The organism is Silicimonas lutimaris, from assembly GCF_047314965.1.
GTDB lineage: Bacteria > Pseudomonadota > Alphaproteobacteria > Rhodobacterales > Rhodobacteraceae > JAVJUV01.
Window position 1 is genome coordinate 1 of the sequence record NZ_JBLBVK010000052.1, and the last position, 55,093, is coordinate 55,093.

Annotated in this window: 56 protein-coding genes and 6 tRNA genes (1 of these 62 cut by a window edge); 27 read left to right on the forward strand and 35 right to left on the reverse strand. The window is 61.7% G+C overall.

Annotated elements, in window-relative coordinates:
- The first annotated feature begins 261 nt into the window (after window positions 1-261).
- The 4 genes from ACKLNI_RS13240 (at window position 262) to ACKLNI_RS13255 (ending at window position 4,236) form a co-directional block, all read left to right on the forward strand.
- A complete protein-coding gene (locus tag ACKLNI_RS13240; protein WP_413719553.1) occupies window positions 262-693 on the forward strand; it encodes a transferrin-binding protein-like solute binding protein in 432 nt (143 codons plus the stop codon).
- Window positions 694-725: 32 nt separating this feature from the next.
- Window positions 726-2,915 (forward strand): hypothetical protein, encoded by a 2,190-nt coding sequence (locus tag ACKLNI_RS13245; RefSeq protein WP_413719554.1) that lies wholly within the window; start codon window positions 726-728, stop codon window positions 2,913-2,915.
- A gap of 183 nt (window positions 2,916-3,098) precedes the next feature.
- A complete protein-coding gene (locus tag ACKLNI_RS13250) occupies window positions 3,099-3,584 on the forward strand; it encodes a transferrin-binding protein-like solute binding protein (RefSeq protein ID WP_413719555.1) in 486 nt (161 codons plus the stop codon).
- 91 nt (window positions 3,585-3,675) lie between these two features.
- Window positions 3,676-4,236, forward strand: a complete 561-nt coding sequence (locus ACKLNI_RS13255) for a hypothetical protein (RefSeq protein WP_413719556.1) — start codon at window positions 3,676-3,678, stop codon at window positions 4,234-4,236.
- A gap of 102 nt (window positions 4,237-4,338) precedes the next feature.
- Here the strand turns inward: ACKLNI_RS13255 and ACKLNI_RS13260 are convergent, their stop codons facing one another.
- From ACKLNI_RS13260 to ACKLNI_RS13305, 10 genes are all read right to left on the reverse strand, one after another.
- Window positions 4,339-4,692, reverse strand: a complete 354-nt coding sequence (locus tag ACKLNI_RS13260; protein ID WP_413719557.1) for a hypothetical protein — start codon at window positions 4,690-4,692, stop codon at window positions 4,339-4,341.
- A 242-nt stretch (window positions 4,693-4,934) separates the two neighbouring features.
- Window positions 4,935-5,008, reverse strand: a tRNA-Gly gene (locus ACKLNI_RS13265).
- A gap of 125 nt (window positions 5,009-5,133) precedes the next feature.
- Entirely contained in the window at window positions 5,134-6,567 is a 1,434-nt protein-coding gene (locus ACKLNI_RS13270; RefSeq protein WP_413719558.1) for an FAD-binding oxidoreductase, read from the reverse strand.
- 25 nt (window positions 6,568-6,592) lie between these two features.
- Window positions 6,593-8,044 carry an NAD-dependent succinate-semialdehyde dehydrogenase gene (locus ACKLNI_RS13275; RefSeq protein WP_413719559.1) on the reverse strand — a complete coding sequence of 484 codons (1,452 nt, stop codon included), beginning with the start codon at window positions 8,042-8,044 and terminating at the stop codon, window positions 6,593-6,595.
- Entirely contained in the window at window positions 8,041-9,033 is a 993-nt protein-coding gene (locus ACKLNI_RS13280) for an aldose epimerase family protein (protein ID WP_413719560.1), read from the reverse strand. The genes ACKLNI_RS13275 and ACKLNI_RS13280 overlap by 4 nt, the downstream gene beginning before the upstream one ends.
- A 38-nt stretch (window positions 9,034-9,071) precedes the next feature.
- Entirely contained in the window at window positions 9,072-10,454 is a 1,383-nt protein-coding gene (locus tag ACKLNI_RS13285) for an L-fucose/L-arabinose isomerase family protein (RefSeq protein WP_413719561.1), read from the reverse strand.
- A 1-nt stretch (window position 10,455) separates the two neighbouring features.
- Window positions 10,456-11,487, reverse strand: a complete 1,032-nt coding sequence (locus ACKLNI_RS13290) for a tagatose 1,6-diphosphate aldolase (protein ID WP_413719562.1) — start codon at window positions 11,485-11,487, stop codon at window positions 10,456-10,458.
- The gene (locus ACKLNI_RS13295) at window positions 11,478-12,368 is read right to left on the reverse strand and encodes a PfkB family carbohydrate kinase (RefSeq protein WP_413719563.1); all 891 of its coding nucleotides are present in this window, start codon (window positions 12,366-12,368) and stop codon (window positions 11,478-11,480) included. Before ACKLNI_RS13295 ends, ACKLNI_RS13290 begins: the two co-directional genes overlap by 10 nt.
- Before the next feature lie 172 nt (window positions 12,369-12,540).
- Window positions 12,541-13,299 (reverse strand): DeoR/GlpR family DNA-binding transcription regulator, encoded by a 759-nt coding sequence (locus ACKLNI_RS13300; RefSeq protein ID WP_413719564.1) that lies wholly within the window; start codon window positions 13,297-13,299, stop codon window positions 12,541-12,543.
- 87 nt (window positions 13,300-13,386) lie between these two features.
- Entirely contained in the window at window positions 13,387-14,703 is a 1,317-nt protein-coding gene (locus ACKLNI_RS13305) for a cytochrome-c peroxidase (protein WP_413719565.1), read from the reverse strand.
- Between ACKLNI_RS13305 and ACKLNI_RS13310 the strand changes: the two genes are divergently transcribed.
- Complete coding sequence (locus tag ACKLNI_RS13310; protein ID WP_413719566.1) at window positions 14,686-15,171, forward strand: tetratricopeptide repeat protein; 486 nt, start codon at window positions 14,686-14,688, stop codon at window positions 15,169-15,171. The two genes, ACKLNI_RS13305 and ACKLNI_RS13310, sit on opposite strands and share 18 nt — an antisense overlap.
- An 80-nt stretch (window positions 15,172-15,251) precedes the next feature.
- Here the strand turns inward: ACKLNI_RS13310 and ACKLNI_RS13315 are convergent, their stop codons facing one another.
- The 3 genes from ACKLNI_RS13315 to ACKLNI_RS13325 are packed head-to-tail and all read right to left on the reverse strand — an operon-like array spanning window position 15,252 to window position 18,489.
- Window positions 15,252-16,316: a TRAP transporter substrate-binding protein gene (locus tag ACKLNI_RS13315; RefSeq protein WP_413719567.1), complete on the reverse strand. Its 1,065-nt coding sequence runs from the start codon at window positions 16,314-16,316 to the stop codon at window positions 15,252-15,254.
- Between the two features lie 28 nt (window positions 16,317-16,344).
- Window positions 16,345-17,859 (reverse strand): TRAP transporter large permease, encoded by a 1,515-nt coding sequence (locus ACKLNI_RS13320; protein ID WP_413719568.1) that lies wholly within the window; start codon window positions 17,857-17,859, stop codon window positions 16,345-16,347.
- Between the two features lie 6 nt (window positions 17,860-17,865).
- Window positions 17,866-18,489, reverse strand: coding sequence for a TRAP transporter small permease (locus ACKLNI_RS13325; RefSeq protein WP_413719569.1), 624 nt, complete (start codon window positions 18,487-18,489; stop codon window positions 17,866-17,868).
- Window positions 18,490-18,816: 327 nt separating this feature from the next.
- On the opposite strand from ACKLNI_RS13325, the gene ACKLNI_RS13330 reads away from it, so the two are divergent.
- Window positions 18,817-19,521 (forward strand): GntR family transcriptional regulator, encoded by a 705-nt coding sequence (locus ACKLNI_RS13330; protein WP_413719570.1) that lies wholly within the window; start codon window positions 18,817-18,819, stop codon window positions 19,519-19,521.
- Window positions 19,522-19,529: 8 nt separating this feature from the next.
- Window positions 19,530-20,624: a Gfo/Idh/MocA family protein gene (locus ACKLNI_RS13335; protein WP_413719571.1), complete on the forward strand. Its 1,095-nt coding sequence runs from the start codon at window positions 19,530-19,532 to the stop codon at window positions 20,622-20,624.
- Window positions 20,625-20,648: 24 nt separating this feature from the next.
- On the opposite strand, the gene ACKLNI_RS13340 is transcribed toward ACKLNI_RS13335, so the two are convergent.
- From ACKLNI_RS13340 to ACKLNI_RS13360, 5 genes are all read right to left on the reverse strand, one after another.
- On the reverse strand, window positions 20,649-20,876 hold the full coding sequence (locus ACKLNI_RS13340) for an RND transporter (RefSeq protein WP_413719572.1): 228 nt from the start codon (window positions 20,874-20,876) through the stop codon (window positions 20,649-20,651).
- Window positions 20,877-20,885: 9 nt separating this feature from the next.
- On the reverse strand, window positions 20,886-21,740 hold the full coding sequence (locus tag ACKLNI_RS13345; RefSeq protein WP_413719573.1) for an alpha/beta fold hydrolase: 855 nt from the start codon (window positions 21,738-21,740) through the stop codon (window positions 20,886-20,888).
- A gap of 57 nt (window positions 21,741-21,797) precedes the next feature.
- A tRNA-Asp gene (locus ACKLNI_RS13350) sits at window positions 21,798-21,874 on the reverse strand.
- Between the two features lie 160 nt (window positions 21,875-22,034).
- Window positions 22,035-22,111, reverse strand: a tRNA-Asp gene (locus ACKLNI_RS13355).
- Between the two features lie 44 nt (window positions 22,112-22,155).
- On the reverse strand, window positions 22,156-23,076 hold the full coding sequence (locus tag ACKLNI_RS13360) for a LysR family transcriptional regulator (protein WP_413719574.1): 921 nt from the start codon (window positions 23,074-23,076) through the stop codon (window positions 22,156-22,158).
- Window positions 23,077-23,164: 88 nt separating this feature from the next.
- Here ACKLNI_RS13360 and ACKLNI_RS13365 point away from each other — a divergent pair, with 88 nt between their 5' ends.
- Window positions 23,165-23,782, forward strand: coding sequence for a class I SAM-dependent methyltransferase (locus ACKLNI_RS13365; protein WP_413719575.1), 618 nt, complete (start codon window positions 23,165-23,167; stop codon window positions 23,780-23,782).
- Window positions 23,783-23,785: 3 nt separating this feature from the next.
- Here the strand turns inward: ACKLNI_RS13365 and ACKLNI_RS13370 are convergent, their stop codons facing one another.
- The 5 genes from ACKLNI_RS13370 to soxR form a co-directional block, all read right to left on the reverse strand.
- The gene (locus tag ACKLNI_RS13370) at window positions 23,786-24,697 is read right to left on the reverse strand and encodes a pirin family protein (protein WP_413719576.1); all 912 of its coding nucleotides are present in this window, start codon (window positions 24,695-24,697) and stop codon (window positions 23,786-23,788) included.
- Between the two features lie 48 nt (window positions 24,698-24,745).
- Window positions 24,746-25,261, reverse strand: a complete 516-nt coding sequence (locus ACKLNI_RS13375) for a GNAT family N-acetyltransferase (protein WP_413719577.1) — start codon at window positions 25,259-25,261, stop codon at window positions 24,746-24,748.
- Between the two features lie 3 nt (window positions 25,262-25,264).
- The gene (locus ACKLNI_RS13380) at window positions 25,265-26,206 is read right to left on the reverse strand and encodes a pirin family protein (protein WP_413719578.1); all 942 of its coding nucleotides are present in this window, start codon (window positions 26,204-26,206) and stop codon (window positions 25,265-25,267) included.
- 111 nt (window positions 26,207-26,317) lie between these two features.
- Window positions 26,318-26,393: transfer RNA gene (locus ACKLNI_RS13385), tRNA-Val, on the reverse strand.
- 43 nt (window positions 26,394-26,436) lie between these two features.
- On the reverse strand, window positions 26,437-26,907 hold the full coding sequence (soxR, locus tag ACKLNI_RS13390; protein WP_413719579.1) for a redox-sensitive transcriptional activator SoxR: 471 nt from the start codon (window positions 26,905-26,907) through the stop codon (window positions 26,437-26,439).
- A gap of 89 nt (window positions 26,908-26,996) precedes the next feature.
- Between soxR and ACKLNI_RS13395 the strand changes: the two genes are divergently transcribed.
- On the forward strand, window positions 26,997-27,191 hold the full coding sequence (locus tag ACKLNI_RS13395) for a hypothetical protein (RefSeq protein WP_413719580.1): 195 nt from the start codon (window positions 26,997-26,999) through the stop codon (window positions 27,189-27,191).
- Window positions 27,192-27,385: 194 nt separating this feature from the next.
- Here the strand turns inward: ACKLNI_RS13395 and ACKLNI_RS13400 are convergent.
- Window positions 27,386-27,460, reverse strand: a tRNA-Val gene (locus tag ACKLNI_RS13400).
- A 222-nt stretch (window positions 27,461-27,682) separates the two neighbouring features.
- Here ACKLNI_RS13400 and ACKLNI_RS13405 point away from each other — a divergent pair.
- Window positions 27,683-27,871 carry a hypothetical protein gene (locus ACKLNI_RS13405; RefSeq protein ID WP_413719581.1) on the forward strand — a complete coding sequence of 63 codons (189 nt, stop codon included), beginning with the start codon at window positions 27,683-27,685 and terminating at the stop codon, window positions 27,869-27,871.
- Between the two features lie 140 nt (window positions 27,872-28,011).
- On the opposite strand, the gene lon is transcribed toward ACKLNI_RS13405, so the two are convergent.
- Window positions 28,012-30,423 (reverse strand): endopeptidase La, encoded by a 2,412-nt coding sequence (gene lon, locus ACKLNI_RS13410; RefSeq protein ID WP_413719582.1) that lies wholly within the window; start codon window positions 30,421-30,423, stop codon window positions 28,012-28,014.
- Between the two features lie 346 nt (window positions 30,424-30,769).
- On the opposite strand from lon, the gene ACKLNI_RS13415 reads away from it, so the two are divergent.
- From ACKLNI_RS13415 to ACKLNI_RS13425, 3 genes are read left to right on the forward strand one after another with little or no spacing between them, the layout of a single operon-like run.
- On the forward strand, window positions 30,770-31,279 hold the full coding sequence (locus tag ACKLNI_RS13415; RefSeq protein WP_413719583.1) for a hypothetical protein: 510 nt from the start codon (window positions 30,770-30,772) through the stop codon (window positions 31,277-31,279).
- 5 nt (window positions 31,280-31,284) lie between these two features.
- Window positions 31,285-31,755 carry a hypothetical protein gene (locus ACKLNI_RS13420; protein WP_413719584.1) on the forward strand — a complete coding sequence of 157 codons (471 nt, stop codon included), beginning with the start codon at window positions 31,285-31,287 and terminating at the stop codon, window positions 31,753-31,755.
- Window position 31,756: 1 nt separating this feature from the next.
- Window positions 31,757-32,647, forward strand: coding sequence for a hypothetical protein (locus ACKLNI_RS13425; protein ID WP_413719585.1), 891 nt, complete (start codon window positions 31,757-31,759; stop codon window positions 32,645-32,647).
- Here ACKLNI_RS13425 and tgt read toward each other — a convergent pair.
- A complete protein-coding gene (gene tgt / locus ACKLNI_RS13430) occupies window positions 32,644-33,774 on the reverse strand; it encodes a tRNA guanosine(34) transglycosylase Tgt (protein ID WP_413719586.1) in 1,131 nt (376 codons plus the stop codon). The two genes, ACKLNI_RS13425 and tgt, sit on opposite strands and share 4 nt — an antisense overlap.
- Before the next feature lie 183 nt (window positions 33,775-33,957).
- Between tgt and ACKLNI_RS13435 the strand changes: the two genes are divergently transcribed.
- On the forward strand, window positions 33,958-34,323 hold the full coding sequence (locus ACKLNI_RS13435) for an SUF system Fe-S cluster assembly protein (RefSeq protein ID WP_413719587.1): 366 nt from the start codon (window positions 33,958-33,960) through the stop codon (window positions 34,321-34,323).
- A gap of 15 nt (window positions 34,324-34,338) precedes the next feature.
- Here ACKLNI_RS13435 and ACKLNI_RS13440 read toward each other — a convergent pair whose 3' ends face one another.
- Entirely contained in the window at window positions 34,339-36,030 is a 1,692-nt protein-coding gene (locus tag ACKLNI_RS13440; protein WP_413719588.1) for a pilus assembly protein TadG-related protein, read from the reverse strand.
- A 282-nt stretch (window positions 36,031-36,312) separates the two neighbouring features.
- On the opposite strand from ACKLNI_RS13440, the gene ACKLNI_RS13445 reads away from it, so the two are divergent.
- From ACKLNI_RS13445 to tpiA, 3 genes are all read left to right on the forward strand, one after another.
- A complete protein-coding gene (locus ACKLNI_RS13445) occupies window positions 36,313-36,699 on the forward strand; it encodes a HesB/IscA family protein (protein ID WP_413719589.1) in 387 nt (128 codons plus the stop codon).
- A gap of 1 nt (window position 36,700) precedes the next feature.
- Window positions 36,701-36,997, forward strand: coding sequence for a hypothetical protein (locus ACKLNI_RS13450; protein WP_413719590.1), 297 nt, complete (start codon window positions 36,701-36,703; stop codon window positions 36,995-36,997).
- Between the two features lie 96 nt (window positions 36,998-37,093).
- Window positions 37,094-37,837 carry a triose-phosphate isomerase gene (gene tpiA / locus ACKLNI_RS13455; RefSeq protein ID WP_413719591.1) on the forward strand — a complete coding sequence of 248 codons (744 nt, stop codon included), beginning with the start codon at window positions 37,094-37,096 and terminating at the stop codon, window positions 37,835-37,837.
- Here tpiA and ACKLNI_RS13460 read toward each other — a convergent pair.
- Together ACKLNI_RS13460 and ACKLNI_RS13465 are read right to left on the reverse strand one after the other, a co-directional pair.
- The gene (locus ACKLNI_RS13460) at window positions 37,834-38,601 is read right to left on the reverse strand and encodes an alpha/beta fold hydrolase (protein WP_413719592.1); all 768 of its coding nucleotides are present in this window, start codon (window positions 38,599-38,601) and stop codon (window positions 37,834-37,836) included. The two genes, tpiA and ACKLNI_RS13460, sit on opposite strands and share 4 nt — an antisense overlap.
- A gap of 3 nt (window positions 38,602-38,604) precedes the next feature.
- Window positions 38,605-39,204 (reverse strand): 2-hydroxychromene-2-carboxylate isomerase, encoded by a 600-nt coding sequence (locus ACKLNI_RS13465; RefSeq protein WP_413719593.1) that lies wholly within the window; start codon window positions 39,202-39,204, stop codon window positions 38,605-38,607.
- A gap of 111 nt (window positions 39,205-39,315) precedes the next feature.
- Between ACKLNI_RS13465 and ACKLNI_RS13470 the strand changes: the two genes are divergently transcribed.
- The 7 genes from ACKLNI_RS13470 to ACKLNI_RS13500 all read left to right on the forward strand — a co-directional run bounded on the left by ACKLNI_RS13470 (window position 39,316) and on the right by ACKLNI_RS13500 (window position 45,127).
- On the forward strand, window positions 39,316-40,338 hold the full coding sequence (locus tag ACKLNI_RS13470; protein WP_413719594.1) for a ribose-phosphate pyrophosphokinase: 1,023 nt from the start codon (window positions 39,316-39,318) through the stop codon (window positions 40,336-40,338).
- Between the two features lie 539 nt (window positions 40,339-40,877).
- Window positions 40,878-41,321: a MaoC family dehydratase gene (locus tag ACKLNI_RS13475; RefSeq protein ID WP_413719595.1), complete on the forward strand. Its 444-nt coding sequence runs from the start codon at window positions 40,878-40,880 to the stop codon at window positions 41,319-41,321.
- A 38-nt stretch (window positions 41,322-41,359) separates the two neighbouring features.
- Window positions 41,360-42,286 (forward strand): bifunctional riboflavin kinase/FAD synthetase, encoded by a 927-nt coding sequence (locus ACKLNI_RS13480; protein ID WP_413719596.1) that lies wholly within the window; start codon window positions 41,360-41,362, stop codon window positions 42,284-42,286.
- Window positions 42,287-42,351: 65 nt separating this feature from the next.
- Window positions 42,352-43,017, forward strand: coding sequence for an NYN domain-containing protein (locus ACKLNI_RS13485; protein ID WP_413719597.1), 666 nt, complete (start codon window positions 42,352-42,354; stop codon window positions 43,015-43,017).
- A 42-nt stretch (window positions 43,018-43,059) separates the two neighbouring features.
- Window positions 43,060-43,527 carry a YcgN family cysteine cluster protein gene (locus ACKLNI_RS13490; protein ID WP_413719598.1) on the forward strand — a complete coding sequence of 156 codons (468 nt, stop codon included), beginning with the start codon at window positions 43,060-43,062 and terminating at the stop codon, window positions 43,525-43,527.
- A complete protein-coding gene (locus ACKLNI_RS13495) occupies window positions 43,527-44,576 on the forward strand; it encodes a threonine aldolase family protein (protein ID WP_413719599.1) in 1,050 nt (349 codons plus the stop codon). Before ACKLNI_RS13490 ends, ACKLNI_RS13495 begins: the two co-directional genes overlap by 1 nt.
- Before the next feature lie 38 nt (window positions 44,577-44,614).
- Entirely contained in the window at window positions 44,615-45,127 is a 513-nt protein-coding gene (locus ACKLNI_RS13500) for a DUF2799 domain-containing protein (RefSeq protein ID WP_413719600.1), read from the forward strand.
- A 4-nt stretch (window positions 45,128-45,131) separates the two neighbouring features.
- Here the strand turns inward: ACKLNI_RS13500 and ACKLNI_RS13505 are convergent.
- The 3 genes from ACKLNI_RS13505 to ACKLNI_RS13515 all read right to left on the reverse strand — a co-directional run bounded on the left by ACKLNI_RS13505 (window position 45,132) and on the right by ACKLNI_RS13515 (window position 46,316).
- Window positions 45,132-45,217: transfer RNA gene (locus tag ACKLNI_RS13505), tRNA-Leu, on the reverse strand.
- Window positions 45,218-45,270: 53 nt separating this feature from the next.
- On the reverse strand, window positions 45,271-45,813 hold the full coding sequence (locus ACKLNI_RS13510; protein ID WP_413719601.1) for a tetratricopeptide repeat protein: 543 nt from the start codon (window positions 45,811-45,813) through the stop codon (window positions 45,271-45,273).
- A gap of 32 nt (window positions 45,814-45,845) precedes the next feature.
- Window positions 45,846-46,316: an Lrp/AsnC family transcriptional regulator gene (locus ACKLNI_RS13515; protein ID WP_413719602.1), complete on the reverse strand. Its 471-nt coding sequence runs from the start codon at window positions 46,314-46,316 to the stop codon at window positions 45,846-45,848.
- Between the two features lie 108 nt (window positions 46,317-46,424).
- Between ACKLNI_RS13515 and putA the strand changes: the two genes are divergently transcribed.
- On the forward strand, window positions 46,425-49,736 hold the full coding sequence (putA, locus tag ACKLNI_RS13520) for a bifunctional proline dehydrogenase/L-glutamate gamma-semialdehyde dehydrogenase PutA (protein WP_413719603.1): 3,312 nt from the start codon (window positions 46,425-46,427) through the stop codon (window positions 49,734-49,736).
- 31 nt (window positions 49,737-49,767) lie between these two features.
- Window positions 49,768-50,502: a rhomboid family intramembrane serine protease gene (locus tag ACKLNI_RS13525; RefSeq protein WP_413719604.1), complete on the forward strand. Its 735-nt coding sequence runs from the start codon at window positions 49,768-49,770 to the stop codon at window positions 50,500-50,502.
- Here ACKLNI_RS13525 and ACKLNI_RS13530 read toward each other — a convergent pair whose 3' ends face one another.
- From ACKLNI_RS13530 to cysS, 3 genes are read right to left on the reverse strand one after another with little or no spacing between them, the layout of a single operon-like run.
- Window positions 50,503-51,258 (reverse strand): squalene/phytoene synthase family protein, encoded by a 756-nt coding sequence (locus ACKLNI_RS13530; protein WP_413719605.1) that lies wholly within the window; start codon window positions 51,256-51,258, stop codon window positions 50,503-50,505.
- Complete coding sequence (gene cimA / locus ACKLNI_RS13535; RefSeq protein WP_413719606.1) at window positions 51,255-52,892, reverse strand: citramalate synthase; 1,638 nt, start codon at window positions 52,890-52,892, stop codon at window positions 51,255-51,257. Before cimA ends, ACKLNI_RS13530 begins: the two co-directional genes overlap by 4 nt.
- A complete protein-coding gene (cysS, locus tag ACKLNI_RS13540) occupies window positions 52,889-54,316 on the reverse strand; it encodes a cysteine--tRNA ligase (protein WP_413719607.1) in 1,428 nt (475 codons plus the stop codon). Before cysS ends, cimA begins: the two co-directional genes overlap by 4 nt.
- Window positions 54,317-54,647: 331 nt before the next feature.
- Here cysS and ACKLNI_RS13545 point away from each other — a divergent pair, with 331 nt between their 5' ends.
- Window positions 54,648-55,093, forward strand: the 5' end (the start) of a protein-coding gene (locus ACKLNI_RS13545; RefSeq protein ID WP_413719608.1) for a pyridoxal phosphate-dependent aminotransferase. 733 nt of this gene lie beyond the right edge of the window; the window shows 446 of its 1,179 coding nt (coding positions 1-446); the start codon lies at window positions 54,648-54,650; the stop codon falls past the right edge of the window.

The following is a 55,093-nucleotide window of genomic DNA, read 5'->3' on the forward strand; positions in this document are numbered from 1 at the left end:
CACATCACCACCAGCCGTCAGCTTCAGCTCAATCTCACGCAGCAGCTTCAAGATGTCTTCGTCTGAATGTCGCTTCCTCGCCATGCCCAATCCCCCTCTCGCGGCCAAAGTAATGGCCCAGTTCTAGGGGGGAAGGACAAAGCCACTGTTCCCACCCTTGGGGCGGCATGCCTCCTCCTGTCGGCATGCGGCGGCGGTGGTGGCGGAACAACCGGTGCGCCGCTGGCTAGCGCTGATCGAGCTTTTCTGGAGTCCTTGGATTTGGCCACGCCAACTGACGCCGGTGCCATGCCCAATAGCGGCACGGCAAGCTATAGCGGCGTCGCGGCTTTCGGCTCTGCCAACGAGATCGATGCCCTTCTCAACTCGCCTGCGATGGTATCCGAAGTCAGTTTCGAGGCAAATTTCGGGACAGGCGAAATCGATGGCACGTTCGACGCCTTCCAAGGCGCTTCCGGTGAATCCATATCCGGCAGCCTGACCCTCTCTCAGGGAACGATCGCAAACGCAGCCATGTCGGCACAAATCGACGGGACCCTGAGCATTCAGGGATCGAGCAACGCAATCTCGGGCATCGCGGTCGGACAATTCACTGGCGCAACCGCAGACGGGATCGGCGGGGCACTGGCAGGCACCCAGACTTCGGCGTCCAACACATCGGACCTGTTCGGGATCTTCGGCGCCACCCGATAGGTGGCCGCTCAAAAAGACAGTGGGGTTATGAAATGACAATTCAACGTGGTGACGACAGGATCTTCCTGTCCAATCTGAGCGGCGAGATCTTCGCCTGGGACCTGCAGGCCAACACGTTCAGCCTGATTGCCGACACCGGTGTAGGACTGACGGACATCGCAGTAGCGCCCGACGGGAGGCTCTACGGAATCAGCTTTACCGGTCTCTATGAAATCCTCCTCGATAGCGGCACAGCGCACTATATCGGGGCGCTTCGCAGCGATACCGATCTCTACTTCGCCGTGAACACACTGACCGGCGCAAACGGGTTCGACATCTCTCCCGACGGCGTGGGGCGCATCTCCAGCTACAACAATAGCATCGTCGTCACGGTTGATCTCGACACGGGCGAAGTTGCGAACACTTCGGGCCCGGTGTTGGGCCAGGTTGCCACGTCATCGGGCGATATCTGGTACACATCCGACAACGAATATGCAGTCACAACAACAAATTACACTATGGTCTTCGCGCAGCCTTCCTTGTCGGGTCAGCGTGATATTCAGGTCTCCAGCCAGTTCATCTCCGGCAACAATGTCTATGGTCTTGTCGGTGCGCCTGTCAGCGCTGGTGGAATTGTCGAGGGAACTCTTCTCGGGTTTGTCGGCAACACGGTCTATGACCTGAGCCCCGGGAATTTCACGCTTGGTCCCGGATTGGCCAGCCTGCCTGAGATCGGCACCGTTTCCGGTGCCACCGCCCTGCGGGACGGACAGGGAAGTACGCCCCCGCCGCCCCCGCCGCCGGAACCGGAATCGAACGAAATCGCATTCACGCCGGCCGTCGCCGCGCGTCTGGCAAAGGCCGCCTATCTCCTCGACGACGAAGGCAATGGCCAATCGATGGAAAGCTCGCGTGACAACCTGATCAGCCCAGGCTCGGCCGAAGCACTTCAGGAACTCTTGGACATGGGTCTCGAACTGGTCGGCTCCGACCTGCTGCCAGTAAACGATTCCGGCGGGGACGACGGACTCTATCTGAATGAAAATGCAGCCGCCCTTCTGATGAAGGACGACAGTTCGCTGTTCATCGCGTTTCGCGGGACGAACTCGCCGTTCTCCGTTGAAGACGGCGCTCCGAACCTGCTCGAAGTTGGAGCCGGCGTTCTTGCCGACAGCCTTCAATTGGCATCGTCGGCGTACCGTTTCGATCTCCCCAAGGCTCAGATTCTGACGTTGCTCGGAAATGGCCTCGACTTTCTGTCCGACAACGACCTCGGACCAGATCAGCAGCACTGGATTCCACGCGAACTGCATTGGAACCTGTTTCAGGAGCTGACAGAAGGCATTCGGACAGCGCTCCAGGAACAGCCCTGGATCGACAAGGTCTATGTCACCGGCCACAGCCTTGGCGGCGCGATGGTCAATTACTTCATGAAAGAGTTCCAGGACGGCAGCTTCGACGGCAATCAGGTGTCGTTCCAGGCAATCTCTTTCGCGTCTCCCGGCACGAACCTCGATCTTTTCGATGGCGACGACCCTCGAACGGTCAATTTCATGACCGATGGAGATGCACTCTCCTATCCGGAGGCCTTCCTCGACGCACCCGGGCAGGAAAAGCGGATCTTCTTCGATGTCGACAACGGTATCGGTCAGTTCCTGGAACTCACAAGCGCCACCAAGGCGCACGACATGGGTGTTTATCTTGGGGCCCTTAAGCTCGCGGAAGAGATGGGACTGAGTTCGGTCATCGAGAACTCTCCCTTCTTCGAAGCGAACAGCCTTTACGTCGAACTCGCCGAGTATGGTGGTGCCTACTCGGCCGTTAACGAGCCGCTTCAGATCGGGAACCTGCTCGGCACAGATACCATTGGACGGTTTCCCTTTGCCGTTCTCGGCGGGAGCGCACCGGATCTGATCGATCTTTCCGACATGGGAGGTTCGATCATAGCCGGGCTCGCCGGGAACGATATCTTGACCGGCTCCTTGGTTGGCAGCGACATATTCGTCTTTGGTCCGAGCAGCGGCACAGACAGCGTCACAAACTTCGATCCGGGGCTGGATTGGATCGATCTGTCACCGTTCCTGCAGGAAGGCACCGACGCCGTCGTTCAGACCCGTGCGCTTACCTCCGGCATCCAGCTTCTGGTCAACGACGAACCGGTCGCGGTGTTCAGCGCGAACCTGACTGACGAGGACATCATCTCTCGCATTGTGACGGACGCGGATTTCTTCGCCCTCGTCTGAACCGACATACGGTGCCGTCCCGGCATCCGTTGCGAAAAGAGGCACAGTTTTCAATTCAACCTGAAAGGAAAGAAAGGTTTAAAGATGAGATACTTGGGTGGAATATCACTTCTTGCGATACTACTGTCTGGCTGCGGCGGAGGTTCCGGAGGAGGAACCGTCCCGATCGCGAATGCGCCAATCTTGTCCGAACAGCAAATCATCGACACGGGATACGCGCTTATCGATCAATTCGCCTCCGAGGCTCCGACAGCCACGATGCCAGCAAGCGGCATTGTAACCTACCAGGGAGTCGGGGCCGCGAGCCCAAGCGGAAGCACGCCGTCCGAAATCATCGCCACCGCCACTTCCGTTTATCAGGTCACGGCACAGGTGGATTTCGCAAACTCCACGATGACCGGCCAAGCGTACAACTTCCAGTCGACAACGCCTGGGTACGACATATCCGGATCGCTTGGCGCAACCGGCACCGTCTCGGGCTCTTCCTTCAGCGGGACGTACTCGGGAAGCATGACCGAACAAGGCATTCCGGTCACGTACAGCGGAACAATTGCCGGTGACTTCGTTGGCGGGGACGCTGCTGCCATGATCGGAACCGGTAGCGGAACGGCCACGGCTCAAGGGATCGGGACGATCGGTTTCAACAGCTACTGGGGCGCGGCCAGATAAATGACTTTCCCCGCAAAATCGTGACAGAGAACGGCCGGAGGACCCGGCCGTTCATTTCGCATCAATACGCACAAAAACAAGGAAAGCAGAAATGAAACGCGCATTTCCAACCACAGTCATCGCGCTGACGGTGTTGTCCGCCTGCGGCGGAGGCGGCAGTGGCTTGCCGGTCTCAGGAGGCCCGGGCGGAACCGGTAAGTTCCAGGAATACAGCCAACTCCTCACCGACTTCTATCTTGCGTCCTCGGGCGGCTACACATCGCCGTCCAGCCTGCCGAGCTCAGCCAGCTATTCGGGCGTCGCCGCCATTGGCCAGGGAACACTTAACCCTGATGCCTATTTCGGCGACATCTCCATGCAGGTCGCATTCTCCGGAGGATCAGTCAGCGGTACCATCGACAATTTCACAAAGATTCCGTTCGGCCAGGTCACGGAAACGCCCGTCGCTGGCAGTTTCTCGATGTCGGGCTCATCGACAGGGAACAACAGCCTGCTCTCGCCGGCCATTACTGGGTTCGCCTCAGGCAGTCTGGAGGGTGTCTCCGATCTCATGTCGTTCGAAGGATCTTTTGCAGGGCCAAACGGCCGGAACGGTCAATTGCAATTTATTGGCAGCTCCTGGATCGGCTTCGGATATGTCGAGGCGAACTAAACATTCGCATTCTCGTACAAAGCGGAATGTCGCATGAGACGAGAAGGCGCCGGGCCAAACAGCCCGACAGGCGGGCTTGATCCGGCGCATCTCGAAGAGCGACTACGAAGGCCTTTTCGCAGGGCCGGAAAAGGCCACTTTTATATTGGCCGCGCGCTTCCGCGGACGCGCATAGTGCTCCGACCAGACGATGTGAAAGGCTCTCCGCCAGTCCGCAACAAACTCCGGTTCAACCAGGTCATCGATCAGGCGAAGAAGTGCGGCGCGATAGGGTTTCGGCAGGACATCGTGGTTTGCCCAACCGACCACGGTATCGGTGTTCATAACCTTGGTCATGTGGCGCACCGACACCTCATCAGCAAAAGCTTCATAGCTCCATCCACCAGCGGTGATGAAGTAGCGCATCAGGGCGGACGGTCCGTAGGCGTCCAACCGCTCCGGCGGCGGTATCGGCACAGAGCCTGCCTCCGACCGAACTTGTCTGCTTACTCCACCCATCATTCATACCTGCAAAGATGTTCCTTGGAGCAAAGCTACCACCCAGAGCACCTCCACTGGTCTCATATTTTCTGTGATCCGGCCCCTTCAAACCCGGACGCGTTGAAAACCGAAGAGCACGGTTGCCACGCAGCCACCGATGCAACCCGCCAAGCAGGGAACGACAGTTCCGGCTGTCTTTTTTTTAGGAGTGGTTCTTTTGGAGCGGGCGACGGGAATCGAACCCGTATCTCTTGCTTGGAAGGCAAGGGTCTTACCATTACACAACGCCCGCTCGACAGCAGGTGGGATATTTCAAGGGGTTCTGGACGTCAAGCTTGAACCTCGGTTTCTAGATGGAACGTAAGCGCAGTTCGATCTGACATTGGCCCCGGAAAACTCATTCGCGCGTTGGCGGTCTCATTCCGCGACGATTGCGCCTGGATTCATGATGTTGTGAGGGTCCAGCGCCGCCTTGATCTGCCGGATGGCCTGCAACTTCGCCTTGCTGGCATAAAAAGCGAGGTCGCCCGTTTTCAGACGTCCGATCCCGTGCTCGGCGCTGATCGAGCCGTTGCACTGAACGGTGACGTCATCGATCGCGTGGCGCACGGCATCGATGATCCCCGGGTTCGCCGCGATAAAGTCGGGCTTCGCCACCCCTTCGGGCGGAAAGACATTATGGTGAATGTTCCCGTCGCCGATATGCCCGTAGCTGTTCGTTCGAAGACCCGGATGAACGGTCTTCACCGCCGCATGTGTTGCGGCCACGAAATCGCCGATCCGGCTGATTGGCACCGCCGTATCGCTGTTGCAGATCGCACCGGACAGCCGGTTGGCCTCTGGCGTGTTCTCGCGCAGGTCCCAAAGTTTCGCCCGCTGCGCCTCCGACGCCGCGACGACCGCATCGCCGATCAGCCCGGCTTCCATGCAATCCGCCAAGGCAGTCTCGACACGCTCCCGCATCCCCTCCAGGCCAGAGGCTTCCGCAAGCAGGTACCAGTCGTCCGGCTCAGCCAGGGGGTTCTTCAAGTCCGGAAAATGTGCGTTCACCAGCCCAAGCCCGAAATCCGACATAAGCTCAAGGCCGGAGAGGCTTTCGCCAAGGCTCTTTCGCAGGGCCTCGAACACGCGCAGGGCCTGCGCCGGCGATGACAGCGCGCAAAAAGCGGTCACCGTTTCGGGGTCCATCGGCTTCAGAACGATCGTCGCGGCGGTGATGATCCCCAGCGTGCCTTCGCTTCCGATCAGAAGATGGCGCAGGTCGTATCCGGTGTTGTTCTTTCGAAGCGGGTTCAGCTCACTCAGCACATCGCCTGAAGGCAGGACGGCTTCTATTCCCAGGCACAAATCCCTGGCATTCCCGTAGCGTACGACCTGAATGCCGCCGGCATTCGTGGCAAGGTTGCCCCCAATCGTGCAACTGCCCTTGGAGGCCATGCTCAGCGGAAACATCAGCCCATGCTCGGACGCCGCCGCATGTATGTTCTCAAGGATGCAGCCGGCCTCCACGACCATCGCGAAGTCCTGGGCATTCACCTCGCGGATCCTGTTCAGCCGTTCGACTGAAAGAATGATCGCGTTCCCGTCCTCCGGTGACAGCTGCCCGGCGACCACGCCGGTGCCTCCACCATAGGGGATGAGACCGGTGCGGCTTTCGTAGCAAAGCCTCACGATCCGGGACACCTCCTCGGTCGATCCGGGCAGCAGGACAAGGCGCGCCTGCCCCTTGAAGCGGCCGCGAGGATCCTCGAAGTAGCGCTCCGCATCGCCTGCTTCGCGCCAGCCACCGTCTCCCACGATAGCCTTCAGCCGGTCCAGAACCGCTGCCTCAGGTGGAGAAAAATCCGCCATACCCCTGCCCGCCCCCAACGGCCGATCAGCCAAGACCAGCGACGGCCATGTACTTGGTCTCAAGATAGTCATCGAGCCCCTGGCTGCCGCCTTCCTTCCCGATCCCGCTTTCCTTCACACCTCCGAACGGCGCCTCGACCGTGGTGATCAGACCCGCGTTGATCCCGATCATGCCGTAGTGCAGCCCTTCGTTCAGACGGAAGACCCGCGCTAGATCATTGGTATAGGCATAGGAGGCAAGCCCGTACTCCGTGGCGTTTGCCGCCGCGATCGCCTCCTCTTCGGTCTCGAACTTGAAGACTGCGGACAGCGGCCCGAAAATCTCGTCCGTCGCGAAACTCATCTCCGACGTCGCACCGGTCAGCACCGTCGGCTGGAAGTAGGTCCCGCCGTTGCCGTGCCGCTGCCCCCCGGTGACCACGCTGGCCCCTTTCCCGATCGCATCCGCGATCATCGCCTCCACCTTCTCGACGGCGTTCATGTCGATCATCGGCCCCTGCTGAACGCCATCCTGCGCGCCGTTGCCGACGACCAGTGCCTCGGTCGCTTCCGCCAATCGCTTCACGAAGGCGTCGTGAATACCCGACTGGACATAGAAACGGTTGGTACAGACACAGGTCTGGCCCATGTTGCGATACTTGGCGACCATCGCCCCCGCGACGGCCGCGTCGAGATCGGCATCATCGAAGACGATGAAGGGAGCGTTGCCCCCTAGTTCCATCGAGACCTTTTTGACGGTATCGGCGGACTGCCGGATCAGCGCCTTGCCGACCTCAGTGGAGCCGGTGAAGGTCACCTTGCGCACATCCGGGCTGGCCATGATGGCCCCGCCTATGGCGCGCGCAGAACCGGTCAGGATGTTCACCACTCCATCGGGGAACCCGACATCCTGGCACAGCTTGCCCCAGACCAGTCCCGAATAGGGCGTGGCGGTCGCGGGTTTGGCCACCACGGTGCAACCCGCGGCCAGGGCCGGGGCCAGTTTCCGCGCCAGCATCGACGAGGGGAAGTTCCAAGGCGTGATCGCTCCGACGACTCCGACCGGATGGCGCGTCACCAACAGGCGGCGGTCCGCTGTCGGCGACGGAACGATCTCGCCTTTGGCACGGCGGATTTCTTCGGCGAACCATCGCACATAGGCCGCGCCGATGGCGATCTCGCCACGTGCTTCGAACAGGGGCTTCCCCTGCTCGGCGGTCAGAAGCTGGGCCAGCGCCTCTTGGTTCTGGAGAAGCGCGTCATGCAGCTTGTGCAACAACCCGACCCTGTAGTTCAGATCGGTCCGCGACCAGTTCTTGAACGCCGCGGACGCCGCGGCGATCGCCCGGTCCGTTTCGGCCGCACCACAGTCCGGCACATGCCCGATGATCTCACCCGTCGCCGGATTGTTGACAGGGATGGCCTTGCCACTGTCAGCGCCGACCCAGTCGCCGCCGATCAGGTTCGTCTCAAGCATCAAGCCGCCAAAGTCGCTCATTTGGTTTCCTTCGAGAAGATGTACTGGGTGTGTTGTTGATAGACCTCTCCAGGTCGCAGGACAGCCTGGGGGAAGTCGTCATGGTGGTTGGCGTCGGGCCACACCTGAGGTTCCAGGGCAATGCCCGCATGCGCCCTCAAGGTCTGACCGGAAAGCCCCGGAAGGTCGACGTTGATCTTGGCCCCGTCATAGACCTGAAGCCCCGGTTCGGTCGTACGCAACTCCATCGCGACCCCACTCGCCGGGCTTGCCAGCCGGGCAACCGGGCGCAACGGCCCGCGCTCGCGGGACAGGCAGAAATTGTGATCCACCGGATGCGCCCGTCTGACGGGAGCTGGGTTTCGGAAGTCGAACCCCGTGCCGGCCACGGAGCGGACCTCACCGGTCGGGATAAGCTCTGCATTAACCGGCAAATAGCTCTCTGCATCGACAGTCAGGAGATGGTCCGAAACCGTATCTCCGCCGAGATTGAAATAGCTGTGATGCGCGATATTGCAGAGGGTAGGAGCATCGGTTTCGGCTTCGATCCGAATGTCCAGTATCCCGTCCGGCAACAGCGAGAACGTGACACACGTGGTCAGTTCACCGGGAAAACCCATATCGCCGGCAGCCTGCGTGATCGTCAGCGTCACGCAATCGTCACCGACCTTGTCGAACCGCCAAATCCGCTTGCCCATCCCGGCCGCTCCACCATGAAGCAAGTGTTTGCCCAGGAAATTGCGGTCAAGCTGATAGCTCCGCCCGTCCAACTCCAGGTGACCATCACGAATGCGGTTGGCACAGCGTCCTGCGGTCGCCCCGAAATAGGGCGAGTGCGTGAGATACGGCGCAAATGTATCGAACCCCAGAACCAACGGCGCGTCATGGCCGTCGATGCGCAGATCCTGAATGACGGCCCCATAACTCAGGACGTTGGCCGTCAGCCCGCCGCCACGAAGGATCACACGCTCTACGGTGGTGCCATCCGGCATTTGCCCAAACTGGCTCATTCACCCCCCGGCATGCGACTGGTCGTTTTCCGCATTGTTCACAACTCCAAAAGAGGCAGGCCCATGGCACCGGCCACGCCGCGAAGGGCGTCCCGGTGATCGCCGTACGCCAACGCCATATGATGCTCCAGCCCGCTGGCGATGATGTCATTCAGCACTGCACCGGCATCCCGGTCAAAACGTACGACGCCCGACGTACCCGTAAAGGCCATGGAGCGGCGCAGCATCTCGCCGAAGCCCAGAACCATGTGCGGCCGGCCATGGGCCTGGCTGATCCGCAGGAAGGTGACCGGCCCGGGTTTCAGCGTGAACTGGTACAAGAGAGGCTGCTTGCGATTTGTGTGGATTGTCGCCTCAGCCGGCCCCTCCGGATCGCGCATCGACAGCGGCGCCTGCCCGCAGTGCCAGACCACGCCGGTATTGTCTTCCGCATCCATATCCACAAGGTCGGTCAGAAACACCGGCGCCTGCGCCGCCTGCATCAGGATAAGCTGCGTCAGCGCGCCATAGACATCCGCCTCGCAGGCACAGGGCACCCGCCCCTCGCCCATCATCGCGGCCGGGCCGCACACCGCGCCACCGTATTCGGTGAATGTCTCGGGCCAGCATCGAATGGCAAAGGCATCATAGCCCCGCGATGCCCGGAGATCGTCCAGCCCCGCCTTGAGACGCAGGGAGCGGTCCAATTCGTCCTGGTCGACGTCATCCAGCGCGGTGATCTGCTGGGCAACCTCGGCCCGCAGGGCGCGCGCAGTTTCCGCGGGAGCGGCGCGTGCGGCGGAAAAAAGGCCCTCAAGTTCAAGTTCGTCGACCTCGACACCCGACAGCGCCTTCAATGCCCCGGCGTCATACGCGCAGGTATCGAACCCGGCCGGATGTTCGCCGATACGGGCGATACGCTTGCCGCGCAGGCTCTCGGCAATGGCCAATCCCTCTGGCGTAGGCCCAGGCACGGCTTGCGGCTCCAGGCGCCCCGCCGGACGCTTTCCCGCAAGAAGATCGGCAAGATCGCCCGCAACACCTGTCGACGGGGCGGCATAGAGCCAACCAAAATCCCGTCCGTTCAATCCCAGCGCATGGGAGGCAAGGTTGAGTCCACAGAACGAATTCAGCCGCAACCGCCCGCCAATCCGCGGTTCGGGGATCGCCCAGATCGATAGTGGCTGCGAGAATTCCTTCCCGATCGCCACGGCCATCGAGGCATCGGTGAAAGTCACCTGGAGGATCAGGACATGTTCGGCTCCCGCCGCCTTGACGGCCTCAACACCCTCGCGCGTCGCCGTCTCGTCGAAAAGCAGGGACCGCGACCCAACGATGTCGTGGCCCGTGGCGTCCAGCGCCGCCAGCATGGCGGCGAGGTTCTCCTCGGCAAAGGCAACATCGAACGTTGCCCGACCAAGAGGCAGAATGCCGATCTTCATATCACTCTCCGAAATCGGAGTAGGCGTGCCGGAATCCTGCATCCTTCGGTTGGAAAGAGGCGCCGTCCGCGCCGAAACAGGGGTGCGACGCCCAGTCCGCAGCACTTTCGTCAGCCAGAGTACAGATATCGTTCATGTAGTCCACGGCTTCACCTTCCAGTCCCGCACGAATTCGGCCCCAATCGGGATAGGCCTGGAACGCATCGAGCCAGATCGCCCGTCCTGCAAGAAAGCCCGACGCACCCGCCTTGAATGCGTGTTCCAACACCCGTCGAAACTCCGGCTTTCCTGCTCCGGCGGACAACATGACCCATGGTCGTCCCGCCAGACGCCCCATCTCGTCGAACACCGCCTGAACCTCGGCAGAGCCGTCCGCATCCGATGCGTTCACCGGGCTTTCCAGCTTGAAGACGTCGACACCGTAGTCAGGCTTGGCGAACTCCTCGACCGAGCCCAGCACGTCGTCGGCCTTCTTGCCCTTCATTTCGACGTAGTCCTTGGTCTGATGGGCATCTTTCGCCAGCGGATAGACCAGCAACTCGAACAGGAACGGAATGTCGTAGCGGGCGCACGCCTCCCCGATACGCTTCACATAGTCCTGCTGTGCCCGGTTCACATCCGCCTCCGCATCCGGGCGATACCAGGCAAGAACCTTCACTGCGTCAGCGCCCATCCGCTTGATCTTCGCCACCGACCAGTCGTCGATATCCGAAGACAGGCGCCCCCCCGGCGCTTCCGTGAAAAGCGAATCCTCCAGCGTCACGATCAGACCCTTCGCGGGCGAAAGCACGTCGATCGCGTGCGGAACCGCATAGTGCGGATCCAGAAGTATCGCGGTCGAGTGCCCCTGCAAGGTCTCGACCAACAGCCGCTTGAACTCTGCCACCTGATCCCAGGGAGCCTGCTCGACCCCCAGATACTTCGCGATCGGACCCTTGATCGGCGGCCTCTGATCGACGGCCGTCATCTTGAAAATGCCCCGGGCATCGGCCATCCGCCGCAGCCCCCACAATTTGCCGGGCGTCAGTTGCATGTGACAGCCTCCTTCATGAAAGTCTCGACTTCTTCTCGGATCGGGCTTCCGGCCCGTCCCCCCTGCCGCGTGCATTTCAGCGCCGCGACCGCATTCGCAAACCGGATTGCCGCTATCTCATCCGCGCCCTCGGCCAGTCTCAGGGCAAAGGCACCATGCCAGACATCGCCGGCGCCAAGAGTATCGACCACGTCCACGGAATATGCCGGCACGAACCCCGCGTCGCCTGCGCTGCACCACGCCACGCCCTCGGCTCCCATCGTCACGCAAACCCAGCCCCCGTGATCCTGTACCACGCGCTCGATTGCCACCTCCGGGGCCAGGTCTGGATAGAAATGCGCAAGACCCTGCTCCGAAAAGGCAAGATGGCTTGCCGGACCGAAAGCATCGATCTCTGCCGGCGCCTCGACATCCAGAATGCCGGGCACACCCCGTGCGCGCGCCAGTTCCATTGCCGCAAGCGCACCTTCCGACCAGCGCGTATCGGCAAGAACCGCATCCACCTCAGGAGCATCGGCAAGATGCCTGGGCGTCTGGATCAGCCGGTCTCCGCGATAATTCATGATCTGCCGCTCGCCGGCGCGGTCGATGAGGATCGAAGAATAGGAAGACTTCATCCCTGACATGTCCGAAAGCGCAAGATCGACGCCTTCTTTCTCCAGGTCTTCCCGGATCATCTGCCCGATCCTGTCCCCGCCAAGGCGCGTCGAAAGTAACGCCGTGCCACCCAGCCTGGCCAGTGCCACTGCCGCATTGGCAGCGCACCCTCCGCCGACAACAGCGGCATCAAGGGCGCGATGCTTCATACCCCCCGACGGAAAGGCGTCCACGTAAAACACAAAGTCCATGACGGCCACGCCGACAACAAGGACCTGGCTCATGTCCACTCCACCGCTTTGTCGTGATTGAATTCGGAACGCATCCTGCGGCCTTCGCACTGTCCCACGTCGCGGCATTGAACGTCAGACGCGATGTTTTTCCAAGGGCCCGCATCAGAGCAGGGGGATCGTTTTTCGATATTTCTTACAAACGAATTTCAAGCGAACGAAGCCCTCAGGCCTCGACCACCCGCACCCTCGCAGCCTGGCACATCTGGCGCAGAACTTCAGAACACCGCGTATCGGTAACCAGCACGTCGATGTCCTCGAGATTGCCGATCACCACCGGAGCCATCTTCTGGAACTTGCTGCTATCCGCGCACAGGACGACGTTGCGCGCATGAGCCATCATGGCCCGCGCCACGGCGACCTGCGCCATGTCATAGTCCAGAAGCGCGCCATCCCGCGCAATGGCCGCCGTTCCCAGAATTGCGAAATCGGGACGGAACTGAGCAAGGAACTCGATGGCCGCATCCCCGATAATCGCCCCGTCGGACGGACGCACCCGCCCTCCCGTGATCATCACCTCCAATCCCGGAAACCCTTTGATATCATCACTTATTTTCACGGAATCCGTCACCACTCGAAGCCCCGAATGCCCGGCAAGCGATCGCGCGACGGCGCCGGTCGTTGTTCCGGAGTTGATCATCACGAGAACGTCGTCGGGGATCATATTCGCGCAAGCGGCACCGATCCGCTCTTTCTGATCCTGCGCAATGGCCTGCCGGGCTTCAAGCGGCGTGTATTCGGTGCCCGCCAAAAGCGATGCGCCGCCGTGAAAGCGAACCACCTTGTTCATCCGCGCCAGATCCGTCAGGTCGCGGCGAATGGTCTGCGGCGTCATCTCAAGGTCCGACGCAATCGACTCGACGCTTGCACGCCCCTTTCTTGAAAGAATTTCCATGATCGCCTCTCGGCGCTTGGCGGCGTTCATTTCCCCTGCTCCCTTTTCACTTTTCATCAAAAACGAAAAAGAGCACGCAGGCAAACATCTCCACCACCGCACAGCGAAAAAGGTGGATCAGTCCACCGGCAAACCCGATGGTACTCGCTCTGGCCGCCCCATAGGCCTCGTCAGCGCTGAGACTCCGGTCAGGCTCTTCAGAAAGGCGACAATCTCCCCAATCTCGCCGTCGGAGAGAGAGACCGGTACGATATCAAGCGCCCGCCGGTGCCGTTCGCTTTCACGAACATCCGCGCGGACGATGAAATCGGTCTGCGCCAGCCAGGTCGCCTTCGGCAAACGCGCATTATCGGTGGTCCAAGCGTCAAGCTCTCCGAGCGGGTTCAGATGATGGCGCACGATGCCTTCCAACGTCGGATATGCCCCGTTGTGGCCATAGGGAGCTGTCAGTTCGACATTGCGCAGCATCGGCGTGCGGAACCGGTAGGCATCCTCCAACCGATCGCTTTCGCCCATCCGCCCGACATCGCGGGGCTGCGGATCGAACCGACGGGTTTTCCCCGGCCCAAACGCCGGAAGGGCAAGCGCGTGAAATTTCTGGTCGGAGAGAAGCGGACCAGAGTGGCAGGACGCGCAATTCGCATTGCCGTAAAACAGTTCCATCCCTGCCAGCGCCTCCGGCGAAAGCGCATCCGACTGGCCTTCGAGATAACGATCAAATGGACTGTCGTGGTTTCGCCATTCAGTCCCGATGAAGGCAGCCAGCGCATTGGCGATCTCGACAATGGTCACCTGGTCTGACCGTTCGATGTGGTCGAAGGCAGAGACGAACATCTCCCCATATTCCGGGATGATCCGAACGCGCTTCGCCAGAATCGGCCACCCCTTGTCGATCCGGTCGTTCACGGCGCCGGTGACTTCGTTCTCCTCCGGATCGCCGGCCATCTCGAACCGTGCGGTCAAAGGGAAAACGGCCTGAGCGGCGAGGATGGTCTCCAGGCCTTCGGGAAGCCACTCTTCCGCAGGCGAGTTGAAGCCGTTCCCGTACAGATCCGAGGTCTCAAGCCGCCCGTCATGAAACAGCACTCGGATGTCGCGCGCGCCAAGGTTCCAGAGCGCCGATGCATTGCGCGGAATGCGCTTCCGGATCCGGTCATCCGGCCCCTCGGTTATGCGTTTTGGCCCAAGCCCCTCGCCGCCTTCACCAATCCCCAGGCTAAGGCCATCCGAGCCGCCGAAATCGTGGTGGTGACACGTGCCGCAAGAGATATTCCTGTTTCCCGACAGTATCTTGTCGTAGAAAAGAAGCTGACCGATCCGGGCCTTGTCCGGGTCGAACGCGATGAAATCGCTGTCCTCCAGCGGGCGCGGCAGATCGGCCGCGGCAGCAGGAAGGCCAAGGCAGAGAGCGATGATATGAAAAAAGCGAGTCACGGTTTTATTTTGTCGATCCTGCTGACGCTCGCAAGTCCGGCTGTGGCGGAGATCGAAGAAGCCCGCGACCTGATGGAGGCCGGGAAATTCGTCGAGGCGCGCGAGGCGCTCCTGCCCGCAGCTCGGTCCGGCAACGCCGATGCCGAAGAACTGATCGGGGTCATGTATGCATTGGGTCTCGGCGTCGAGCGGGACCCTGAAAGGGCTTTCGAGTGGTATCTGAGATCATCCATGAAAGGCCATCCGGGTGCTCAGTCTGGTCTCGGTTGGTATTATGAACTCGGTCTCGGCATGCCAGCGCCCGATCTGGTGCGAGCCTACCTCTGGTACGGACTCTCATCGATCGGTGGAGATCCGGACGCAGTTGATTCTCTTGAAGAAATTCAGAAACGCATGACGGCGGAAGAAATCTCCAGAGCACAGGTCCTGATCGACGACTACAAACCCTGGATGTACCCGTTCCGCTAAGCGACCCACGCGCGTAAATCAGCCGAACCGTGAAGAAGGGGCGCCCCGAAAGGCGCCCCCGTTTTCATCAGAGAAACCGATCAGTTCATGTCCGCGGCGCGCTGCGCGGCGATCTCGGCCTCGACCTCCGCGACCGAAGCGTTCAGCGCATCGAAGATCCGCTCGCCGCCATCTACGTTCACCTTGAACCAGTCATAGACCGGCGCAGCGGCATCCTTGAAGGCGGCCTTCTCGTCCGGGGTCGGCACGTAAAGGTCACCGCCGCCGGCCTGGAAGTCCTGGTAGGCCTGGATCGACTTGCGCTTCGGCGAGGCGAAGGTGGCCTGCTGCAGCGCATAGAAACCATCGATCACGACCGCCTTCATATCGTCGGACATGGACGAGAACTTCTCGTTGTTCATGAACCAGAGCGCGCCCATGTAGGCGTGACCGTCCAGCGTCAGGTACTGAAGACCCGCTTCGGGGAACTTCATGCCCATGATGTCGGTGATGCCGTTCTTGGAGCCTTCGACCACACCGGTCTGCAGCGAGGTGAACAGTTCCGGCCACGGAATCGGCGTCGGCGCGGCGCCAAGCGCCTTGACCAGTTCCTGCGGCAGGTCGGCGACCACGGTGCGGATCTTCAGACCAGCCAGATCACCTGGTGCAGCAACGCGGCCCTTGGTGTTGGCAAAGTTGCGCCAGCCGCCGGTGTTGCCGACGGTCATCAGCCGGATGGCTCCGCCGGAGTTCTCGAGCGTCATTTCCTTCATGGCCTGCATGAAGGGAGTGTCGTTCGCCATCACGCCTTCGGCAACGCGGTCGCTCGCCATCAGGTACGGAAGGTCAAGCACCTGCACGAAGGGGAAGATCCCCGATGCGCCACCCGAGGTGGAGATGTAGATGTCGATGTTGCCGTCGGCCACGCCCTGAAGACACTCCGCACCATTCGAGCAAAGCTGGGTTCCGATGAACATCTCGACCGCGATCGCGCCGTTGGACGCTTGCTCGACATAGTTCTTGAAGACAACAAGGCCGTCATAGTCCTCGTCGTTCTCGTTGGAGTTGGCGGTTGCGCGGATCGTGATCTCCTGCGCCTGGGCGGCAAAAGCCGACCCTGCCAGCATCGTCGCCACCATGAGCGACTTGGTTAGTCCTTTCAGCATGTATCTCTCCCTATTCGGTTGCTGATGGTCATTGGACGAAGCCCGTTAGTCTTGGGATCGTCATCGAAATGGCCGGGATATAAGTGATCAGGAAGATCACCAGGATCTCCACGGCAAGAAACGGCAGAATTGCCTTGGCGATGGTTTCGACCCGTTCGCCCGACACCGAGGACGCAACGAAAAGGACAAGACCCATAGGCGGTGTCGCAAGACCGACGGTCAGGTTCACCGACATGATAATGGCGAAATGGACAGGATGAATGCCCATCTCGACGAAGATCGGACCAAGGATCGGCCCGAGAATGATGATCGCCGGCCCTGCATCAAGGAACATGCCGACGATGAACAGCAGCACGTTGATGAGGAACAGCAGGATGTAAGGGTTCTCGCTGAGGCCCAGAATGTAATCCGCGAGGATCTGCGGCGCATAGGAAAGCGAGACCACCGTCTTGAACGCCATCGCAGCACCAACAAGCAGAAGTACGACGGCAGATGTCATCGCCGAACGGCTGAGGACATTGGGCAGATCAGAGACCTTCATGGTCTTCAGCACGAAGAACGCCACGATCACCGCATAGAAGACGGCAACCGCCGCCGCCTCTGTCGGAGTGAAGACGCCAAGCAAAATCCCCCCGAGGATCAGGATCGGCGTTTGCAACGGGACGACGGCACGCTTGGTGACCATGCGAAAGTCATAATCGACCCGCGGGCGCAGGCCCATCAACAGGAAATGTGCAGCCGCGACGCTTACGGCAAAAGTTGCCCACACCATCACGCCGGAGGCTTCATCACCTGATGCGAAACCGGTGGAAGCACGGAACAGTGCGAAGATCAGCCAACCAAGGTTCAGCCTCAGCAGGACAAAACTCACCCAGTATTCCCGGGGGCTCAGAACAATGTTCTTCCTCACGATCCGCTCGGCCTTGGGCAGATCATAGCGATTGGCCATGAGCTTGACGACAAGCATCAGTCCGATGCCGACCATCACACCAGGTACAATGCCTGCAAGGAAGAGCGCTGCGACCGACTCACCCATGACATAGGCGTAGATGATCATGATCCCTGAAGGCGGGATGATCGGCCCGATCACCGATGACGCCGCAGTCACCGCAGCAGCGAAACGGCGGGTATAGCCCTGCTTTTCCATCGCCGGGATCAGCATCGAACCAAGCGCCGAAGTATCGGCCACGGCCGACCCTGAGAGACCGGCGAAAAGCATGGACGACAGGATGTTCACATGTGCGAGGCCACCCCTGAGATGCCCCATGAGCGCCTGGCTGAATTCGACAAGGCGCTCCGTGATGCCGCCCTTGTTCATCATCTCGCCCGCAAGCATGAAGAACGGGATCGCCATCAGAGGAAAGCTGTCCATCCCGTTGTAAACGTTGCGGTAAAGTAGCGTGAGCTGTTTTGTCGGATCGGCCGCCCCGGCATTCAGATCCGAGAGATAGAGAAGAATTCCCGGCGCGGCGAGCAGGCCAAAGAAGACGGGCAGACCAAGGAACAGGAAGACGAGGAAGACGGGAAGAAACCAGATCAGCATGTTCGATTACTCCGCCATGATTTCTTCTTCAGGCGCGTGAAGCGCCTTCACCTCGCCGCCCTGCATGGTGATGAGGGTGCGAAGAATGAGCTCGATATTGACGATCAGCAGGAACAGGACGCCAATGAAGAAGGACAGCATCATCCAAGAGCGCGGTACGCGGCACCAGATGGACTGACCGACCTGCTTGGCCCCGAGCGCGTCGCAGAAGCCGGAACCGCCCCCCGGGACGAAAAGCGACGAGGTGGCGAACTTGCCTGAGAAGCCCGTGACCTCGTTCCAGCCAATACTCACGGCCATCGCAAGCACGCCGCCGGAGATGATCAGAAGAACAAGCGAGACGATGGCACCGATGTTCTTCGGCATGGCCTCGACCGCCATATCGATGGCGACGAACCCGCCCCGGCGATAGGCCATCGGCGCCATCAGCCCCGTCATCCAGAGCATCATGAACCGGGCCGCCTCATCCGGCCAGGGGAGAGCGTTGTTCAGAACATAGCGGAAGAATACCTGCACGAGAATCGCCAGAACCATCAGCGCGATCGCGACGATGGAAACCCACCGACCGATCTGCAGGATCGTGTCGTTCCACAACTGGAACGGCCTCAACAGCCCTTGCAACAATACCATTGCGCTTCTCCTCCCTGGTGGTCCGTTTTATTTTTTTTTGGACCCTTGTTCAGCCGATCATACGTCAGATTTCTTCTAAGCCTGCCTCCAAATTTTCATTTTCGAAAGAAACCGCACGCGCTTGCTCACCAGGAGCCCGGACATCGTCGTCGAAGAGCAAAATCCAAGAGAAAACACACCCACGAGATGGCCACGCTCTGCGGGACACCAATCCGCTGACGTGACTGTATCAAGGGTCATGCGAATCTTCACTGCGGCGACGAATTGAGACTTGCGTAACACTCGATGTAGTGTAAATCAATAGTGTATCATTTTTCGGGTGCCCGAATGAACACCGACGGAGCGGACCTTCCGATATTCATGCAGACAGCCGAAATGCTGATCCGCGAAATATCGTCCGGACGGTTGCTCGACGGCGAGAAACTTCCTCCCGAACGCGACATGGCTTCCGACCTCGGCATTGCAGTCGGCACCCTCAGGAAAGCACTCGATGAACTTGTCGCGAAGGGTCTCCTGGAACGGGTGCAGGGATCGGGGAACTACGTCCGTCACAATCCCGACGTGGCCGGCGTCTACGCGTTCTTCAGGCTCGAGTTGCTCGATGGCGGAGGGTTGCCGACCGCAAAGGTCCTCAGCGCCGAGAGGCGGAAAAAGCCCGAAGACCTTCCCGCCTTCGGACAGTCCAGCGAGGGTCACCGCATACGGCGGGTTCGGCTGATCTCGGGCCTCCCTTCCGCGATGGAGGAGATCTGGCTCGACGGTAAATGGGCCAGCAAGATCAGCACCGACGACCTGTCGGACTCGCTCTACTATTACTACCAGAAATCTCTGGGCCTCCTGATCAGCCGCGTCGAAGACTCGGTCGGCATCGGCACTCTGCCGGACTGGAGCGTTCCCGAAATTGGCCTCAAGCCCGGCGATACGGTCGGCTTCGTCGAACGGCGAAGCCTCACCGCCGACGGCGAGGTCGTCGAATATTCCCGGACATGGTTCAACCCGGACCGCGTCCGCTACGTTGCCCGCTTCAAATAGGGATCAGAATGAAAAGCACGGTAAACTACGGTGTTATTGGCTGTGGCATGATGGGTCAGGAGCATCTGCGAAACATCGCGTTGCTGGGCGATGCCCGCGTTACGGCGATTTTCGAACCGGACGCGCAGATGCGCGCCCTGTCACATGAAATCGTCCCCGAAGCACGGATGTGCGAAACGGTTGAGGAGCTTCTCGCACAGCCCGATCTGGACTGCCTTTTGGTGGCATCGCCGAACTTCCTCCATGTCGAACAATTCGAGACGATTGCCCGGCTCCGACCCCTCCCCTTGCTGATCGAAAAGCCTCTCTTCACCAACCCGGCAGACGCCGGACGGATTGCAGAGCTTGAGCAGACGTATCCCGCTCCGGTCTGGGTGGCGATGGAATACCGCTACATGCCGCCGATCAGTGCATTCCTCGAAAAGGCCCACGAAGCAACCGGCGGGATCACCATGCTCACAATTCGCGAGCACCGGTACCCCTTCCTGTCCAAAGTTGGCAACTGGAACCGGTTCAACAGGTATTCCGGTGGAACTCTGGTGGAGAAATGCTGCCATTTCTTCGACCTGATGCGACTGATCATGGGGTCGGAACCGGTTCGGGTCATGGCCTCGGGCGGCCAGGACGTGAACCACCGCGACGAGACCTACGACGGCGAAGCCTCGGATATCTGGGACGGTGCATTCGTGATCGTCGATTTCGCGAATGGCAGCCGCGCCATGCTGGAGTTGTGCATGTACGCCGAAGGCTCCGAGTTCCAGGAAGAAATCACGGCCGTCGGACCTAAGGGAAAGATCGAGGTCAAGGTTCCGGGCCCGACGCGGTTCTGGAAAGACCCGGAAAAGGCATCGCCGGTGCCCAGGATCATCGTCTCGCCTCGCGATCCCGTGGGCCCCCGGGAAATCGAAATCCCGGTCGATCCGACGTTGCTGGCTGTCGGAGACCATAACGGCTCCACCTTCTACCAGCACCGCCTATTCGCCGAGGTGGTCCGTGGAAACGGATCGCCGGAGGTGACCATTTCGGACGGAGCCCGCGCTGTGAAGATGGCCATGGCGGCCCAGAAATCCGCCGAGACGGGAGTGTCTGTGAAATTCGAATGACGGCGGGCCGCGTGCCCGGCCCGGTCAGCGCCTCTGCACCTTCGCCGACTCGCGGAACGCCTTCAGCACAAAAAGCACGAAGGGCGCGCCGTGCATGCCAAGATCGAACCAGTCGATGGCGCGCACCAACTCGCCATCGAACAGCATCTTCAGCTTTTCCCAGACATGCGGTTCCGGCATGAATGGGGCCAGCCCCAGCGTGGCACAGGCCAGAAGCAGGAGCGTCCAGGAAATCTTGTCGAGCCAGCTCATATCCAGGACCTAGCCTCGCGAGAGGAACCCGCGCAAGACCTCGCATGTCTCGTGCGGATACTGGTCGACAAAGAAATGTCCCCCGGGCATCTCACGCGCGTCCATCGCGTCGAGCCGTTCGGCCCAGATCGCCGGCACGTCGTAAAGCCGCCCCATCACCCCGTCCCGCCCCCAAAGCACAAGGGTCGGACAGTGCACCCTCTGCTCCAGGTCGGCGGCGTCATGCGCGAAATCCACGTCCAGCGCCGCCCGGTAGTCATTGGTCGACGCGGCGATCATCGCCGGGTTGCGCCAGGCCGCGCGATAAGCCTCGAGCGCCCTGAAGTCGTCGAGCGTGGCGCTCCCCAGCCCCAGGAGTGTCGCCTCGTAGAAAAAATCCGGATCCGCCCCGATCATGCGTTCCGGAATCGGCGCCGGCAGACCCAGGTAGGTCCAGTGCGGATAGGCCCGCGCGATCGGCAGGGACCAGTTCGACAACAGGTAATGAGTCGGCACGATATCCATCAGGACCAGCCGCTCCACCGCCTCCGGCGCATCGAGCGTCAGGCGGTGCGCCACGCGCGCGCCGCGGTCATGACCGACCAGTTGAAAGGACGAAAACCCAAGCGCAGCCATCAGACGTCGCTGGTCGGCCGCCATTTCCCGGAATGAATAATTGGACAGGTCCGGCAAGGCCTCGGGCTTGGACGAGGCGCCATAACCGCGCAGATCGGCCGTCACCACCGTGAAGCGGTCGGCCAGCGCCGGCGCAACCTCGCCCCACATGGCCCGGTTCTGGGGAAACCCGTGCAGCAAGAGCACGGGCGGCCCTTCTCCCGTGACCTCGTAGGATATGGTTATCCCGTCGCTCTCGAACTCCGCCATGACAAACCCTCCCGCCCCGATAGGGACCAGAGACGGCGGAATGTTCAAGAGAGGAAATGGCGCGGTTGACGGGGCTCGAACCCGCGACCCCCGGCGTGACAGGCCGGTACTCTAACCGACTGAGCTACAACCGCGCGATGGATTGTCACTTAAGCAAGCCCGCCCGCCCCGTCAATCTCGAAACATGCATTTCTTCCTGGATCAAATACGGCGGGGTTTGGGGCAGCGCCCTAATCGGCACGCAGTGCCAGAAGGAATGCGCCGAAGGCGCTCTGGTTTGCAGGATGGGGAAAGTGGCGCGGTTGACGGGGCTCGAACCCGCGACCCCCGGCGTGACAGGCCGGTACTCTAACCAACTGAGCTACAACCGCGCATCAGGTCGTGACGCGCCTTCTAGGGTTACGGCTCCGGGGCGTCAAGCGGATTTGGAAACTTTGGCCGCGGATTTCGCCTGACCCAGCACTTCAGCCAGCACGTCGAACACGATCCGCACCCGGCGGCTCGTCCTCAATTCGCTCGGAGCGACCAGCCAGACCGGGAACTCGAAGCTCAGCTTGTCGTGCAGCACCGGCACGACAAGATCGTCCTTCTCCCCCACCATGTTCCCGACGACCCCGATGCCGATACCCCGCCGCGCCAGTTCCCAATGAACGAGATGGCTCTCCGATCCCGCGACCAGATTGGCCGCCGTCACGGGTACCTGCCGCTTCTGCAGCGCGTCGATATAGACCCCGTCCGACCCGAACCCGATAAACGGCGCGTTCGCAAGGTCGCGCACCTCCCGGAACGGGCCATATTTTTCGATCAATCCCGGCGTGGCATAGAGACCGCCCTTCTGGTCCGGCATCCGGCGCGCGATCATCTCGGGGTCGGTCGGATCGGCATTTCTCACCGCGATATCCGCCTCCCGCCGCCGCAGGTCCGAGAGCGAATTCGTCGACACGATCTCCAGGACGATCCCCGGATGGGTTTCCCGCAAACGTTCCACCGCCTCAGGCAGCACATAGGCGGCATAGCCCTCGCTGGCCGTGACCTTCACCCGGCCCTCGACCGATTGCGATTGACCCGAGGCCACCAGAGACAGACGTGTCGCCGCCTCGCCCATCGCGCGCACATGCTCGGCAAGCGCTTCGCCCGTCGGCGTCAGGATCAGCGTCCGCCCAGAGCGCTCGAAGAGGGTCACGCCCAGTTCTTCCTCCAGCGCCGACACCTGCCGCCCCAGTGTCGGCTGCGTCAGCCCCAAAGCCCTCGCCGCAGCGGAAAGGGAGCCTTCCTCCACTGTCGCAAGGAAAGCCCGCACCTGGTTCCAATCGAAATTCACCGCAGCCCAATTCATGCATTTTCGTATAGCAGAACCACGAATTTCCGCAATTCTTCTACATCTCCGCATGTGAGATAAGCCGTCCATGCCAAGGAGACGCATCATGACAGACGCAGCATTCTGGGATCGCATCGCCCCCCGATACGCCCGCCAACCCATTTCGAACATGGACGCCTACGAGGCCACGCTGGCCCGTGTCAAAACCTACCTATCCGATAGCGACGCCGTGCTGGAGCTTGGATGCGGCACCGGATCGACCGCCCTTCTTCTGGCCCCTTTTGTGAAGGAATACGAGGGCACCGACATCTCCGGCGCCATGATCGACATCGCGCTTGAAAAGGCATGGAACCAGTCGGCGCCGAACGTGTCCTTCCGCAAGGCCGGTGTCTCCCCCTCCGAACATGCCGACCGGACACCCGGCACCGTACTCGCCTTCAACCTCCTCCATCTCGTGCCCGATGCCGAGGCAGCGATCGCCATGGTCCACGACCTTCTGCCCGAGGGCGGGATCTTCATCTCGAAAACCCCCTGCATCGGCGCGAAATGGTACTATCGCCCGCTCGTCAAGGCGATGCAGCTTGTCGGCAAGGCACCCTTCGTCCGCTTCCTCAAGGTCAGCGAACTCGACCACATGATGGTCGCCGCCGGGTTCGAGATCGTCGAGACCGGGCTTTTCCCGCCCTCGACGCCCTCGCGCTTCATCGTGGCGCGCAAACGATAGAGATCAGTGCGCGGGCTTGATGAACGTCCCGTTGTTCAGCTCGCGCACCGCCTGCATCAGCTCCTCCCGCGTGTTCATCACGATCGGCCCGTGCCAGGCCACCGGTTCCTGGATCGGCTGACCCGACACCAGAAGGAACCGCACGCCGTCATCGCCGGTTGTCACGGTGATCTCGTCACCGGTATCGAACCGCACAAGCGTCCGGTTCCCGCTCATGTCGCGGATGTTCAGCTCCTCGCCCGCGAATTCCTTTTCGATCCGCACCCCGACAGGGCGCGATGCATCGCGGAAACAGGCTTTGCCGGCAAAGACATAGGCGAAGGTGTTCGCGTAGGTATCGACCGGCAGAACCTTTCTCGTGTTGGGCGGAACCGACACGTCCAGATAAAGAGGATCGGCGGCAATCCCATCCACAGGCCCCCGCTTGCCCCAGAAGCTGCCGGTGATGATCCGCACCCGGGTGCCGTCGTCGTCGATGATCTCTTCCACGTCCTTGCCCGCGATATCCTGATAGCGCGGCGCGATCATCTTCTGGCTCGACGGAAGGTTCGCCCAAAGCTGGAACCCATGCATCTGCCCCTTCACGTTCCCGCGCGGCATCTCCTGGTGCAGGATGCCGGAGCCGGCCGTCATCCACTGCACGCTGCCAGGTCCAAGAAGCCCCTTGTTTCCCAGAGAGTCCGAATGCTCGACCACGCCCTCCAGCACATAGGTGATCGTCTCGATCCCCCGGTGCGGATGCCATGGGAAACCTCTTTGATACATCACCGGGTCGTCATTGCGAAAATCGTCCAGAAGCAGGAAGGGATCGCTCTCGGAGGGATCACCAAAGCCGAAAACGCGATGTAGATGCACGCCCGCACCTTCCATGGTGGGCTGGGCGACGCTTGTCGATTTCACAGGTCTGAAGGTCATTGTTCCATTCCTTCGTTGCTCATTGAGGCAGGCGCACAGCGCCGCCCGTCACATCTCGGTCAAAGCCGCCAAGCCGGCCAGATCGTCCCAATGCACGGGATAGGCCATCACCGGATTGCCGAACATCTCGTCTTCGAAAGCCGGGCCAAAGGCACCGCCCAGCCTCTTGTAAAACCCGATCGCGCGAGGGTTGGCTTCCGCCACCGTCAGGTGAAGCCGCACATAACCGGCCTCGCGAAGCTCCAGCGCTGTCCTTGCCATCAACGCGCGCCCGATACCCTGCCCCTCGACCGCAAGCAGGACATGCAGATTGTCCACATATGGTCCGCCGTTCTGGTCGGGCAAGGTCGCAGCCACGCCGACGACACGCCCCGCATCCACCGCCACCAGAACCAGCGCCCCATTCAGACGCGAAGGTGTCCAGAGCGCCGCCAGGTCGGCCTCCACAGCCCCCGACAGATACTCGGCAGGCAACACACCCTCGTAGGTCCGTCGCCAACTCTCCAGGATAACCGCCACGATCCCGGCCAGATCGGCCTCGGTCGCACGCCGAATCTCCGTCATCGTCTACCTTTCAGGCAGCGGAATGAATTCCCGGTCGTCCCCCGGCGGCAGCTGGAAGCGCGGATTGCTCTCCCAGTCGCCCCGCCTCCAGGCTTCCTTCGCCTCCTCGATCCGCTCTTTCGACGAGGCCACGAAGTTCCACCAGATATAGCGCGAACCTTCAAGCGTCTCGCCACCAAGCAGCATCACGCGCGCACCTCGCTCACCTGCGGTCATCGACACGCGGTCGCCCGGTCGGAACACCATCATGCGCCCGGCTTCGTGGGTCTCGCCCGCGATCTCGACCGATCCTTCCACGACATAGGCGCCGCGATCCTCATGGTCCTCCGGCAGAGGCAGCTTGGCTCCGGGCGCCAGAACCGCATCGGCATAGAACATCTCGGACGCTGTTGTCACCGGCGCGCGCTCACCCCACGCAGTTCCGAGGATCAGGCGTACTTCTTTCCCTTCTCCTTCCAGGAAGGGCAACGCATCCTGCCCCGCGTGCTGGAACTCCGGCGCGCGGTCCTCGTGGTCCTTGGGAAGCGCGACCCACGTCTGGATCCCGAAGAAAGGCATCGGCTCGCTGCGTGTCGCGTCGTCGATCCGCTCGGAATGGGTAATACCATGCCCCGCCACCATCCAGTTGACTGCGCCGGGCTCGATCCATGCGTCTGTTCCAAGACTGTCCCGGTGATGCATGCGTCCCCGGTAAAGGTAGCTGACCGTGGCCAGCCCGATGTGGGGATGCGGGCGCACATCCAGACCCTCGGTCGGAAGAAACTCCACCGGCCCCATCTGGTCGAAAAAGATGAACGGCCCGACCATCTGACGGCGCGGCGCCGGCAGGGCGCGGCGCACCTCGAACCCGCCAAGGTCTCGGGCGCGCGGAACAATCAACGTTTCGATCGCGTCCACGGAATCGCCGGTCGGGCAATCAGGATCAAGTGCAGGATTCCAGCTCATATCAACCTCATCTCTTTGTCTCTTCAGACATAGAGCGAAGCATGAGCGCACAAAACGCACACACAGAAACATGTCGTGTGCGTTTTTGTTACTCTGCGCAGGCGGAAAGTCTGGTGGGTGATGAGAGACTCGAACTCCCGACATCTTCGGTGTAAACGAAGCGCTCTACCAACTGAGCTAATCACCCGCCGGACCGGGGATGTAGCGGGTTGATCGGCGGGTTGCAAGCCTTAGTCGCTCTCCAATGCCACCCTTTCGTCATCCGCCCCGATCCAGCGCCGGGCTCCCGGCCCGTTTCGACCCAGCGCGTCTTCCGCATTGTAAAGCGGACAGTTCTCCAGCGACAGGCACCCGCACCCGATGCAATAGCCCATCTGGTCCCGCAGACGCTCCAGCATCTCGATCCGTTCATCGAGGAGTGCCTTCCAAGGGGCGGCTGCCTTCGCCCAGTCCGCCTTGCCCACGGCCCTCTCGCGCGGCAAGCGATCCAGCACCTCTTTCACCTCCGCGAGCGAAATGCCCGCCGACTGCGCCATTCGCGCAATGGCGATCCTCCGCAACTCACGGCGATCGTAGCGGCGATGGTTGGCCGGCGTCCGCCAGCTCTCGATCAGTCCTTCGGCCTCGTAGAAGTGAACGGTCGAGACCGGCACTCCTGCCCGCGCAGCCACCTCGCCCACCGAAAGGTCATTGGGTTTCATTGATCGGCACCCCCAAGAAATCTCTTGCCCTCAAGTTTACTTGAGGAAGTAGCGTGCCACCATGATTAACGAATCTCAAGGAGCACATCATGAGACAAAAGCGGATCGGGCTTGCCCAGCACATCCGACAGAAGTTTGCCGCGCGCTTGCACGCGAGCACGCCGCGCGACCGGTTTCCCGACGACATCGAAAACGAGATACTCTCGATAAGACACCGGCAGCAGATCGAGACTCTGGTCGCTGGACAAGCTGCGTCGTGCCGGCAGAGCTTGGAGCGCCCCTGACATAAGGCTACTTTACATGCGGTGGACAGCCACAAAAAAGGACTGGTCCAGCGCCCCGCGTCTTCCGCGGTCAGCCATCGGAAAAACCGCTCCGGCACGCCCGAAGACTTTGCGACGCCCCATGATCACAGGCACCGCTTCTCGTCGGATGTGGCGTCCTCCAGCAGGCGGTGCGTGGATCAGGACAGGAAAAGTGGTGGGTGATGAGGGATTTGAACCCCCGACATCTTCGATGTGAACGAAGCGCTCTACCACTGAGCTAATCACCCGATTTGGGGCGTCTTTAGCTCGTGTCTTGGAACGGTGCAAGACCCGCATTACCCTCTGATCTCCCCCGGAAAACTGCGTCCAAAAAATCACACTCGCCGCAAAAATCTGCCCCGAAGTTAGCAGAAGGCCTCGCGTGGCCTCAGGACGCGTGTGGCGCAGTTGACCTTTCAACCCATGCATGCTTTTGCTTATTTTGGCACTGAACTGAAAGGACTGCCAATATGCGTAAGACTGTTTTCACTCTCGCCGCCATCGCTGGCCTTTCGGCTAGCGCTGCTTTCGCCGGCGGAATGAGCGAGCCGGTGATGGAACCGGAAATCGTTGTCGAAGAGTCGACGGGTTCGTCGGGTGGGATCGTTCTCCCGCTGCTTCTTCTGGCACTTGTCGCAGCAATCGCTGCGGACTCGTGATTTAGCCCGGCAACTTGGTTGCCAGCTAGAAAAACGCGGCCTAACCGGCCGCGTTTTTTTGTTTCTGAAGCCAGGAACTGCCATAAGAAAAGGCGCGCCGCTCGGACGCGCCTTTTTTCGAGTTCGCCCGGGTCACACGATCAGTGTGCGACACGGCCCTCTGGATCGGCCCGCAACCGCTCTGCCCGCTCGACCGCAGCGGCCTCCTCGGCCGCTTCGTCCCATTCGATGGGTTCCGGCTCACGGACAAGCGCCATCTTGAGAACCTCCGACACATGGTTCACGGGAATGATCTCCAGACCCTCTTTAACATTGTCGGGGATCTCCGCGAGATCCTTGGCATTTTCCTCGGGGATGAGCACCGTCTTGATGCCGCCCCTCAGAGCCGCCAGAAGCTTCTCTTTCAGGCCACCGATCGGCATCGCATTCCCCCGGAGCGAGACCTCGCCGGTCATGGCGATGTCCTTGCGCACGGGGATCTGCGTCAGCACGGACACGATCGAGGTCACCATCGCCAGACCCGCAGACGGGCCATCCTTCGGCGTGGCGCCATCCGGCACGTGGACGTGGATGTCCATCGTGTCGAACTTCGGCGGTTTCACCCCGATCTTCGGCGCGATGCTGCGGACATAGGATGACGCAGCGTCGATCGACTCCTTCATCACGTCGCCCAGCTTGCCGGTGGTCTTCATACGGCCTTTGCCAGGCAGACGAAGCGCTTCGATCTGCAGCAAGTCGCCACCGACGCTGGTCCATGCAAGCCCGGTCACCACACCGATCTGATCTTCCTTCTCGGCCAGACCATAGCGGTACTTCTTGACCCCCAGGAACTCTTCAAGGTTCTCAGGCGTAACGGTGACCTTCGCGTCCTCTTTCTTGACGATCTTCGTCACCGCCTTCCGGGCCAGCTTGGCGATCTCACGCTCCAGGTTCCGCACCCCGGCCTCGCGGGTATACGTGCGGATGATCTCGGCCAGAGCGTCGTCGGTCAGTTCGAACTCCTTGGACTTCAGCCCGTGGTTCTTGACCTGCTTGTCGATCAGATGCTGCTTGGCGATCTCGCGCTTTTCATCCTCGGTATATCCGGCCAGCGAAATGATCTCCATCCGGTCCAGAAGCGGGCCCGGCATGTTGTAGGAGTTCGCCGTGGTCAGGAACATCACGTTCGAAAGGTCGTACTCGACCTCAAGATAGTGATCGACGAAAGTCGAGTTCTGCTCGGGATCAAGAACCTCGAGCATCGCCGACGCCGGGTCACCCCGGAAGTCCTGCCCCATCTTGTCGATCTCGTCGAGAAGGATGAGCGGGTTCGTCGTCTTCGCCTTCTTGAGCGCCTGGATGATCTTGCCGGGCATGGACCCGATATAGGTCCGGCGGTGGCCACGAATCTCGGACTCGTCACGCACGCCGCCAAGCGAGATGCGGATAAACTCGCGCCCCGTCGCCTTTGCGACCGATTTGCCCAGCGACGTCTTACCAACACCCGGAGGGCCGACGAGGCACAGGATCGGCCCCTTCAGCTTCTTCGAACGCTGCTGCACCGCAAGGTACTCGACGATCCGCTCTTTCACCTTCTCCAGGCCATAGTGGTCGTCGTCCAGGATCTTCTGCGCGCGGCTCAGGTCCTTCTTGACGCGGCTCTTCGTGCCCCACGGGATAGACAGCATCCAGTCGAGATAATTGCGCACGACAGTCGCTTCGGCCGACATCGGAGACATCGACTTCAGCTTCTTCAGCTCGCCCTCGGCCTTTTCCCGGGCCTCTTTCGAAAGCTTCGCGGCACTGATCTTCTCTTCCAGTTCGGCGATCTCGCCCGCGCCGTCCTCGCCGTCGCCCAGCTCCTTCTGAATGGCCTTCATCTGCTCATTCAGATAGTATTCCCGTTGGGTCCGCTCCATCTGCGACTTAACACGCGTCTTGATCTTCTTCTCGACCTGAAGAACGCTCATTTCGCCCTGCATCAGGCCATAGACGGCCTCCAGCCGCTCCGCGACCACGAGCATCTCCAGAAGCTTCTGCTTCTGAGCGACGTCCACGCCAAGATGACCGGAAACAAGGTCCGCCAGCTTCGCGGCTTCGCGGGTCTCGCTGACCTGGCTCAGGGCCTCTTCGGGAACATTCTTCTTGATCTTCGAATAGCGCTCGAATTCCTCCGCCACCGAGCGCACCAGCGCCTCGACGGAATCCTTGTCGCCCATCTCCTCCGCAAGAACCTCGGACTCTGCTTCGAAGAAGTCGTCGTTTTCGATGAACCGCGTGATCTTCACCCGGCTCTGACCCTCGACCAGCACCTTCACGGTGCCGTCAGGCAGCTTCAACAGCTGCAGCACGTTCGCCAGCACACCGACACGGAAGATTCCATCCGTGGTCGGTTCGTCGACCGCAGGGTCGATCTGGCTCGACAGCAGGATCTGCTTGTCGTCCTTCATCACCTCTTCCAGCGCGCGCACCGATTTCTCGCGCCCGACGAACAGCGGCACGATCATGTGCGGAAAGACAACGATGTCTCTCAGCGGAAGAACGGGATGGGAAATTGCGGTTTGCTCGTTCATTTATGTCCTCAAGTCTGCAAGAGGGTCTGGCCCCGACATCGGCAACCTTTGGCCCTCTCCTGATGATGGCCTCTATATGTGGTGCGGGCCCCTCCGGCTTCAACCACCCGGGCCTTCTGCCTCAAGTGTGCCTGTCTCCGCAGCCGGGAGCAAGCGGTCCCTTCTGTATTGGCCCAAATCACCGAAATATTCCGAAATCCGCTTGTTTAAGGCGAAGAACGGGAAACGGCGCATCCCTTCAAGCTGGACTGTTTCCTTTAACAAAAAATTAAGAATCACGCCGTATTTTCGCCAAAGATGCACTCTAGCGAGGGGCTTGGGGGCGCGGAAAGGATGACAACCGCGCATGGCTCTTGGCCTCGGTCGCAGGATATATCGCGAGAGACGGCGACTTCTTTTCGTCACCTCGCTGGCATTTCTTGCAGGATACATCTTCTATCTTCGCGCCGGACACGAGGTCTGGGGCCTGCCCGTTCCCGTCGTCACCGGGGCGATCTACGCCGGCGTCGTCGGACCCACCGCTCTCTTCTTCTGCCTAGTCCTGCCCTCGATCCGCTTCATGATCGAGGCCATCGCGGTATCGCGCCTGCTGTTCTCGATCTTCGTCTTCAGCGTGCCTGACATCGGCTACAGCATCCTGGCGTCACCGTTCCTGACCGCTTTCGTCGTGGTCACCGGTGGCATCGTCGTCAGCCGCGTGATCCACGGCCGCATCCAGAAGACCAGGACCAGGGCCTGGCGTGAAAAGCTCAACCTGGCCCGCCTTGTCACGCGTACCCCCGCGCGTCTGAGCGGCCGCGCCTGGCAGCACCGCTTCGTCGGCTGGATCGACGACACCCAACCCCTGCCCGCGTGACCGCCATGAGCTATGCCCGCTTCTTCACCTCGACCCGCCGCACGATGGCCGTCTCGCGCCCCCGTGGCCTCGAGCACGACCGCGCCATCTACGTGGCGGGCCTCATCGGGGCGCTTCTGAACCGGGCCGCGGAAACCGGCAGCTTCCGGGGCGCGATCCTCGTTCATCCCAACATGGTTCTGACCGCCCCGAGATTCGGAACCGACGAAGGCACCCGCCTCGACTACGGCCTTGGCGCCATCGCCACGGCCCGGGCGGCCAGCATCACGCTCGAGGGCACCGACGCACAGCGCCTCGGCTTTCTCGCATTCGCGCCGCTGCACAAGCAGGCCAACGGCTACGACCCCGACTGGCAATTCGACGACCCCGACGTCGCCATGACCGCCCGCTGCCGCATCATCGGGCTCGACCTCGACGTCGCCTGCATCGACGACCCGGACGGCGCGGCCACCCTCGCGCTGGACTTGCGCGACTGACGTGTTCCGCCGTCTCTACCGACAGCGCCGCCGCTTCGCGGTCGTGACCCTGCTCCTCACCGGCGGACTTCTGGTTTCGCTCGCCCAGGGCGCAGTGCCCAATGGAACCGACCTGCCGCTCGACAACTGGATCACCTGGGTCTCGGTCTTCCTTGCCAGCCTGATCGTCACTTTCGGCCTGATCTTGGTAACGACCTATGTCCTGCCCGCGCTGCGACATGCGCTTGAGGTCTTCACCCTGTCGATCCTGGCCTTCCCCGTCATCTCTTCGATCGCAACCGCGTTTGGCACCGATTTCGGGGCCAATTCCTGGCTCTTCTGGATTCTGACCTTCGTTGCCCTCGAGCACCTGATCTACGGTCGCTACTTCGACCGGCTGACTTTCGCGCTGCCCGAACGCCGCGTGCGCTTCCGCACACGCGCCGCGCCCCAGACGGTCTGGGCCGCCTGTGCGCCCCTCCCGGAGTTCAGCGCCCGGCACTTCTATCCGGGCACCCGTTTCGAGCCGCTCGAAGACGGCACCGTCCGCGCGATCTATCCCCTGAAGGGCGGTCAGACCTACCAGGTCGAATTGATCACACCCGAGCGCATCGAGGCCCCGCACTTCTTCATCGTCAGCTTCACACCCGCCGAGGCCTCCGCCGGCAGCGGCGGTCTCTCCGGCACCCAGCAGATCGAGATCACGCACCGCACCGACGGCGGCTCGGATGTCCTGATCACCGAGGCGCGCGACGCCGCGCCCCTTCGCCGCCACATGCAATTCTGGTTTGATGACGAGCTGGGCGACCGCGCCGACTGCATGGCCGCCCGCATCGAGGGGCGTCACGACTGGTCGATGTTCAAGCACCAGTTCCCAAAGCCCAGGGCCGCGGGCGCTTCCGTCCCGACCTAAAGCGGCGGAATATCTCCCTCGGCCCGGCCCGCATGGAACGCCGCCTCCCAGGCGTCGAACCTGCCAGCCGCAATCGCCTCCCGCATTCCCGCCATCAGGTCCTGGTAATACTGAAGATTGTGCCAGGTCAGCAGCATCCCCGAGATCATCTCTCCGGCCCGGAAGACATGGTGCAGATAGGCCCGCGAATACCCCCGGCACGCCGGACAGCCGCAGGCCTCGTCCAATGGCCTCGGATCGTCCGCATGACGCGCGTTCTTGATGTTCACCACCCCATGCCGGGTGAAGGCCTGCCCCGTCCGGCCAGACCGCGAGGGCAGCACGCAATCCATCATGTCGATCCCGCGCTTCACCGCGCCCACGATGTCATCGGGTTTGCCGACCCCCATCAGGTAGCGCGGCTTGTCCTCGGGCAGGAACCCCGGCGCATAGTCCAGTACGCCGAACATCGCCTCCTGCCCCTCGCCCACGGCCAGCCCGCCGACGGCATAGCCATCGAATCCGATCTCCTTCAGCGCCGAGGCCGATTCCTCCCGCAACTCCCGCGTCACGCCACCCTGCATGATCCCGAACAGCGCATGGCCCGGCCGGTCCCCGAACGCCTCCTTCGACCGGACCGCCCAGCGCATGGACAACCGCATCGCGCGCGCCACTTCCGCGTCATCGGCAGGCAGCGCCGGGCACTCGTCGAAACACATCACGATATCCGAGCCCAGCAGCCGCTGAATCTCCATCGACCGTTCCGGCGTCAGCAAGTGCTTGGAACCGTCGATATGCGACGAGAACCGCACCCCCTCCTCGGTGAGCTTCCGCAGACCCGCCAGGCTCATCACCTGGAACCCGCCCGAATCCGTCAGGATCGGCCGCTCCCAGTTCATGAAGCGGTGCAACCCGCCCAGCCGGTCGATCCGCTCGGCGGTCGGGCGGAGCATCAGGTGATAGGTGTTGCCGAGGAGTATGTCCGCTCCCGTCGCCCGCACGCTCTCGGGCAGCATCGCCTTCACCGTCCCCGCCGTGCCGACGGGCATGAAGGCCGGGGTCCGCACCTCGCCGCGCGGCGTGCGGATCACACCGGTGCGCGCGGCCCCGTCCACCGCACCCAGTTCGAATGAAAACCGTGTCGTCATGCCACGGCTCTTAATCCCTCGGCGCAAAAGGCACAAACCCCCTTCTTCCTGGGGCAAATACGGCAGGGGGGCGTGAGGGGACAGCGTCCCCCCACCCGGTCGGCGCGAAAAGCGCGGCGAAACCCCGCTTTACCTGCCCCCGGGCAATCCTTATATAATCAGTCAACAAATACGGATGACCCGATGACAGCCGAACCGTCAAACACGCTCGAAGGCACGCCCCTGATCAAGCCGTCCTCCACGGACCACCCACTCTACGACCAGGTCGTCGAGGCCTGCCGCAGCGTCTATGACCCCGAGATTCCGGTGAACATCTTCGACCTCGGCCTCGTCTACACGGTCGACATCACCGAGGACGGGGCGGTCACGATCATCATGACGCTGACCGCTCCGGGCTGCCCTGTGGCCGGCGAGATGCCCGGCTGGGTCGCCGAGGCGGTCGAACCCCTGCCGGGCGTGAAACAGGTGGATGTCGAACTGACCTGGGATCCCCCCTGGGGCATGGACATGATGTCCGACGAGGCGCGCCTCGAACTCGGCTTCATGTAAGGCGCCACAGGCGCCTTACTGGGTCAGTCTCAGCTTCGTGAGGTTGACGGCGATCGCTTCGAAGGCGGTCGCGATATCCAGACCATCCACGTCGAAATAGCGGCTGGCATCTCCCGCGCAATCGCTCAGCAGGGTCTCGCTCGACGAGGGGGCCTGGAAGGCGATCGTGTAGACCTCGATCCCGGAGGCACGTGCTTCGCCGCAGATGTTGCGCACGCGCGCGTCGGCCGTCTCGTAGCTTCCCGTATCGATCCGCGCGTTGGCATGCGCATTGTAAGCCGCCTGGTCCGGACGGAAATACATGTTGGGCACGTCCTCGGGGCGGAACCGCTCGTAGACTTCGTGGTAGTCCCACTGCACGGCATCGGCGGGAAGCGCACCCTCGGCAAGATAGGTGTCATCGTTGTTCGTCCCCGGCGATCCCGGAACATACCAACGGCGATTTGACGCTTCGTCCGGCATTTCGACGATGAAGCCGTTGAATTCATTGCCATTGGCCTGGGTTTCAGAATACCACACCCGGCTCGGACCCGACTTGAATGCGTCGGCAAGGTCGAGATGGTCGGTGTTCATGCCGTCGGTCATCAGCACGACGACCTTTTTCACGTCGGGATCGCCAAAGGCAAAGGGATGCCCGGCCATGTCGGAGGACAGCAGGTTGTCGTCCACCATGTCCTGCACGATGGGTGCGAAGCTGTTTTCAAGAAGGCCGACGCCCCAGTTCATGCCATAGTCGATCGAGGTCCAGCCACTGCCTTCGAGCGTGTCGATGAAGTCGTGAAGATCACGCTCGTCGTTCTGGTAAAGAAGCACCGTCTTGTACTCGTCCGAGCACCAGCTGGCCCGCGACGGGTATTGCGCATAGCGGGTCAGGTTGCGGCCGGACAGACCGGAAAACATCGCGCTGCCCTCGATCGCGCCGCCGGCAGCCAGGGCCGCAGTGCGGAAATCGTCATCGCGGAACCGTGCACAGCGGGTCGACGCGTTATGCGTGTTGTAGGTCGTGATCGCACCCGGGTGGAGGCGCGGGCTTTCAACCGTTGTCAGGGTATTGTCCCAGTTCAGACGGGCACGAAGCTCATCGTCGACATGAACCTGGTGGTTGTAGGGGACGACCGAAATGGCCACCCGTTCGGCGCCGAGACGATTGATCATCTCGGTGACAAAACCCTTGGCCGCCGGGCGCAGAGCTTCGATCTTGCCGTTGCTGCCCATTGAGCCGGACACGTCCAGCACCAGAACGACTTCGACCTTCTCCTGCCCCTCGGCCGCTTGTCCAGCGGCGACACCCGGAAGCGAGTTGATCCCCATGAGACCCATGAAAAGCGTGTCGAGCTGGAAATCCGCGCTTGCAGTCACCTTGCGGCTGTAGGCGCCCGTGATCTCCGGGTCGACGGTGACCATGGACGGATCGATTCCAGCCTTGGCGATATAGTCCAGCACCATCGCCTCCATTTCCGCTTCCGTTTCGGCCCCGCTCTCCAGGCTTCCTGCCGCCAGAACCGCGGTGTCCAGGGTATTCTGAAGCCGGACCCGTTCGTTTTCGTGACGCGCCATATCCACGGCAAGCCCGGTGACCATCAGGATCAGGATGAACATGAACAGGCTGAAGATGGTCAGCGAACCGTCTTCAGTGCGCGCAAAGTCGCGACGCTGAACCGGCGATTTTTTTCCGAAGGCGGATGAGGCAAACAAGGTGGGGGCCATGACACTCGTACCGATTGATTACGTAAACTACCAAAGGTTGTACCACACACAGCCACATTCTCGCCCGATTTCGCCTTTTTCCCCATAGATTGGCGACGCCCCGAACCCAATCGGATAGATGGCTCGGAATTGGAAAGCGGACATGGACAATGGAAAGGAAAATGTGGCGCGGCTGCGGCCGCAATTGCGTCTCAATTTGATTCGGAGCACGGTGCTCACGGGCAAAATGCCCCCCTTGAGCGATGCGCTTTCAGGACCTATCTTTGGGGCAAAGGAGTTCCCATGTTCGGCATACCCGGAAAACAGGCGGTCAGCATGACCCCGGCGGCAATTCGTCAGATCGCGAAGCTGATGGACAAGGAAGGCCACATGGGCCTGCGCATCGGCATCAAGAAGGGCGGCTGCGCGGGAATGGAGTATACCATGGATTACGCCGACCAGATCGACCCCGCCGACGAGGTGGTCGAACAGGACGGCGCACGGGTGATGATCGCACCGATGGCGCAGATGTTCCTTTTCGGAACCGAGATCGACTACGAAACCTCGCTTCTGGAATCCGGTTTCAAGTTCCGCAATCCCAATGTGGTCGATGCCTGCGGCTGCGGTGAATCGATCAAGTTCAAGGATGTGGAGGAACTGGCCGCCGAGCGTTCGGAAGACCAGGGTTGAGATGACCGGCGCTTTGATGGCGCTGGCGACGATTGTTCTCCTGATCTTGATGTCGGTCCGCGCAGACCGCGCTTTCGCGCACCGCGAGACCCTGCCCCTCTCCTTCGGCCCTTCCGGCGCGGGCGTCCGCGCACCGCGGCGCATGGCACTCGGCATGGCGCCGTTTCTCGCCCTCCTGATCCTGCCCGCCCTGATGCTCTTCGCTCCCCAGCCGGCCGAACCGCGCGTCGCTCTCGTCGGTATCGCCTTTCTCGCCGCGCACGCCTGGCACATCCGCATGTGCCGGCGCACCGAATGATGGTCGACCAGTCCTTGCACCCGACGACCCCGCATTCCCCTTGACCTCGGGCGAAACCCCGGCATGTTCGGCGCGGACCGCAGACAGGAGAGAGACATGCGCAAACTGGCCGCCGGAAACTGGAAGATGAACGGCGTGGAAAACAGCCTCGCCGAGATCGACGCCCTGATCGCCGCCCATCCCGCGCCCGGCTGCGATGTGCTGATCTGCCCGCCGGCCACGCTCCTGTCCCGCCTCTCCGACCGCGCGAGCGGCAGCGCCATCGCCACCGGCGGACAGGACTGCCACCAGAATGCATCGGGCGCGCATACCGGCGACATCTCCGCAGGCATGATCGCCGACGCCGGCGGCAGCCATGTCATTCTCGGCCACTCCGAGCGCCGCGCCGACCACGGCGAAAGCGACGCGCTGGTCAACGCCAAGTCCCTGGCCGCGTGGACGGCAGGTCTGACCGCGGTCATCTGCGTCGGCGAAACGCTCGCCGAGCGCGAAGCCGGCCAGACGATCGCGATCGTCGGCGGCCAGCTGGCCGGTTCCGTCCCCGACGGCGCAACCTCGGCCAACACGGTCATCGCCTACGAACCTGTCTGGGCCATCGGCACCGGCAAGGTGCCCACGCTCGAAGAAATCGGTGCAGTCCACGACGACATCCGCGCCCGCCTCACGGCACGCTTCGGCGAGGACGCCAATGGCATCCGCATCCTCTACGGCGGCTCGGTAAAGCCCTCGAACGCCGCCGAGATCTTCGCGGTCCCGAACGTCGACGGCGCGCTCGTGGGCGGCGCATCTCTGAAGGCGGCGGATTTCGGCGGGATCATCGCGGCCCTCGAACAGGCCTAGGACGGCGCGTCTTCCCAGACAAGCCGGTCACGGATGGCCTTGGCCACCAACTCGGGATGCGTGATCGGCACCATGTGACCCGCTTCCGGCACCGTCATCCACTCGGCATCCTTCATCCGGTCGCCAAGCTCGCTGATGATATCCGCCATCACCGGATGCGAATTGCCGCCGTCGACGAATGTCACGGGAATCTCCAGCGACTCCAGACGGCCCGGCCGCAGAACTCCGCTCACATCGTCTTTCAGAAGCGGGTTCTGCGCCGGAATCGTCTCGATCCGGTCCAGCACATAGCTTTTCTGCTCCGCCGTCATATGACCCCAGTCGACACCGCCGCCCCAGACCGCCATGAATTCCTTGGCGGCCGTCGCGAACTGGGACGCCTTCATCTTCTTCTCGAACGGCTCCAGATCGCGCATCGCCTTGTCATAGCCCCAGCGTCCCTTCGCGGCGGCGAAGAAGACCGGCTCGATCAGCACCAGCGATGAGACGCGATACGGCCGATCGACGGCAAGCCTAAGCGCCAGAACGGCCCCGTAGGAGTGCCCGATCAGTGGCAACGGTTCCGAGGGCAGCTCCGACAGCGCGATTTCCAGCGCCTGTTCGGTGAAATCCCGCGACCGGTCCCAATCCTCCGCCAGTCCGTGGCTCGGAAGTTCGATATTGTGAACTGTAAACCCGCCGCCCAGCGCGTTCAGCAGACCACGCCAGTTCCCGGCCTTGCCGAGTCCGCAATGGATTAGTCCGATGGGCTTCTTCGGAGCCATGACTCAGAGCTCTCCTCCCAGATGCCGGTCCAACTGCGTCAACCGATCCTGCCCCCAGAACCTCGCACCGTCATCCGTGATGAAGAAGGGAACGCCAAAGACACCCGCCGATACGGCATCCTCCAGGTTCTGTTCATAAACCATCGCGCCCGCCAGCAAGCCGCTGTCCGCCAGCGACGGATCGAACCCGGCCGCCTCCAGACATCCCTTGATGACCGCGTCATCCGCGACGTCCTTCTCCTCGGCCCAGCACGCGCGCGTGATCCCGGCGACCAGCGCGCCAAGATCACCGCCGCCCGCCTTCTGCGCGGCGATCAGAGCATACGAGGACGGGGCGGGATTGGTCGGAAAATGCGCGGGCTTCACATTGACGGGCATGCCAAGCTCTTTCGCGCACCGCCCGATCTCGATCAGGCGGTACTCCTGCCGCGACGGATGCCGCTGACCGGGAGGCACACCTCCGGTACGCGCGAAGAGCGCCATGATGTCGAGCGGCTTGTAGGAAATGGTCGCGCCGTGTTTGGCTGCGATCTCCGTCGGGCGAGTGCCTGCCAGGTAGCAATTCGGCGAAATCGTCGCCAGATAATAGTCGATATGGGGCATTTGGCCTCGCCGCTCAAAACTCTTGTTTGCCTGACCCTATGCGCGTGCTAGGCGGTGTCAACGTTACGATTCTGTGACACTCCGCGGAACGAATACAGGACGCTGCTGCCAATGCCCAATATTCAGGAACCGAAGATCATCTCGGGGAACGCCAACCGTGCGCTCGCAAAGGCCGTCACACGACGGCTCTCGATGCACAGGGGCATGAACGTCGGGCTTGTCGATGCCCGCGTCGAGCGCTTCAACGACGGCGAGATCTTCGTCGAAGTCTTCGAGAACGTCCGCGGCGAGGACATGTTCATCCTGCAGTCGACGTCGAACCCGGCGAACGACAACCTGATGGAGCTTCTGATCATGGCCGACGCGCTGCGGCGCTCCTCGGCTCAGCGCATCACGGCCGTCATCCCCTACTTCGGCTATGCCCGCCAGGACCGCCGGACCAAGGCCCGCACCCCGATCTCCGCCAAGCTGGTGGCCAACATGATGGTCTCGGCCGGTATCGAGCGGGTCCTGACGATGGACCTGCACGCCGCCCAGATCCAGGGCTTCTTCGACATCCCCGTCGACAACCTCTATGCCTCGCCGGTGTTCGCGCTGGACATCAGGCACGCCTTCCGCGGCAAACTCGACCAGGTCACCGTGGTCTCGCCCGACGTCGGCGGCGTGGCACGCGCCCGTGAATTGGCCAAGCGCATCGACGCGCCCCTCTCCATCGTCGACAAGCGGCGCGAGAAGCCGGGCGAGATCGCCGAGATGACCGTGATCGGCAACGTAAAGGACCGGGTCTGCGTGATCGTCGACGACATCGTCGACACAGCCGGCACGCTCTGCAAGGCGGCGGAAGTCCTGATGGAAGCGGGTGCGAAGGAAGTTCACGCCTACATTTCGCACGGCGTGCTCTCGGGCCCGGCGATCGAACGCGTATCCAAATCTGTGATGAAGAACCTTGTCATCACCGACTCGATCGAACCGACGAAGGAAACGCTGTCCACCAAGAACATCAGGATCGTTCCCATGGCGCCCATGTTCGCCCAGGCCATCCTGAACATCTGGCACGGCACCTCGGTCTCGTCGCTCTTCGATCACGAGACGCTGGAGCCGATCTACGACGGCACTTACTCCATCGCCTCCTGAATCACCGGCGCGTTGACCCGCATGCAAGGTCGACGCGCCTGCCTTCTCAAACTTTCACAGAGCCCCTTGGTGCAACGAAGCCGCCCGCCCGCCGCGCCGATGTCTTGCTGATTCCTGAAGCCAGCGCACGGGCGTGCCATACAGTTTGCCATACACAATGCCGACGCAATGCCGACGGCTTGCAGACGCCCTATGACAGGAATGTTTACAAAGCGTTAGCGCTGACCGATCGGCCTCACGTCATGCCGGCCAGGATGGCCAGCATCAGCCCGATGGTCGCCACAAGCGCAAGCACATAGTCGCCCGGCACCGCGTCTTCGGTACCGAAAAGAAATGCCCAGAATCGTTTCGGCATTCTAACAGCCCCCCAGCCATTGAACACGGATCGCATCATAGGACGAACCCTTTCCAGCACCAGAGAAAATACAGAAACAAAGCGTTCCTTGCATGTATTCCACGCCTGATTTTCTGCAGTTGCAAAGTAATTTAATTTCGTATAACTATTTTTGAAAGTTCTAAAGTTGCGGAAGGAATCTCCGATGCTCGACAATCAGCCGCGTGGCACCATCGTCATCGAGGACCTCGAAATCGGCATGGTGCGCAGCCTGACCAAAGAGGTCACCGACCTCGATATCGAGCTGTTTGCACAGGTTTCGACCGACCGTAACCCGGTGCATCTTGATGATGCCTATGCAATGGACACCATATTCGGCGGGCGCATCGCCCACGGCATGCTGACCGCCGGCCTCGTCTCCGCAGTGATCGGCGAACAGCTTCCGGGCCACGGCACTGTCTACCTTGGCCAGAACCTCCGGTTTCTCGCTCCGGTGCGTCCCGGCGACGTCGTCACCGCCGAGGTCGAGGTGCTGGAAATCGACTACTCCCGCCGCCGCGTGAAACTCGACACACGCTGCCTCGTGGACGGCAAGGCGGTGCTCAAGGGCGAAGCAACGGTGCTGGCGCCTTCCGGGAAATTCGACTGACCCTTGCCCCCGCGCGCGGGCCGCGCTAACCGCTGCCCATGCGCATCCATCGTGACACACGCTATCTGACAGACGCCGACAAGGGCGCGACCGCCGCGATCGGCAATTTCGACGGCGTTCACCTCGGCCATCAGGCCATTCTCAGGATCGCAGCCCAAGCCGCCGCCGCCCCTCTCGGCGTCGTCACCTTCGAGCCGCACCCCCGCGAATACTTCGCACCCGATGCTCCGCCCTTCCGGCTGATGAACCCCGAAGCCAAGGCCCATCGCCTTGAATCCCTTGGGGTTCAACACCTCTACGAACTGCCATTCAACGCCCGCCTTGCGGCGCTCACGCCTGAAGAGTTCGCACGCGACATCATCGCCGAACAGCTTGGCCTCGCCCATGTGACGGTAGGAGCAGACTTCTGTTTCGGCAGAGGTCGCAAAGGCACCACCGAGATGCTGCAGGACTTCGGCGGGCGCTACGGATTCGGCGTCACGATCGCGAAACTCATCGGCGACGGCCCGGCCATTTCATCCACCCGCATCCGCGAAGCCCTCTCCGAAGGTCGCCCCGAGGACGCCGCAAAAATGCTCGGGCACCTTCACCGCATCGAGGGCGCTGTCATCCGGGGAGACCAGAGGGGTCGGGATCTGGGCTATCCCACCGCGAACATGTCCATCGACGGGCTCCATCCACCGAAATTCGGCGTCTACGCCGTGCGCGTCCGGGTTCAGTCGGGCGACCACCAAGGCGACTACGACGGTGTCGCCTCGATCGGTGTGCGGCCGATGTTCGGCGAGAACCGCCCCAACTGCGAAAGCCACATCTTCGACTTCAAGGGCGACCTCTATGGCACCCATCTGTCCGTGGCCCTCGTGGCCTATCTGCGGCCCGAAGCAAAGTTCGATAGCATAGACGCCCTTATCACCCAGATGGACGCCGACAGCGCCCGCGCGAGAGAAATCCTATCGGGCGACTGACCATTTTCTTGCCGTTTTCGGAGGCTAGGGCTCACCTGTTCATGTTTTGAATCGGAAGGATCGACTTGATTTTTTTTTCATCTGTCGCGCTTCTGGTGGATGGCGACAACATTTCGTCCCAGTTGGCCGGACAAATCCTGAGAAGGACGGCTGACCTTGGCCCCCACCAGATCCGCCGCGTTTATTGTAACTGCTACTCGGTCGGAAGCTGGTCCTCCGCCTCGAGTTTCCGGACGATCCTGTCAGGTTCAGGCAAAAACGGAAGCGACCTTGTACTCTCGATCGAGGCTATGACCTTCGCCTTGCTGGATAACGTCCCGGCATTCGCGATCGCTAGTTCGGATCGCGACTTTTCGCATCTTGCTCATGCGCTCAGGGAGATGGGTCGCCATGTTGTCGGGTTGGGTGAAGAAAAGACGCCTAAGGACTTCCGCCATGCATGCTCAAAGTTCATCCCACTGACGCCGCCCGTTGCCAAGGTTGCCGAGGCTGAATTGTCGGAACTCGACCGGCAGATCAGGGATGCAATATTGGAGATGCAGCAAGTAAAGACAGGCGCGCTCGTCACCAGACTAAACGAAGTCATGCGAACGAGATTTCAGGTAATGATTAGCAAGGAAAAGGAGAGGAAATGGGCAAAATATCTAAAAGAACGCCCGAACCTCTATGCCCTGTCTGGCGAGGGCAAGGAACTTCGTGTTAGCGTTGCATCGGGGACAGACGACAGCTGACCCCTCTTCCCCTTCCCGCTCCTTTCCTCCAAACCTCTCCCCATGAAAGACCCGATCGACCGCTCCGGCCTCCGCGACCTCTACTGGGAACGCGTGCCGCTCAAGAATATGACGAAGCGCGAGTGGGAAGCGCTCTGCGACGGCTGCGGCAAGTGCTGTCTCAACAAGCTCGAAGACCCCGACACGCAGGAAATAGCCTTCACCCGCGTCGCCTGCCGGCTGCTCGACGGCGAAACCTGCCGGTGCGCGCAATATGACATCCGGCTGCAATTCGTTCCCGAATGCGTTGTCCTGACCCCGCAGAACATCTCTGACATCGCCTACTGGATGCCATCGACCTGCGCCTACCGCCTTCTCTACGAGGGCAAGCCGCTCTACGACTGGCACCCGCTTGTCTCCGGCGACCCGAACACGATCCACGAGGCCGGCATGTCCGTCAAAGGCTGGACGGTGCCCGAGTTCGAGGTTCCAGAGGACGAGTGGGAAGAACATATCATCGAGGATCTCTGATGCAGTTCGCTTCTGACAATGCTGGCCCCGTCCACCCGAAGATCATGGAGGCGCTCGCCGCCGCCAACGAGGGCTGGGCTATCGGATATGGCAACGATCCTCTCACCGAACGCGCCATCCAACGCATCCGGGACGCCTTCGAAGCCCCGGACGCCGGCGTCTATCTCACCGCGACAGGCACCGCCTGCAACTCGATCCTGCTCGCGACCATGGCCAAGCCCTACGAAATCATTTTCTGCACCCCCGAAGCCCATATCGTCGAGGACGAATGCAACGCTCCCGAGTTCTACACGGGTGGCGCGAAGCTCTCACTGATCGCCAGCAGAGACGGTCGGATCGATCCCGGCGCACTCGACGCCGAGATGGCAAAGCGCGGTGCATGGGGCGTGCAGGGCCCCCAGCCCGGCGCGGTCTCGATCACCAACGTCACTGAACGTGGCACGCTCTACACGACCGATTATATCCGAGAGATATCCGACATCACACACCGCCACGGTTCCAAGCTGCACCTCGACGGCGCCCGCTTCGCCAATGCCTGCGCCGCTCTTGCGTGCACGCCGGCCGAGATGACCTGGAAGGCCGGCGTCGACGCCGTCAGCTTCGGCGGCACAAAGAACGGCTGCATGGGCGTCGAGGCGGCGGTCATCTTCGACCCTGCGACCGCCTGGGACTTCGAACTGCGCCGCAAGCGCGGCGGCCATCTCTTTTCGAAGCACCGTTACCTTTCCGCCCAGATGGACGCGTATCTGACCGACGACCTCTGGCTGGATCTCGGCCGGTCAGCCAATACAGCGGCCGGAAAACTCGCCAGCGCCCTGAAGCAATGCCGCGACGTAACCTTCCGTTGGGAACCTCAAGCCAACATGATGTTCGTCGATATGCCACGCTCGATCCACCGCCGGCTCAAGAACGCCGGTGCGGTCTACTACGTCTGGGAAGGTACGCTTGATGGTGATCCCTCAGGCACCGCCACCGCCCGTCTCGTGACCGACTGGTCCTGCCCCGATCGGGCAATCGACGACTTCGTCAGGCTTGTCTCGGGCGATTGATATTGCATGTCACGAGAATCAGGCCCCATTCTTTTGTCATGAAATACTTTGCTTTCATTCCGCTTCTCGCCCTGGCCGCCTGCGCCACGTTGTCCGAAGATCAATGCCGCAACGCCGACTGGGGAGCGATCGGCCGCGAGGACGGCGCGAACGGGCGCACCCCCGATTTCATCGAGAAACACGCGAAAGCCTGCAACCAGTACGGCATCGCGCCGGTGCGCGCTGAATGGGAGAAAGGCCGCCAGGCGGGCCTGCCTCTGTACTGTCAGCCGGCTCGCGCCTGGGAGGAAGGCGCCGACGGCCACCGCCTTTCGCCAGTGTGTCCCGCGACGGGGCTCGAGGAACTCGAGCGCGCCAATTTTCGCGGTCTGACCTACCACCGGATCGGTCAGGACATCGACGAGGCCGAGCGCGAGATCACCCGGATCAACGCCGAAATCGCCTCTCTGGCCCCTGACGACCCGGCTCGCGTCCTGCTGGCTTCCGAGCGCGCGAGACTGCGCCTCGAGATCACCATGCTCCGCGCCGAACGGGCGCTCTATCGCTACTGAGAAGTGGTACGGGCGGCCGGACTTGAACCGGCACGGGCTTGCGCCCCAGAGATTTTAAGTCTCATGCGTCTACCATTCCGCCACGCCCGCGTGAGGATGTGGTCGTGATTAGGCAGAAGGCCGTCGCATCGCAAGCCCCACGCTCAGAGATCTTCGCCTTTCGGCTCGACCAGATAGCCGCGTTCGGGCAGCCAGGGGTTCAGTTTCAACGCGGCGCGCAGCACCTCCTGGGCCTCATCGTGCCGTCCCAGCCCCATAAGGGTCAGCGCTTTTCCAGACATTGCTGCGAAATGGGTCGGATGACGTTCCAGGGCCTTGTCGAGATCCACGAGCGCCGCCGCGAAATCTTCTCGCAGGAAATTCACGAAGGCCCTCTGGTTGTACCCCTCCGCATATTCCGGGCAGTACTCCACCAGCCTGTCGAGAGCTTCGAGCGCAGCCAGAAAATCCCAGGACGATCGCGCCGACATTCCGCGATCCAGAAGGGATTGCGCCGGTTCGTCAGGCGCCTTGGTCCAGAGCGACCAGAGTTCGCTCGAGACTGTCCGCGCCGCCATCTCGTTCTCGGCTTCCTGGATATGTGCCAGAAGCCGCGCTTCCTCTTCCGAAATATCGTGGGGAGACGGACAGTCCGCGTAAGCCGCCTGCGCCGCAAAAAGAACAATCGCTGAGATCAGGGTTCGCATGCCGCATTCTGGACAGGACATATTTTGGTCCGTCAAGTAACGATTCCGACATCCTTGACCGCCTGCATTACCACATGGGTGGACGTGTGCGAGACATGCGGCAGGCTCGACACCCGCTCTCCCAACACCTCTCGATACCGCGCCATGTCGCGCGTCCTGATCTTGAGCAGATAGTCGAACGCGCCCGCGATCATGTGGCACTCTTCCACCTCACCCACTTCCGCGACGGCGTCATTGAACGCTGCCAACGCCTTTTCGCGCGTATCGTTCAGCTTCACCTCGACGAAGGCCACGTGATCCAGCCCAAGTTTGACAGGGTCCAGCATGGCGCGATACCCGCGAATGACCCCCTGCTCCTCCAGCCGCTTCAGCCGGGCCTGCACCGGAGTTTTAGATAGACCCACGCGTCGCGCCAGTTCGGCCACGGAGAGACGGGCATCCGACGCCAATTCCGCCAGCAGCCTTTTGTCCGCCCTGTCCAGCTCAATCCGATCGTCTGACATGTTTTTGACCCACGCTTTGGTACTTTCGACGTTATCCATTTCACAAATTGGGCAAAACGCCCAACAAAATCAGAGTATGCTTGCCGTATGACCTCACACGATCGACCAATGATGAAAAAATACGCCTCCGAAGCAGCGCTGATTGCCCGTTTGAAGAATGAAGCAGCTCTCAGCACGGATGACCGTGCACGCATCTCGGCGCGAGGTGCGGATCTGGTGCGTGCCATCCGCAGCACGGGAAAGCCCGGCCTGATGGAAGTCTTCCTTGCAGAATACGGCCTCTCGACAGAGGAAGGCATCGCGCTGATGTGTCTGGCCGAGGCGCTTCTCCGCGTTCCCGACGCCGAGACCATCGACGCGCTTATCGAGGACAAGATCGCGCCCTCGGACTGGGGCAAGCATCTGGGCCATTCCTCGTCTTCGCTCGTGAACGCATCGACATGGGCGCTTATGCTCACCGGTCGGGTACTCGACGACGAGGAGCCGGGCATCACCGGCATCCTGCGCGGTGCGGTCAAACGGTTGGGCGAACCGGTCATCCGCGCGGCCGCAAAGCAGGCGATGCGCGAAATGGGCCAGCAATTCGTCTTGGGACAAACGATGGACAGCGCCCTCGCCCGTGCATCCAGGATGGAAGCGAAAGGCTATACCTACAGCTACGACATGCTGGGCGAGGCCGCTCGCACAGACGCCGACGCGCTCCGCTATCTCAAGGCCTATTCCGAAGCGATCCGAACCATCGCCTCTGCAGCCAAGGGCAACGACATCCGCACCCGACCGGGGATCTCGGTTAAGCTCTCGGCGATCCATCCCTGTTACGACGTCATGCAGAAGGATCGGGTCATTCGCGAACTCGTTCCCCGCCTGCAGACATTGCTCCGCGCTGCAGCCAAGGCGGATATCGGATTGAATATCGACGCGGAAGAGGCTGACAGGCTAGAACTTTCTCTCGACGTTATCCAAGCCGCCATCGCCGATCCCGAACTGGCTAGCTGGGACGGATTCGGTGTCGTGGTCCAGGCCTACGGTCTGCGTGCAGGCGACGTCATCGATCATCTCTACGGGCTGGCCGAGACACACGACCGAAATCTGATGGTGCGCCTCGTCAAGGGCGCGTACTGGGACACCGAGATCAAGCTGGCCCAGGTTCAGGGCATGGACAGCTTTCCGGTCTTTACAAGCAAACCAGCAACGGACGTCTCCTACATCGCGAACGCCCGTAAACTTCTTGGAATGACGGATCGCATCTATCCCCAGTTCGCCACGCACAACGCCCATACCGTCGCAGCCATTCTGCACATGAGCGACGACAAGCAAGCTTTTGAATTTCAGCGTCTTCATGGGATGGGTGAGCGGCTGCACGACATCGTGCACGAGCGCGAGAAATCCCGCTGTCGCATCTACGCGCCGGTCGGAGCACACCGGGATCTTCTTGCCTATCTCGTGCGCCGACTGCTGGAAAACGGGGCGAACTCGAGCTTCGTGAACCAGGTCGTCGACGAGGCGGTACCGCCAGAGGCCGTGGCTGCCGATCCGTTCGAAGCGCTCTCCAAAGGACAAAAGGTTGTCACTGGCTCCGATCTGTTCCAGCCCGACCGCCGCAACTCTACCGGCTGGGATCTGGCCGACACTGAAACTCTTGAACGGTTCGATGCGATCCGAACGCCCTTCCGACAGTCACGGTTCAAAGCCGCGCCACGGATAGCAGGCGTCGCGCCGGACGGCGAAGCGCAGGACCTTAGGAACCCGGCCCAACCTGATGATATCGCAGGCACGGTTTGGTTATCCACAGCCGGGCACGTCGAAGTCGCCCTGTCAAACGCAACTCCCTGGAAAGCCTCGGCGAATGAGCGCAGCCGTGTTCTGAACCACGCGGCGGACCTCTATGAAGAGAACGCCGGCGAGATCTTCGCCATTCTCGCCCGCGAAGCCGGCAAGACCCCAGTGGACGCGGTGGGCGAGTTGCGCGAAGCCGTGGATTTCCTCCGCTACTATGCCACTCGTACCGCCGAGTGCGGCGACGCAGTCGGCATAGTCACCTGCATCAGCCCGTGGAACTTCCCGCTCGCCATCTTCACCGGCCAGATAGCCGGAGCCCTCGCCGCTGGCTGCGGCGTGTTGGCCAAGCCCGCCGAGCAAACGCCGCTGATCGCCGATCTGGGTGTTCGGTTGATGCACGAGGCCGGCGTTCCGGCGGCATCGCTCCAGTTCCTGCCCGGCGACGGCGCAACGGTCGGCGCGGCGCTCACCTCTGACCCCCGTGTCGATTCCGTCGCCTTTACCGGCTCCACCGAAACCGCCCGCCTGATCCGAGGCGCCATGTCCAGGCACATGCGCCCCGGCGCACCGCTGGTCGCGGAAACCGGCGGCCTGAACGCCATGATTGTCGATTCGACCGCTCTCTTGGAACAGGCCGTGCGCGATGTGATCGCGTCGGCGTTCCAATCCGCCGGTCAGCGCTGCTCGGCCCTTCGCTGCCTCTACGTGCAGGAAGACATCGCCTCCGCATTCCGAGAGATGCTCTTCGGCGCGATGGACGAACTGACCCTTGGCGATCCGTGGCAACTATCGACCAGCATGGGTCCCGTAATCGACATCGAAGCGCGCGATGCCATCCTGTCTTACCTCTCGCGCCAAAAGATCACGAAGCAACTCGCCGCACCGGAAGCCGGTTTGTTCGTTCCGCCAACCGTCGTGGAAGTGCCCGGCATCACGGCGCTCGAGCGCGAAGTTTTCGGCCCCGTCCTGCATATCGCCACCTATCGGGCCGACGAGATCGGCAAGGTTATTTCGGACATAAATGGAACGGGTTACGGGCTGACCTTCGGACTCCACACGCGGATAGACAGCCGCGTGCAGGAGATCGTCGAACAAATCCACTGCGGAAATGTCTACGTGAACCGGAACCAGATCGGCGCGGTCGTCGGTTCGCAGCCCTTCGGCGGCGAAGGCCTGTCCGGCACCGGCCCCAAGGCGGGCGGCCCGGCCTATCCGCTGCGTTTTTGCCGATCCGGAGATATCCCGGACATACCGGTCCGTGAAATGCCCGGCCCAACAGGCGAGACCAACCGCCTCAGCCTCCATACACGCACCCCGCTCCTCTGCCTCGGCCCTGGCTCCGAAACCGCGTGTGCGCAGGCGGACGCCGTGATCGCGCTTGGCGGACAAGCCGAGATCGCGACCGATCTCCAGCCCGACGCTCTGACCACTCGGGACGCGTTCGGCGGTGCGCTTTGGTGGGGGAGCGAGGACCTGGCCCGCGCCTATTCACAAGCGCTGTCCCGTCGCGACGGCCCGATCCTTCCGCTTCTCACAGACGCCCCACGCCGCTTCGAAGTCCTGCACGAACGGCACCTATGCGTCGATACAACCGCCTCAGGCGGGAATGCAGAACTTCTCGCCGCCGTCTCAGGCGCTTGACCTTTCGCAAAGAACCGGGTCGGGTACGCCCATGTTTCCGATCCGCGATCACAATCCATCCGGCCGTACGCCCTATGTGACCTGGGCCCTGATCGTACTCAACGTGGGCTTGTTCATCAGCTACACGGCTGCCTTTCCAAACGAAACCCAACTCGCCCGTTTCTACTTCGAATGGGGTCTCGTCCCGCGGATTTCCGCGCCGGAAACCTTCGTGACCTCCATGTTTCTCCATGGTGGCTTCATGCACCTGGCAGGCAACATGCTCTTCCTCTGGGTCTTCGGGGACAATCTGGAAGACCAGATGGGCCACGTCGGCTTCCTGCTCTTCTACCTGGCTGGAGGGCTGGCTGCGGCCTTCGCGCAAATCGCATCGGACCCTGACAGCACCGTACCGATGATCGGCGCCTCGGGGGCAATCGCCGGCGTGATGGGCGGCTATCTCCTTTTGTTCCCGAAGGCGCGCGTCGATATTCTGATCATCATCGTCATCATCTTCCGCATCATTCCCGTACCGGCATGGATCGTCCTGTCGGCATGGTTCGGGCTGCAATTGCTGCAGGGCTCGATCGCCCCCGCAGAGGGTGGCGGCGTCGCCTACTGGGCCCACGCGGGCGGCTTTGCCGCCGGATTGCTTCTGACAGTGCCGCTCTGGCGCAAACGCGGAGGTGTCGCGTTCTGGCGCCGCACCCACGGTCACCCGCCCAACCCGGAGGCGCAATACCGAACCGTACCGTCACGGGTACCGGTCGTGCGCCGTCGTCGCTGATCACAGTGTTGCGTGCAACAGCCCGAAACGCTTTCGAAACTCGCTGAGACCAAGGCGCCCCTCGGACACCCGCGCGGGTTCCCGCACGACCTGTTCCAGCACCGGACGCGCTTGCCAGGCTTCGATCGTGGCGGCACGCGCAAGACGCGGCAAAGCCCGCTTCACGTCGCCTCGAACCGGCATCTCGGCCAAAGCGGAGCGCGCGAGCTCCCTCACGGCCTCCGGACGCCCATCGACCAGCGGGATACGCCCTCGAGCCTCCAGTTCCGGAACGGCCTGAAGAAACCGCGCCAGTGCCGCGCCCTGTCCCAGTGCGGTCACTCGGCCGACGGCGCGCTCTTCCCCCCCCAGGAGACGGGCCGCCGTCCACATCAGGATGCCTCCCGCCCGGATGTAATCAGAGAAATGCGTCACGTCCTCGAAGGGTTCACGGTAAAGATCCCACCGCCGCGCCGCGACCAGCTTGTCCAGGGCCTCCGCCCCGCCAGCATCCAGCACGTCGGCCAGCGGCGTCGTCACCTCGTGACGTCGGATCTCTTTGCCGTCTCGGACTTCCTCCAGCGCGTCGCGCCACCACTGCAGCCGCATCTCGCCGATCATGGGCTCGGACGCCACCCAAGGCGCGCGCGCGACTTCGACATTGAACGCATAAAGCGGAAACAGCACCCGCCGCGCCTCCACCGGAGCCGCCATGGCCGCCGCAAACCGGTCGGGGTCGCCCCTTTGGACGATGTCTGCGCAGGCCTGAAGGCTCATGCGGGCGCGACCGCTACTGCGTTCGCATCCTGCACAAGCTTCCAGTTGATCGCATCGACCAGGGCCTCGAACGAGGCATCCACGATATTCGCCGAGACACCCACCGTAGCCCAGGCCCGGCCCTCGTCATCGGCGAAATCGATGATGACCCGCGTCACGGCCTCTGTACCGCCTTGCGTGATCCGCACCTTGAAATCCGTCAGACGCATGTCCTCGATCGCAGCCTGGTAGGATCCAAGATCGGACTTAAGCGCCTGCCACAACGCGTTGACCGGCCCGTCATCCTGCATGTCCTGGGCGTGTTCGTTCTTGAAATAACTTGTCCGGCTTCCGTCCCGCATCGAGATGGTCACGACGGCTTCGGACTCGACCACGATCTCGCCCCTGGCGTTTCGCCGCCGCTCGCTGATCACTCGATAGCGCTCCACGTCGAAAAATTCCGGCGCCAGTCCCAGTTCAGCCCGAGCCAGCAACTCAAAACTCGCCTGCGCGCTGTCATAGGCATAGCCTTCGGTCTCGCGGGTCTTCACCGCATCCAGAATGCGCGCCAGCGCCGGATCGCCCTTCTCCGCGGGCAAGCCCATGTCGGAAAGACGTTTCAGCAGGTTCGACTGCCCCGCCTGGTTCGACATCGGCACGATCCGGCTGTTGCCGACAATGGACGGATCGATGTGCTCATAGGTCGAGGGATCCTTGACGATGGCGCTCGCGTGCAACCCCGCCTTGTGGGCGAAGGCGGACGAGCCGACATACGGCGCCGAGCGCAACGGAACCCTGTTCAGGATATCGTCCAGCATCCGGCTGGTACGGGTCAGCGTCCGAAGCGCATCCCGCGTGATCCCGATGTCAAAGGCGCTTGCATAAGGTTCCTTGAGCAGCAGCGTGGGAATGACGCTGGTAAGGTTGGCGTTGCCACAACGCTCGCCCAGACCGTTCAGCGTGCCCTGCACCTGACGGGCTCCCGCGTTGACAGCCGCGAGACTGGACGCGACGGCGTTCCCGGTGTCGTCGTGGGTATGAATGCCGAGATGATCTCCCGGGATACCCGCAGCCATGACCGCGCACGTGATCTCGTAAACTTCCTGTGGCAGCGTGCCGCCATTGGTATCACACAGCACCACCCAGCGCGCACCGGCCTCATATGCCGCCTTCAGGCAGTCCAGCGCGTAAGACGAGTTCGCCTTGTAGCCATCGAAGAAATGCTCGGCGTCGAACAGGGCCTCCCGCCCCTTGGCGACAAGATGCGCCACCGACTCGCGGATATTGGCGAGGTTTTCTTCCAGAGTGATGCCCAAAGCCGTGTCGACGTGAAAATCATGCGTCTTGCCCACGAGGCAAACGGCAGGTGTCCCGGCGTTCAGAACCGCGGCGAGCACCTCGTCGTTGCCTGCACTCCGCCCGGCCCGCTTGGTCATGCCGAATGCGGTGAAGGTCGCACGCGTTTGCGGTCGCGTCTCGAAAAAAGCGCTGTCAGTCGGGTTCGCGCCCGGCCAACCGCCCTCGATATAATCGACCCCAAGGGCATCGAGTGCGTTGGCGATCGCGATCTTGTCTTCGGTCGAGAACTGGACACCCTGCGTTTGCTGCCCGTCTCGCAACGTGGTGTCGAAGAGGTACAGACGTTCCCGGGTCATTTCAGTGCCTCCAGCTTGGCGGGATCAAAGTCCGGCGCTAGTTCCCATTCGACCCCATCGGGCGTGTCTTTGATCAGAACGCCGGCCGCGGCGAACCCGTCGCGCAGCGCGTCGGCACGGGCGAAGTCTTTTGCCTTGCGTGCTTCGGCCCGCTCATCCAAGAGACGCTCAATCATTTCAGATACTTCGCTTGAAACCAGCGAGATCGAAGCCGGATGCACTGTCAAGTTGAATTGGGCTGCGGTTCCAAATATCACATGATGTTTTTGGTAATCGAAGCGAAGCGCATCAGTGAGCAGTCCAAGCAATGCTGCTGACGCCTTCAATCCGCTATTGTCGCCAGTCTTGAAGAGTTCTCTAAGAACAGTGACTGCACCGTGGGTATTTAGGTCATTGGCCAATGCGTCCACAACGCGGGTATCGATTTTGCCTGGTTCAACCTCATCCGTTGCGGTGCGCCATTTTGTGAGTTCTTCTTTCGCGGCTTCAGCCTTCTCCGCCGTCCAGTCCATCGGCTTGCGGTAATGCGTCGACAGAAACACGAACCGGATCACCTCCCCCGGAAAGCCCTGGTTCAGCAGGTCGCGAACCGTGAAGAAATTGCCGAGCGATTTCGACATCTTCTTCCCCTCGACCTGCAGCATCTCGTTATGCATCCAGACACGGGCAAAGCCGTGTCCGCTGCACTTCGACTGCGCAATCTCGTTCTCGTGATGCGGGAACGTCAGGTCGTTGCCGCCGCCGTGAATGTCGAATTCGGCCCCCAGCAATTCGTAAGACATGGCAGAGCACTCGATGTGCCACCCGGGCCGACCGCGCCCCCACGGAGACTCCCAGCCCGGCAGGTCCGGCGTCGACGGCTTCCAGAGGACGAAGTCCATCGGGTCTTCCTTGTAGGGCGCAACCTCGACCCGCGCACCCGCGATCATGTCGTCGACCGACCGACCCGACAGCGCACCGTACTCCTTGTAGGATCGTACCCGGAATAGCACATGGCCTTCGGCCTCATAGGCGTGGCCTTCCTCGATGAGCCCCTCGATCATCGAGATCATTGCGCCGATCCAGTCGGTCGCGCGCGGCATTTTCGTCGGCTCGAGCGTGCCAAGCGCCGCCATGTCCTCGAGGTACCAACGCGTGGTCTCGTCGGTGATCTCGCGGATCGAGCGCCCGGTCTCGGCGGCGCGCGCGTTGATCTTGTCATCCACGTCCGTGAAATTCCGTACGTAGGTCACGTGGTCGGGACCATAAACGTGGCGCAACAGCCGAAACAGGACATCGAAGACGATGACCGGTCGCGCATTGCCGATATGCGCCCGATCATAGACCGTCGGTCCGCAGACATACATCCGTACGTTCTCGTGATCGATCGGTGTGAAGCGCTCTTTCCGGCGGGTCGCCGTGTTATAGAGCTGGATGTCGGTCATGTGGCGCGTTCCTTCGGGCAAAGAGGTCCCGCGCGGGCTTTATCAAGGTCATCTGAAGAGGGAAAGGGACCGGCCCGCGCGACGATGTCAGCGGGTAATAATGCAGCAGATGTTGGCGGCGTTCCGGTTCATGGAGGCAGGATATAGACGGCAAACCCCGGCTTGGGAAGCTTTTTTCGCCTCGCTGGCGCGAGCCGACCCGCGTGGGTAACGCTGTCCCCCACACCCGCTGCCGTATTTGAGCCAGGAAGAAAGGGGATGACTCCTGTTGAAGATCGGTGTCACGAACATTGATTTGACTTTCGGAGCGGCCTCATGGACCTCTCTGCTCATGAAAGTTTCCAAGAGAATTGAGGGCCTGACCGGCGGCGGCTCCGACGGTTGGGACATCTGGCGCAAGGCCCGCGAGATGAAGGCGGCTGGCCTCGACGTGATCGAGTTGACGATCGGCGAGCATGACCGGCGTACCGAACCGGCGATCCTCGATGCAATGCATGCCTCCGCCCGGGGCGGACATACCGGCTACGCGGCACTTCCCGGCACCAACGAGCTGCGCGACGCCGTGGCCCGGAGGGTCGCACGGAGAACCGGTGTCAAAACCACGCGCGACAATGTGCTGGTCACGCCCGGGGGACAAGCCGCGCTCTTCGCGGCACATTGCGCGGCCTGCGACCCCGGCGACAGCGCGCTTTATATCGATCCCTATTACGCGACCTACCCCGGCACGATTCGCGGGACCGGCGCCGTCGCGGTGCCCGTGCAGGCCAGGGCCGAGCG

Bases quoted from the DNA above. Each gene is read 5' to 3' on its own strand.
- ACKLNI_RS13245 (WP_413719554.1), top strand. From the start codon at position 726: ATGACAATTCAACGTGGTGACGACAGGATCTTCCTGTCCAATCTGAGC.
- ACKLNI_RS13255 (WP_413719556.1), top strand. From the start codon at position 3,676: ATGAAACGCGCATTTCCAACCACAGTCATCGCGCTGACGGTGTTGTCC.
- ACKLNI_RS13270 (WP_413719558.1), bottom strand. From the start codon at position 6,567: ATGGCGGATTTTTCTCCACCTGAGGCAGCGGTTCTGGACCGGCTGAAG.
- ACKLNI_RS13275 (WP_413719559.1), bottom strand. From the start codon at position 8,044: ATGAGCGACTTTGGCGGCTTGATGCTTGAGACGAACCTGATCGGCGGC.
- ACKLNI_RS13280 (WP_413719560.1), bottom strand. From the start codon at position 9,033: ATGAGCCAGTTTGGGCAAATGCCGGATGGCACCACCGTAGAGCGTGTG.
- ACKLNI_RS13285 (WP_413719561.1), bottom strand. From the start codon at position 10,454: ATGAAGATCGGCATTCTGCCTCTTGGTCGGGCAACGTTCGATGTTGCC.
- ACKLNI_RS13290 (WP_413719562.1), bottom strand. From the start codon at position 11,487: ATGCAACTGACGCCCGGCAAATTGTGGGGGCTGCGGCGGATGGCCGAT.
- ACKLNI_RS13295 (WP_413719563.1), bottom strand. From the start codon at position 12,368: ATGAGCCAGGTCCTTGTTGTCGGCGTGGCCGTCATGGACTTTGTGTTT.
- ACKLNI_RS13300 (WP_413719564.1), bottom strand. From the start codon at position 13,299: ATGAACGCCGCCAAGCGCCGAGAGGCGATCATGGAAATTCTTTCAAGA.
- ACKLNI_RS13310 (WP_413719566.1), top strand. From the start codon at position 14,686: ATGAAAAAAGCGAGTCACGGTTTTATTTTGTCGATCCTGCTGACGCTC.
- ACKLNI_RS13315 (WP_413719567.1), bottom strand. From the start codon at position 16,316: ATGCTGAAAGGACTAACCAAGTCGCTCATGGTGGCGACGATGCTGGCA.
- ACKLNI_RS13320 (WP_413719568.1), bottom strand. From the start codon at position 17,859: ATGCTGATCTGGTTTCTTCCCGTCTTCCTCGTCTTCCTGTTCCTTGGT.
- ACKLNI_RS13325 (WP_413719569.1), bottom strand. From the start codon at position 18,489: ATGGTATTGTTGCAAGGGCTGTTGAGGCCGTTCCAGTTGTGGAACGAC.
- ACKLNI_RS13330 (WP_413719570.1), top strand. From the start codon at position 18,817: ATGAACACCGACGGAGCGGACCTTCCGATATTCATGCAGACAGCCGAA.
- ACKLNI_RS13335 (WP_413719571.1), top strand. From the start codon at position 19,530: ATGAAAAGCACGGTAAACTACGGTGTTATTGGCTGTGGCATGATGGGT.
- ACKLNI_RS13340 (WP_413719572.1), bottom strand. From the start codon at position 20,876: ATGAGCTGGCTCGACAAGATTTCCTGGACGCTCCTGCTTCTGGCCTGT.
- ACKLNI_RS13345 (WP_413719573.1), bottom strand. From the start codon at position 21,740: ATGGCGGAGTTCGAGAGCGACGGGATAACCATATCCTACGAGGTCACG.
- ACKLNI_RS13360 (WP_413719574.1), bottom strand. From the start codon at position 23,076: ATGAATTGGGCTGCGGTGAATTTCGATTGGAACCAGGTGCGGGCTTTC.
- ACKLNI_RS13365 (WP_413719575.1), top strand. From the start codon at position 23,165: ATGACAGACGCAGCATTCTGGGATCGCATCGCCCCCCGATACGCCCGC.
- ACKLNI_RS13370 (WP_413719576.1), bottom strand. From the start codon at position 24,697: ATGACCTTCAGACCTGTGAAATCGACAAGCGTCGCCCAGCCCACCATG.
- ACKLNI_RS13375 (WP_413719577.1), bottom strand. From the start codon at position 25,261: ATGACGGAGATTCGGCGTGCGACCGAGGCCGATCTGGCCGGGATCGTG.
- ACKLNI_RS13380 (WP_413719578.1), bottom strand. From the start codon at position 26,206: ATGAGCTGGAATCCTGCACTTGATCCTGATTGCCCGACCGGCGATTCC.
- soxR (WP_413719579.1), bottom strand. From the start codon at position 26,907: ATGAAACCCAATGACCTTTCGGTGGGCGAGGTGGCTGCGCGGGCAGGA.
- ACKLNI_RS13395 (WP_413719580.1), top strand. From the start codon at position 26,997: ATGAGACAAAAGCGGATCGGGCTTGCCCAGCACATCCGACAGAAGTTT.
- ACKLNI_RS13405 (WP_413719581.1), top strand. From the start codon at position 27,683: ATGCGTAAGACTGTTTTCACTCTCGCCGCCATCGCTGGCCTTTCGGCT.
- lon (WP_413719582.1), bottom strand. From the start codon at position 30,423: ATGAACGAGCAAACCGCAATTTCCCATCCCGTTCTTCCGCTGAGAGAC.
- ACKLNI_RS13415 (WP_413719583.1), top strand. From the start codon at position 30,770: ATGGCTCTTGGCCTCGGTCGCAGGATATATCGCGAGAGACGGCGACTT.
- ACKLNI_RS13420 (WP_413719584.1), top strand. From the start codon at position 31,285: ATGAGCTATGCCCGCTTCTTCACCTCGACCCGCCGCACGATGGCCGTC.
- tgt (WP_413719586.1), bottom strand. From the start codon at position 33,774: ATGACGACACGGTTTTCATTCGAACTGGGTGCGGTGGACGGGGCCGCG.
- ACKLNI_RS13435 (WP_413719587.1), top strand. From the start codon at position 33,958: ATGACAGCCGAACCGTCAAACACGCTCGAAGGCACGCCCCTGATCAAG.
- ACKLNI_RS13440 (WP_413719588.1), bottom strand. From the start codon at position 36,030: ATGGCCCCCACCTTGTTTGCCTCATCCGCCTTCGGAAAAAAATCGCCG.
- ACKLNI_RS13445 (WP_413719589.1), top strand. From the start codon at position 36,313: ATGTTCGGCATACCCGGAAAACAGGCGGTCAGCATGACCCCGGCGGCA.
- ACKLNI_RS13450 (WP_413719590.1), top strand. From the start codon at position 36,701: ATGACCGGCGCTTTGATGGCGCTGGCGACGATTGTTCTCCTGATCTTG.
- tpiA (WP_413719591.1), top strand. From the start codon at position 37,094: ATGCGCAAACTGGCCGCCGGAAACTGGAAGATGAACGGCGTGGAAAAC.
- ACKLNI_RS13460 (WP_413719592.1), bottom strand. From the start codon at position 38,601: ATGGCTCCGAAGAAGCCCATCGGACTAATCCATTGCGGACTCGGCAAG.
- ACKLNI_RS13465 (WP_413719593.1), bottom strand. From the start codon at position 39,204: ATGCCCCATATCGACTATTATCTGGCGACGATTTCGCCGAATTGCTAC.
- ACKLNI_RS13470 (WP_413719594.1), top strand. From the start codon at position 39,316: ATGCCCAATATTCAGGAACCGAAGATCATCTCGGGGAACGCCAACCGT.
- ACKLNI_RS13475 (WP_413719595.1), top strand. From the start codon at position 40,878: ATGCTCGACAATCAGCCGCGTGGCACCATCGTCATCGAGGACCTCGAA.
- ACKLNI_RS13480 (WP_413719596.1), top strand. From the start codon at position 41,360: ATGCGCATCCATCGTGACACACGCTATCTGACAGACGCCGACAAGGGC.
- ACKLNI_RS13490 (WP_413719598.1), top strand. From the start codon at position 43,060: ATGAAAGACCCGATCGACCGCTCCGGCCTCCGCGACCTCTACTGGGAA.
- ACKLNI_RS13495 (WP_413719599.1), top strand. From the start codon at position 43,527: ATGCAGTTCGCTTCTGACAATGCTGGCCCCGTCCACCCGAAGATCATG.
- ACKLNI_RS13500 (WP_413719600.1), top strand. From the start codon at position 44,615: ATGAAATACTTTGCTTTCATTCCGCTTCTCGCCCTGGCCGCCTGCGCC.
- ACKLNI_RS13510 (WP_413719601.1), bottom strand. From the start codon at position 45,813: ATGCGAACCCTGATCTCAGCGATTGTTCTTTTTGCGGCGCAGGCGGCT.
- ACKLNI_RS13515 (WP_413719602.1), bottom strand. From the start codon at position 46,316: ATGTCAGACGATCGGATTGAGCTGGACAGGGCGGACAAAAGGCTGCTG.
- putA (WP_413719603.1), top strand. From the start codon at position 46,425: ATGATGAAAAAATACGCCTCCGAAGCAGCGCTGATTGCCCGTTTGAAG.
- ACKLNI_RS13525 (WP_413719604.1), top strand. From the start codon at position 49,768: ATGTTTCCGATCCGCGATCACAATCCATCCGGCCGTACGCCCTATGTG.
- ACKLNI_RS13530 (WP_413719605.1), bottom strand. From the start codon at position 51,258: ATGAGCCTTCAGGCCTGCGCAGACATCGTCCAAAGGGGCGACCCCGAC.
- cimA (WP_413719606.1), bottom strand. From the start codon at position 52,892: ATGACCCGGGAACGTCTGTACCTCTTCGACACCACGTTGCGAGACGGG.
- cysS (WP_413719607.1), bottom strand. From the start codon at position 54,316: ATGACCGACATCCAGCTCTATAACACGGCGACCCGCCGGAAAGAGCGC.